The organism is Kitasatospora sp. NPDC058063 (assembly GCF_042885395.1).
Taxonomy (GTDB): domain Bacteria; phylum Actinomycetota; class Actinomycetes; order Streptomycetales; family Streptomycetaceae; genus Kitasatospora; species Kitasatospora lactacystinica.
This window is the reverse complement of record NZ_JBHVSD010000031.1, coordinates 1-56138: the sequence shown is the minus strand read 5'-3', so window position 1 is coordinate 56138 and position 56138 is coordinate 1. Positions and strand designations below refer to the sequence as shown.

Sequence of the window (56138 nt, the reverse complement as noted above, 5' to 3'; positions counted from 1 at the left end):
ACGAGCGCGATCAGCACGCAGGAGGCCACGATCAGCAGTAGTCCGCCGAGGAAGACGCGGCGCCGTCCGAAGACTGGCCGTGGTCGGCAGCGTAATAGCGCAGGAAGAGCGCTTCGGCGTGGGCCATCCGCTCGATCTCCGACGGTTCGACACTCTCGTTCGGTGCGTGGATCAGGCAGTGGGGCTCCTCGACGCCCATCAGGATCAGTTCAGCGTCGGGGAACGTGCCGGCGAGGGCGTTGCACAGCGGGATCGAGCCGCCCTGGCCGAGGAAGGAGACCGGTTTGCCGTAGGCGTCCCGCACCGCACGGTCGAGAGCGGCGTAAGCCGGGCCGTCCGTGGAGGCACGGAACGCCGAGCCGGTGCCCTCCCGTTCCACCTCGACCCTCGCACCCCACGGTGCCGCTGCCCCGAGGTGAGCGGCCAGCGCGTCGGCCGCGGCAGCGGCGTCCGTGCCGGGCGGCACACGCAGGCTGACCCGGGCCCTGGCCGTGGCGGGGACGGCGGCGGCGGAGCCGACCACCGGCGGGCAGTCGATGCCGAGGACGGTGACGGCCGGGCGCGCCCACAGCCGGTCCGCGACGCTTCCGGAGCCGAGCAGCCCGACCCCGTCCAGCACCCCGGCGTCCGCGCGGAACTGTTGCTCGTCGTAGCCGATCCCCGGCCAGATGCCGTCGTTGTCCAGGCCGTTGACACGGGTGGTGCCGTCGGTGTCGCGCAGGGAGTCCAGCATGCGGATCAGCGCGGCCAGGGCGTCCGGGGCGGGGCCGCCGAACATGCCGGAGTGCAGGTCCCCGGCCAGCGTGGAGACGGTCACGACGACGTTGGCCAGGCCGCGCAGCACGGTCGTCGCGGTGGGGATTCCCACGGCCGCGTTGCCGGTGTCGCAGATGAGCAGCGCGTCCGCCCGCAACTCGTCGGCGTGGTCGGGGACGTAGGCCTCCAGCCCGCCGGTGCCCTGCTCCTCGGAGCCTTCGACCACCAGCTTGAGGCCGACCGGGATGTCGTCGCCCAGTGCGCGCAGAGCCGTGAGGTGCATGACGATGTTGCCCTTGCAGTCGGCCGCGCCGCGCCCGTACCAGCGGCCGTCGCGCTCGGTGAGCTCGAACGGAGGGGACTGCCAGGCGGAGTCGTCGAGGGGCGGCTGCACGTCGTAGTGGCTGTAGAGCAGGACGGTGGGGGCTCCGGGCGGGGCCGGCCGGTGGCCGAGCACCGCGTGGCTGCCGTCCGGGGTCGCCGCGAGCCTGACGTCCTCCAGTCCTGCCTCGGCGAAGGCCGCGGCGACCCATTCGGCGGCGCGCAGGCAGTGCTCGGGCGGGAACTGGCGGGCGTCCGCGACCGAGGGGATCCGGACCAGCTCGGCGAGGTCGGCCTTCGCCCGGGGCATGAGTGCGGCCACCCGGTCGGCGAGGTCGTCGATCGGGTCGTTCGCCGGTCCGGGCTCAGTCATTGATCACGTCCGCGGTCTTGAGGCTGTTGATATTCTTCTGGTAGCCGTCCAGCCTGTCCGGGCAGTACACCTTGATCACCTCGGCGCCGGCCTCGAGGATCCGCTGGTCGGCGATGATCGGGCGCTGTCCGGGGCCGCCTGCTCCATTGGAGAGCTGGACCAGCCAGAGGGCGCGTTTGAGTGCCGAGTTGGGGTCGTCGCAGACGGTGCCTCCGCTGGTGCCGAGGGTGAGGGCGAGGTTCTCGACATTCTGGGGAGGGAAGCCCTGGGCGACGAGGGCGTCGTTCAGTTGGTTCGCCTTTCGGTGGGCCTCGTTGGTGGCTCGCTGCTGGGTGTACGTGAACAGTCCGATGATCATCATGGCGACCAGCACCACGATCGCGCCGATGTAGATCCAGCGGTGCTGGGACCGCATCAGGGTGGGGCTCACGCGGTGCCTCCGTCCACGGGAACGGCGTCCGCGTCGGGCTGGCGCCAACCGGGTTTGCGTGCCTTCAGGAAGCCGAAGGGGATGACCACTCCGAGGAGCAGCAGGCCGCCGCCGACGATGGCGACGTACGACCAGCCGCTGCCGCCGCTGAACTGGGAGGACGGGATGAAGCCGATCACCATGGCCAGCGCGGAGGCGACGAAACCGACCACGCAGAGCGTGGTGAGCACCGGCGCACGGTACCCGCGGGGGTGGTCCGGCAGCTTGCGGCGCAGTTGGATGGCGGCCAGGAACATCAGCAGATACATGATCAGGTAGACCTGGGTGGTGATCACCGAGAAGATCCAGTAGACACTGGACACGTTCGGGATCAGTGCGTACAGCAGGGCGATCACCGTGGTGAGCAGCCCCTGGGTGACCAGAATGTTCTGCTGGATGCCGTGCTTGTTGAGCTTCTGCAGGTAGGGCGGGAGGTAGCCCTCCTGGCGGGAGATCAGCAGCAGGCCCTTGGAGGGGCCGGCCAGCCAGGTGAGCATTCCGCCGAGCGAGGCGGCGCAGAGCGCGAACGCGACGATCGGGACCAGCCAGCCGATGTGGAAGTACTGGAAGAAGGCGTCGAAGGCCTGCATGACTCCGGCGGTGAGGCTGAGCTGGTCGGCCGGGATGACCCAACTGATGGCCAGGGCCGGCAGGATGAAGATCAGCAGCACCATGCCCATGGCCAGGAACATCGACTTCGGGAACTCCTTGGCCGGGTCACGGAGCTTGTTGACGTGGACCGCGTTCATCTCCATGCCGGAGTAGCTGAGGAAGTTGTTCACGATGAGCACCAGGCTGGCGATGCCGGTCCACTCGGGGAGGATGTGCGAGGCGTTCATCGGTGCGGCGGAGGCGTTGCCCTGGCCGAGGAAGACGAACCCGAGCAGGACCAGCAACGTGCCGGGGATCAGCGTGCCGATGATCAGGCCGCCGGAGGCCAGCCCCGCGACGGCGTTCGTGCCGCGGGAGGACACCCAGACACCGGTCCAGTACAGCACCACGATGACGATCGCGGTGTAGACGCCGTTGCTGGCCAGCGCCGGGTTGATCACGTAGGAGATCGTGCTGGCCACGAAGGCCAGCAGGCTGGGGTAGTAGAAGATCGTCATGGCGAACTGGCACCAGACGGCGAGGAAGGCCAGTGGCTTCGACAGCCCCTGCGCCACCCAGTTGTAGACACCGCCGCTCCAGCCGGAGGCCAGCTCGGCCGACACCAGCGCGGTGGGCAGCAGGAACACGATGGCCGGCACCAGGTACAGGAAGACACAGGCGAGGCCGTACACCGCCATGGTGGGCGAGGCACGCAGGCTCGCGACGGAGCTGGTCGTCATCAGCGCCAGCGTCAGCCAGGTGATCTTCTGCGATCCGGCCGCTGCCCGAGCAGCGTCCGCAGCCCGGGCGCTGCTCGATTGCTCGGCATCGTCCGCCGGCACCTCCGAACTGCTCATCGGAACCTCCTGCGCCGCGATCGGCTGTGAGCTGACACCTCACACAGAAGGATCGCCACGATGCACGCCGTCGGCATGCCGGAATGGACCGTCCGAAGCGCGCCGGGCACGCCGCAGGAGCCCGGATCACCCTCGGGCGGCACGGACGGGCGGGGCGACGCGTTCGAGAGCGCCGCCGTCCGAGGCAGTGGGGAAACCGGTAGGGGAGGCGCCTTGAGGGCGGTGGCCCAACAGGGGGCAGGCGGCCGGATGGACGGCGGTGAGCCGAAGGACTCGCACGATCCGGACGAGGTTCCGCGCGGCGACGCCGGGCCGTGGACCGGTCACAGGATTGAGCAAATTCGGTGGGTGGTGGAGCGGAGCCGCTCGTGGCCCGCGTTGCCGCCGGGCTGATCGCCCCACCACCGGGTGTCCGGTGTGATGCCTACGGGCGGGCGCCCTTGATGTTGGGCTGGGTCTTCTGGTTGTAGATCTCCTTGCCGTCCGCGTTGTAGGCGTGGACGTAGGGGGCCGGGGGGAAGGTGTTCGCGTTGGGACCGGTGGAGACGGCCGCGGTGTAGGCGAACGCGCCGCCGGCCATGACGGCCGGGTACTGGGTCGGGTCGTCGCCGTAGCTGATGGTGACCTTGGCGACGTCGGGTGTGTAGTGCCCGGCGCCCAGCGAGAGGTGCTGCCCGGCGCCGGTCGGCGTGCTGAAGCTGTCGAAGAACGAGATCAGGTGGCCGGTGCCCCACAGGCGGTCGTTGATGAACGTCGCCGGGGAGGACATGCTGTTGCCCTGGAGGCCCTTCGACTCGCACTGCACGTACTGGCCGGCGGAGTTGACGGCGACGACCACGCCGTCGGTGTCCGGCGAGGCGACGGGAGCGCGGACCGCGATCACCGCGTGGTACTGCGACGCGTCGGAGCCCAGGCAGGAGGCCAGGATCTCCGCGACGGCCCCGGCCTCGATCGGGGCCGTCGTCGTACTGGTGACCGTGAAAGCCGCCGGGGCGGCAGTCGCACCGGTGACGGCCGAGCCGCTGCCGGGGGCCACCGAGGCGCCGGCCGAGCCGGCGTCGGAGGCCGTGGCGGTGGGCGCACCGGAGGGCTTGTCGTGGGCCGTGGGGGTGGCGGTGGGCGTGGAGTTGCCGGTGGCGGCAGTGGCCATTCCCCCTGCGGTCGCGATGGCTGCGGCGGTGACGGTGGCGGCGATGAGCATGATCGGGCGGATGCGCATGAATCCGTGTCCTTTCCTGCGGGCGTCCGGTTGATGCCAGCACCCCTGTACGCCTCCCGACGCCCGGCAGGTCGCACCCCGCACACGTGATCCAGGTCATAGGTCGTGGGCGCAACGCCGGGGCGGGGCTCGTGCGTACAGGGCGGGAGGCTCAGCCCAGGACGCACGGATCCGCCGCCGCGGCCGAGGAGTGCTTCCTCGCGCGCCGCCTGTGCCGCGAGCCGACGGACAGCCCCGGAAGAGAGGCCCTTGATGACGCCACAGGAGTTCGACGCGTTCTACGCGGCGTCCTTCTCCCGCCTGACCGGGCAGCTCTACGCGATCACCGGCAACTGGTCCGAAGCACAGGACGTGGTCCAGGAGGCGTTCATCCGCGCGTGGGACCGACGGCGCACCTTCGACCCGGGCAACGCCCCGGAGGCATGGATCCGGACCACGGCCCGGCGGCTGGCCCTCTCCCGCTGGCGACGTCTGGCCCGGGGCCTGCACTTGGCCGGACGCCACCACCGCCAGGAACCAGCCACCGTCGAGCCGCCCACCGAGGAGCACCTGGTGCTGGTCGCCGCGCTCCGCGACCTGCCCGAGGCGCAGCGGATCGCTCTGGTCCTGCACCACATGTGCGATCTCTCCGTCGAGCAGGTCGCGGTCGAGACCGGCGCCGGCGTGAGCGCCGTCAAGAGCCGCCTCGCCCGCGGCCGGGCCGCGCTCGCGGCCAGACTCGCCGACCAGACCCCGACCAGCGAGGAAGGGAAGCTCCGTGTCTGACCCCGTCCACGACACCCTCGCCGACCGGCTGCGGCTGCTCGGCACGCAGATGCCCGCACCGGCCCTGCCCGCTGCGGAGATCCGCCGACGCGCCGACCGGCGCCGCCACCGCCGCCACCTCCGACGCGCCCTGGGCGCGACCGCGGCCTGCGCCGCGGCAACCCTGTACCTGGCTCTCCCGTCCGGGCCGCACTCACCGGGACCGCAGCAAGGAGCAGTTGCCACAGAGACCCCTTCCGTGCCGGCTTCCCCCCACCCTCCGGCGGCTTTCACGGTCACCAGTACGACGACGGCCCCGATCGAGGCCGGGGCCGTCGCGGAGATCCTGGCCTCCTGCCTGGGCTCCGACGCGTCGCAGTACCACGCGGTGATCGCGGTCCGCGCTCCCGTCGCCTCGCCGGACACCGACGGCGTGGTCGTCGCCGTCAACTCCGCCGGCCAGTACGTGCAGTGCGAGTCGAAGGGCCTCCAGGGCAACAGCATGTCCTCCCCGGCGACGTTCATCAACGACCGCCTGTGGGGCACCGGCCACCTGATCTCGTTCTTCGACAGCTTCAGCACGCCGACCGGCGCCGGGCAGTTCCTCTCGCTGGGCGCCGGGCACTACACACCCGACGTCGCCAAGGTCACCATCAGCTACGGCGACGACCCGACCCAGTACCCGGCCGTCATGGCCGGCGGCGCGTTCGTCCACACCGCGGCCGTCTCCACCAACCCCGACGGAAACTCCTTCCCCCCGGCCCCCTACGTCCACGCCTACAACGCGGACGGCAAGGAGATCTACAACCAGAAGACCCAGCCCACCGTCAAGAGCGCCCTCCGGTAGACGTCACACCGGACGCCCGGTGGTGGAGCCGTCGCCGGCTGGGGTCTGTTTTCCCCCGCATTACCCGCCTTCTGACGGTGTATTACCTCGACATTACGTCTATGACGAAGCATTCCGGCCAACTTGTCGCCGCACGGGTGACGTGTTTCCAACAAAGATGGCACTGTACCGTCCCATCGCTGCAGCGGCCCTTGCAGTCGCACGCGCACCACCCGCTGCGGTGATCACGTGGAGGTTGTCCCCCACTCGAACCACCAGCTCTACCGGGCGGCACCATCCCTGCCCTCCCGGCTGACTCCGGCCGCACCCACGCGGTCGTCGCAGAAGGAGTTCAGTGTGAATCGATCCTCCCGAAAGACCACCGGCGCGGGCGCGTTGACAGTCGGCGCCGCGATGATCGTGGCTGCTCTGACATCCGGTGTCGCCATCGCCGACGAGACCCCCGCCCAGGCCCCCGCCGAGGTCCGGGCCGCCGCCGGCGCGCTGCCGGTGCAGCTGTCGCCGGAGCAGCGCGGTGAGTTGCTGGCCTCGGCGGACGCGTCGCTGGCGGAGACCGCCAGGTCGCTGAAGCTGGGGTCGAAGGAGGCGCTGGTCGCCAGGGGCGTCACCAAGGACGCCGACGGCAGCGTGCACACCCGCTACGAGCGGACCTTCGACGGACTGCCGGTGCTCGGCGGCGACCTGGTCGTCCACACCGCCGCGGACGGCTCCTCGAAGGGCGTCACCAAGGCCACCGAGGCGGACATCGCCGTCGACACCACCGCCAAGGAGAGCGCCGAGGCGGCGAAGGGCCTCGCGCTCGACAGCGCCGGCAGCGCGAAGGTCGCGGAGCCGGCGGCCGACAGCGCCCGCAAGGTGGTCTGGGCCGCGTCCGGCACCCCGCGCCTCGCGTGGGAGACGGTGGTCACCGGCACGCAGGAGGACGGCACGCCGTCCGAGCTGCACGTCATCACCGACGCCAACTCCGGCAAGAAGATCTTCGAGTACCAGGGCATCGAGACCGGCGTCGGCAACAGCAAGTACTCGGGCCAGGTCACCATCGGCACCTCGGCGGCGGCCGGCGGCGGCTTCGCGCTGACCGACAACACCCGCGGCGGCCACAGCACCTACGACCTGAACGGCACCAGCTCCACCAGGAAGCTGTTCACCAATCCGACCGACACCTGGGGCGACGGCACCGTCTCCAACCGGCAGACCGCCGCCGTGGACGCCGCCTACGGCGCCCAACTCACCTGGGACTACTACAAGAACGTCCACGGCCGCAACGGCATCAAGGACGACGGCGTCGGCGCCTACACCCGGGTCCACTACGGCAACAACTACGTCAACGCGTTCTGGTCCGACAGCTGCTTCTGCATGACCTACGGCGACGGCGCGGGCAACGTCAAGCCGCTGACCTCCATCGACGTCGGCGCCCACGAGATGACCCACGGCGTCACCTCCGCCACCGCGAACCTGATCTACAGCGGCGAGTCCGGCGGCCTGAACGAGGCCACCTCGGACATCATGGCCGCCGCCATCGAGTTCTGGGCCGACAACCCGGAGGACAAGGGCGACTACCTGGTCGGCGAGAAGATCGACATCAGGGGCAACGGCAGCCCGCTGCGCTACATGGACAAGCCCTCCAAGGACGGTCGCTCCAGGGACTCCTGGTCGTCCGACCTCGGCTCCATCGACGTGCACTACTCCTCCGGCCCGGCCAACCACTGGTTCTACCTGGCCTCCGAGGGCAGCGGCAGCAAGACCGTCAACGGCGTGGCCTACGACTCCCCGACCTCCGACGGCCTGCCGGTGGCCGGCATCGGCCGGGACGCGGCCGCCAAGATCTGGTACCGGGCGCTGACCACCTACATGACCTCGTCGACCAACTACGCGGCGGCCCGCACCGCCACCCTGCAGGCCGCCGCCGACCTGTACGGGCCGACCAGCGCGACCTACATGAACACCGCCAACGCCTGGGCGGCCATCAACGTCGGCCCGCGCGTCGTCGACGGCCTCCTGCTGGACCCCGTCGCCAGCCAGATCACCGCGATCGGCGCCCCCGCCGATCTCCAGATCAAGGCCGCCAACTTCAACCCCGGCATCGTCACCTACCACGCGACCGGCCTCCCCGAGGGCCTGACGCTCCACCCGGTCACCGGCCGCGTCACCGGCGTCCCGGCCCTCACCGGCACCTACACGGTCACCGTCACCGCCAAGGCCTCCCACCACAGCAGCCTCGCGACGACGTTCACCTGGAAGGTCTCCCGGGGCATCTTCGCGAACACCACCCCTGTGCAGATTCCGGACGGGGGCCCTGCGATCTTCTCGGACATCGTCATCGACCGGATCCCGGGCCAGGCGCCGAGCGACCTCAAGGTGGGTGTGGACATCAAGCACACCTGGCGCGGTGACCTGGTCGTCGACCTGGTCGGCCCGGACGGCACGGTGTACTCGCTGAAGAAGAGCAACGTCGGCGACTCGGGCGACAACGTCATCGAGACCTACACGGTCGACGCCTCCGCCCAGCTCGCCAACGGCACCTGGCGGCTCCGGGTGCAGGACATGTACCGCACCGACTCGGGCCGCATCGACGGTTGGAAGCTCATCTTCTGACCGTGTCCGTACCGGGCACCGGGCACTGAGCACCGGGCACTGAGCGCTGAGCTCTGAGGTGATCCGGTCGGCGAAGGCACTGACTTCGCCGACCGGATCACCTCTTGGCCGTGCGGCACGGGCCGTCGCCGGGCTCCGGACCACCCCGGCCGGAACCGGCTCCGCTGCCGCCCGCGGTTCGAACGCGCTGAATATTTTCGCAAGATGTTTCTGTTATCGCCGGTCGTCCCTCGTGCTCTCCGGAGTGTCGGAAGGCCCGGACCCCCACACCACAGGGTCCGGGTCATCGCACGAGGAAAGGAACGCGATGGGACACCGGAGCACCGAGCTTCGCCGGCGCAAGCGCCGCAGGCTCACCCGCAGGAGCGCCCTGGTCGCCGCGGCGGTGGCGGCAGGGCTGCTGGCGGGAACGCTCGGCATCCGCACCGCGCTGGAGCCGGCGGCCCTGAACGGCGCCGTCACGGCCGCGGCCGACGGGGTCGACGGTTCGGGGACGCAGGCCGGGCTGGTCGGCTACGACGGCGGACCGGGGGAGACCGGCACCGCCGAGGGGGCCACCCAGGCGCCCGCCCCGAAGCGGGACCAGAAGGCCGCGCCGCTCAAGGCGATACCCAAGGACGAGCCCGAACGCGGCCTGGTCTACGCCGGATTGAGCCTGCCGGGCAGCGACCGCTGCGGCGGCACGCTGGAGGTCACCGGCAGCACCCAGTGCAGCCACGGCCCGGACGTCCCGCCCAAGGGCGTGGACATCCGCCAGGACGTCCCGCCGGTCGCGGCCCCGGTCGCTCGGACGCCCGCGCTCACCGCCGCGGCCGGAGCCCAGGCACCCGCCGCCGCCGACCTGCTGAAGGGCTCCGCGCCCGTCCTGGACGCCACGCAGAAGGCACTGCTCGGCGGCGCCGGTACCGCCGCGGACGCCGCCCCGGCCGGAGCGGACGCGCCCGCCGGGTCGAAGCTGGTCTGCGAGGGCGACGGCAGCAGCGGCAACCGCGTCCAGGTGGTGTACGTCCACAGCCCGGGCAACGACCGCTTCGCCCAGTACCTCGCCTCGTTCAAGAAGTGGGCCGCCGACGTCGACGTCATCTACAACGCCAGCGCCGCGGAGACCGGCGGCGAACGGCACGTCCGCTTCGTCACCGAGTCCGACTGCAGCGCCTCGGTGCTGAACGTGCAGATCTCCGACGCCGAGATCCAGGACTTCAACGCGAGCAACCGGGCCCTCACCGCGCAGGGGTTCAACCGCAAGGACCGCAAGTACATGATGTTCACCGACGCCAAGGTGTACTGCGGGATCGGCACCTTCGCCGGCGACGAGCGCCCCGGCCAGGACAACCTGAGCAACTTCGGTCCCTCGTACGGCCGGACCGACTCCGGGTGCTGGGGCGGCAGCACCGCCGCCCATGAACTCGGCCACAACCTGGGCGCGGTGAACAACAGCGCGCCCAACTCCAGCAAGGCCGGGCACTGCGTCGACGAGTGGGACGTGATGTGCTACTCGGACGCCCCCGACTACCCGCAGATGCGGACCGTCTGCCCGGACCGCGCCCATGACGACCGGCTCGACTGCAACCACGACGACTACTACAACACCTCACCGTCGCCGGGCAGTTACCTCACCACGCACTGGAACGTCGCCAACAACCGCTTCCTCGTCGCCGGTGGCGGCAGCGGCCCCACCCCGACGCCCACCCCGACGCCCACCCCGACTCCGACCGGCACGCCGACCCGCACGCCCTCGCCGTCCCCGACGCCCACCGGCAGCACCACCCCCACGCCGACCGGCTCCCCGTCGCCGACCGCGACCCCGACCGCGACACCGACTGCGACCCCCACTCCGACCGCGACCCCCACGGCGGGCAACACCGGCCCCGCGGTGGCCGTCAGCCAGGTCACCCAGAACTCCGCCGTGCTCAGCTGGACCGCCGTACCCGCCGCAGCCGGCTACGACGTACTGCTGAACGGCCAGGCGATCGGCACCGTCCGCTCGACGGTGGTCGGCGTGGTCCGCCTCGCCCCCGGCACCTCGTACACCGTGGCCGTGGCCGTCCGCGACGCCGCCGGAGCGGTCGGCAAGCCCGGTCGCACCGCCACCTTCCGCACGGTCACCGACACCGGCCGCCCGCAGCCGGGCACGCGCTACACGATGGTCAACGGACTGACCGGGCAGGCCGCCGACCTGTGGGGCAGCTCGATGAACGACGGGACCGTGGCCATCGCCTACCAGCGCACCGGCTACGCCAACCAGAAGTGGCAGTTCGAGGACGCCGGGAAGGGCGCGGTGCGGATCAAGTCCGCGCGCTCCGGCAAGTGCCTGCAGCTCGGCGGCGCCCCGGTGGCCGGTCAGTACGTCGCCCAGCAGCCGTGCTCCGACACGGCCGCGCAGAAGTGGCAGCTCAACGCCGTCGAGGGCGGGTTCACCGTCACCGCGGACGGCGGCTCGCTCGTGCTGGGGCTCAGCACTCGCTGGTACTACGGCGGTTGGCTGCTGGAGCTGCAGCAGGCGAACGGCCGGCCGCAGCAGAACTGGTCGCTCCTGAAGACCACGTAAGCAGGCACCTCCGACCGACCGCGGGCCGCGCGCCCGAGGATCGTGGCCCGGCAGCCCGGCAGCCCGGCAGCCCGGCAGCCCGGTGCCACGGTCCCGTACGTCGCCCGACCCGCGCGCCGGGCGACCCGCGCGCCGGGCGCGGCCACCCGTTCCGGGGCGGCCGCGCCCGGCGCCGCCCCCGTTTCCCGTACCCGTCCTCCCACACCGCCCCGAGGAACACCCGCCATGCGAACCCGCCCGCTCCTCGCCGCCTGCGCCCTCGCGGCCGCGGCCGTCCTGCCCGCCGCCGCACCGGCCGGTGCCCACGGCGACAGCGTCCACCTGGACGTCACCGGCCAGCAGAACGGTCACGTCAGCACCGTCGCCACCTGGGAGAACGACCACGACCCGGTCACCGAGGAGTTCGCCGGCACGCTCTCCGCCACCGCGGCGGACGGCCGGGCGGTGGGCCCCTGGCGACTGGTCGGCGTCCCGGGCCGCCCGGGGACGTACACCACCCGGGAGATCCTGCCCGCCGGGCACTGGCAGGTGACCGTCGACTGCGCCTTCCCCTCGCTCGGCCATGCCCAGCGCGAACTGGACGTGGCGGACGCCGTCATCGACGACCCGGTGCCCGCCGGCACGGCGGCCGCGTCGCCCCCGGCCGGTGTGCCGGCGGCCGCATCGACGGGGACGGGCGCCGGGCCCGTCCCGGTGCCCATCGGAGGGCCGGTGTCCGAGCCCGCTCCCGCCGGTTCCGCACCGACCGCGGCCTCCGGCTCCGCTCGCCACACCTCCGACTCCACCACCTGGGCCGCCGCCGGCACCGCCGTCGCGGCTGTGCTGCTGGCCTGCATCGGGCTCTGGCTCCGCCGGCGCCGCCGGGCCTGAGCCGCCGGCCCCGGCCGCCGGGCGGGCGGACGCGGCCGACGGCGGTCGGGCCCTGTGAGGCGGTGGCCGCGCGGCGGGAGCCCCGTGCAGGTCGGATCGGCGTCTCGGCGTGGGTGCGGAGGTGGGGAGCGCGGCTGACCCTGCGGCCGGCTCCCCACCAGTCGAATACGCAGGTCAGCGGGTGCGGCCCCGCGGCTTGAGCGGGGTGCCGCATGTGGAGCTCGAAACGCTGGAGGGCGGCCCGGTCCGGCCGCCCTCCAGCGTTCCCGAAGTACCTGTTTGTGAGCCTGCCCTGACAGGTTGTCCTCGCCAGCGGCGGTACGGCTGCTCGTCATCGCGGTGCACGGTGGCGCCGCTGGTGTCCACCGGGGGCGCCCTGTTCCTGGCGGGTCGGGGAGGGCCACCGGCTTGGCCTCGTTGGCCGGGAATACGACACCTCAGGGATAAGTGCTCTCCGCCGGCACAACGAGCGCCAAGCTCGGTCGGCTGGACTGCCCCCGCGACCGACACCCATTCCGCAGCGTCCATGCTCGTCGACCGTGTTCGTTCGATTACGGCGAGCCATGGAGCTTCTTGGGGGAGAGCAGCCGATGTCCGACTCGGTGAGGTACACCGTTCAGCCCGACGCGCTGGACCACGTGACCACGGGACTCAGCAACGTCGCAACGGACTTGGCCCCGGCCAACCAGGCCTACACCGCGCAGAAGCCCTATCAGTCAGCCGACTTCGGCGAGTTCGGTGTGGACCAGGCGTGGGCGGGCTTCGACACCAACTGGAGCCAGGAACTGCACGCCGTCTCCCCGAACCGGGAGGGCGGGAGCTGATGCGGCGCGGCCCTCTCCGCTGTGACGGGTGATCCTGGCCGCCGTCGGCCGCGTTCACCCGAACGAGACCTCCGTTCGTGGACACCGCTCAAGATCGGAAGGCCAAGGGCCACTGAGTATTGCCGAGCGCCGTCTGTCCCGGTCGTGCCAGGATGCTCGGCATGTCTACTCGTGCACTGAGCTTCGGCGCGATTGCGGAGGCCTACGAAAGGTTCCGGCCGGGGTATCCCGAAGAGCTCTTCGACCTGGTGCTCGCGTATGCGGGCCGGCCGGTTCGGACGGCCCTGGAGATCGGTGCGGGGACAGGCAAAGCAACCCGCCTGTTCGCCGCGCACGGGGTCGCGGTCACGGCCACGGAACCCGACGCAGCCATGCTCACCGAGCTGCGCAAGACGGTGCCCGCAAACGTGACGACCGTCCGGGCCGCGTTCGAGGAGCTGCGGCCAGGCAAGACCTACGGGTTGGTCTATGCGGCGGCAGCCCTGCATTGGACACGCCCGGAGAGTCGGTGGTCAAGCGTGGCCGCGCTACTGGATCCAGAGGGCGTGGTTGCCTCATTCGGCGGCCCGGTTCAGCTGGCTGACCCAGCTGTCGAGGAAGCTGTGCAGGCCGCACGGGCGCCGTTCCTGGAAAGCGACGAGGTTCCGTCTCCCGACGGGACCGCTCCGGACAAGGCGATGCAGTGGCCGGGCACGGAGCTGCAACGGTCTCAGTTCTTCCTCGACGTTCAGCAGTCCGTCATCAAGCGGCGCCTGACGATGAGCGCTCCTGACTATGTTGGCTACCTGTCGACTGTCTCGGCGTATCTCCAACTGCCGCAATCGAGGCGACAGCAGGCGTACGAGGCGATCACACGGATCCTGCCCGGGACAGTCGAGATCGCCGCCGACATCATCGTCCATCTCGCGCGTCGGCGATCCGAGTAGCGGCGACATTCCTCCTTGGGACCACGCGAGCCGCTGAGACTCCCTGATGGCACGGGCTCATTGGACGCGTCGGCTCCTCGTGGTCGAACGATCGTTGGCCGACAGGGAAGTGGCTCGCGTCGCGGTGCGGTGCACCAGGCCGTCCAGGATGAGGGTCAGGCCGGCCTCGAATGCCGACTCGTGGTCGATCTCGGGCATGTCCACCTGCGGATCCGAGTCGTCGCCGGAGCCGGCATCCGCCTGTTCCTCCAGGACGCTGCCGACCGTGAAACGGCCGGCGGTCAGCATCGCCATCTGCGCGTCCCGCTCAGGCACCCCGGAGGTGACCAGGAAGTCCATCTTGTGGCGGATCCGGTCGAGGTCGCCCGCGGGGGTGCTGCCCGCGTGGAGGCGTGCGCCGTCCCGGCGCAGCAGCAGGGTGCGCCGGAAGCTTCGCGTGTTGTCCAGGAACCAGTCGCACCAGTCGTCGTCGGGCGTCGGCAGCGGGGCGGCCACAGAGTGACCGTCGTCGAACGCTTTCCGGTGCTGCGGGCCACCGGGGCGCAGGTGGACCTCCGGGGGCAGGGCATCGAGGCCGTCGAACGGATGGGGCTCCTTGACGCCGTCCGCAGCAAGCTGGTGGACGAGGCGGGTGTCGCCTTCGTCGACGCGCGCGGCAGGACCAGGGCGACGATCATGGCCAACACCTCCGGCCGGGGCCGGCAGAGCCTCACCTCCGAGTACGAGATCATGCGCGGTGACCTGGTACGCATCCTGCACGACGCGTCGAAGGACGACGCCGAGTACGTCTTCGGCGTGAGCGTGGACGGCTTCGAGCAGGACGGACAGAAGGTCGTCGCGCACTTCTCCGACGGCTCCTTCGGCGAGTTCGACCTCCTGGTCGGCGCCGACGGGCAGGGATCGCGCATCCGGCGGGCGATCCTCCCTGCGGACTGCGACCCGTACTGGCGGATCGGCATCCACATGGCCTACTGGTTCGTGCCGCGCATCGCGTCCGACAGCAACATCCGGGACACCTGCATGGTCCCGGGCGGCCGTCAGATCATGCGCCGCAGCCACAACCCGACCGAGACCCAGGTGTACTTCGTGATGCGGGAGGAATCCGAGGAAGCCTCGGCGATCCACCGGGAACCCGTCGCGCGCCAGCGGGAGTTCTGGGCGAGCAGGTTCCGCGACGCAGGGTGGCAGACCGAGCGCTTCATCGACGGCATGCGGACGAGCCCCTTCTTCTACTCCCAGGAGATCGTCCAGGTCCGAACCGGCACCTGGTCCAAGGGCCGCGTGGTCCTCGCCGGCGATGCCGCCCACTGTGCCTCCCCGTACAGCGGCATGGGGATCTCCGGCGGCCTCGTGGGCGCCTACGTACTGGCCGGCGAGATCAACCGGCACCCGGGCGACCTGCCGACCGCACTGGCGAACTACGACCGCGTGCTGCGGCCCTTCGTCGAGGAGATCCAGGGCGCGGTGAATCCGCGCCTCCTGCGCCTGGGCATGCCGACGACCCGGCGTGCGATCGACATCCTCCAGGCCGCCACCGCACTGGCCTGCTTCCTGCACGTCCCCGATCTCGCGGCGCGCTTCTCGAAGGGCGACCGCGGCGGCGGTTGGCGGCTCCCCGAGCACCCGGCGCCGACCGGCGCCGCCTGAAAGCGGCGGGACATCGGGGGCCGACGGCCGTTGCGAGCAGCGCGGCCAGAAGGACGGCGCTGGTCCGCAGAATGATCAGCGCCCCCTCGACTCCTGCCGCGCAAGGGCCGGCCCGACCTCAAGGCCTGCGAGCTCCGATACAGGGTGGAGCAGTGACCGGCCCCGACGGCGGCCACCGCTTTTCGGTGAAGCGCAGCCTTCGCGACCCGGGGCCGCCGTAGACCGGAAGCGCTGCACGGGCCGGATGGGGTTGTTCGTCGGGGGCGGGCCCTCTTCCTCAACTGACGGGGAGCGCCTATCCTCGCGACCACGCCATGCTCAGGTGGGGGGAGCGAACGTGCCGGTCGAGGCGACGAGTTGGCAGAAGGAGCAGGTCAGTCGAGCCTACGTGCACGCCCTGGCCACCCAGGGTGGCTACACGATCGGCGAATGGAACGTCGACAAGGACGGCGTCGACGTGACCCTTCGCTCCCGTGGGCTGATGATCGACATCCAGCTCAAGTGCACGCAGAGTCCGCGGCTGACGCGGGACGGGTACAGCTTTGACCTCGACATCGCGACGTACGACAAGCTCCGCCATCCCGAACGGTCCGCTCCCGGGCACCTTGCCCTGCTGATCGTTCCGCCGGACATCGGGCGTTGGGTCACTCACCAGCAGGAAGCCATCGTCCTCGCCTGCCACGGGTACTGGGCCTCACTTCAGGGTATGAGCGCTGCGGGCGGACGGTCGACGACCATCAGGATCCCGCGCCAGCAGGAGTTGACGGCGAAGGCCATGGCAACCATGTTCGATGCGGCGCGTCGCATGACCCTGGGCGGCCTGCGGGGGCTGAACTGAGATGGTGGACAGCGCACTCGCCTTCGGCCCCAACGAGATCCGAAGCTATCTGAAGGTCAACGGCTGGGCGCCCGTGGACGGCGGCGAGCTGGCTGAGCTGTGGAGCCTGCCGGGTTTGGCGGACGAGGTCGTCCTCGTGCCGCTCAAGCCGAGCGCACCGGACTTCACCAAGCGTGTGCACATCCTGCTGAACGACCTCGCACGCGTGCAGGAGCAGGAAGCCCGTGCAGTCCACGATGCGATCACCACCGTGTACCACGACGTCACCGATCTACGAGCCTCGCACCCGTCATTGAGTGACGGGTCGATCCCGCTCGAAGCGGGCTACGAGCTGTTCGTCTCCGCGAAGCGTCTGCGCGTGGCCGCGGCAGCCGCCACCCTCCGACGGCAGGGCCACTTCCGCAACTTTCCTTCCCGGGCGCGTGAACAGGCCCGCGAGGTTCGGATCGGCCAGACCCGTCGGGGGTCGTACATCGTGCCGATCATCAGCCAGGCGCGCTCGCCGCTCGAGGTCTACATGCCCGGCCAGAGCGACATCGACGCCGGCGTCGAGGAGGTCCTCTTCGACCGGCGGGTGACCGCGACCATGTCGCGTGCCCTCGGTGTCCTGGAGGACCTGGCCGGAGCCGGGCGCGAGCCGACCCCGAGCGAGATCACCGACAGCGTGGGTGAGGGCGTCTCCTACGAGCTGTGCCAGGCCTTGGCCAAGGTCGTCAACGCCGATTCGGTCAACGCGCTCGACGTCTCCTTCAACTGGTCTCGCGTCGCCGCCCCTCCACCGGGCGCACCGCCCCAGGTGACCTTCAACCAGGATGCGATCGAGATCCTGGACAGGGTGTCCACCCAGCTCAAGACGCGCACCTCCACCAGACAGCACCTGGTCTACGGGGTCGTCACCAACTTGAGCCGCCAACCCGACGACGAGGACGGCCGTGTCGGCGTGCGGACACTGCTCCAACGCCGGATCCGGGTCGTATGGATGACCCTTCCGCCGGATGTCTACCACGTCGCCGTCCGCTGCCATGACGAAGGAGTACCCGTACAGGTCCAAGGCGTCCTGACCAGCCCTCCCGGCGGCCACGCCACGATGGAGGTCAGCCACTTTGGCCCGGATCCCTCGCTGCCGTTGAGTCCGTAGGTGCCTGCCTGCGCGTTCTGACATGGCGGTTCGAGATCCCGCTGAAAGCTCGGTCAGCACCGCGTAGCCACCGCCCGAGGGCACCAAGTTGGCGGATCCGTAACTCGGCAAGTGACGGTACGGGCGTTGCTCGGTCTGAAACGCGAGTATGACCCGTACTTTCGCCGACGTTGATTGACGGGACCGACCCGCCAGCACGCCGAACCGTTCAGTGTGCAGCGATCGCCGCCACTTTGCGCGCGTCGACAGGCCTGCGGGCAGGAGGCCGTGTGGGCCGGTTCGATGAGCCAGCCTACAGCTCGGCGTCGTCAGGGTATGCGAAGACGGCCAGGATTGATCCCGGCAGGGCACCGCTCACCATAGGCCGAGCTTCTCGACGACGTTGGCGGGCTTCGGCAACGCGGGACTCGCGAGGCCGGCGAGGGTGACGGGAACGTCGACGTCGCGGCGTACCGTGATCATTTCTTCCCAGCGGAGCACGTCGGCCCACGCGGCGGTGATCGCGGCGCCTTTGGCTCCGGTCAGCCGTCCTGAGCCGGGAAGGTCGAGCAGTGGCATGCCGTCGTGCAGCAGGGGGGCGGCGACCTTCGGGCCGATGCCGTGGACGCCGGGATGTTGTCGGCTTTGTCGCCGGTCAGGGCGCGGAAGGCCGGCCACTGGGCGGGGGTCACACCGAATCGGGCGATGACCTCGTCGGCGGTGATGATCCGCTGGGAGGACTTTCGGGAGCGGTTGAGGACGCGCACGTGGTCGTCGAGGAGCTGGTAGAAATCCATGTCCCGCGACATGATCAGGACCGGCCGGGAGGTCGCGGCCCGGGCGGCGAGAGTGGCGATGACGTCGTCGGCTTCGGCGTTCTCGACTTCGACCCACCGGACCCCGCTCGCATCCAGGCGGTCCTTCACCGGTGCACGCCGGTGGTGCAGGCGCCGCAGGTGGAGCCGCAGCCGTCGTCGGTGAGGACCTGCAGGCTGGCCGCGTCGGCGGTCTCGACGGTGCGCACGTGGAGGGCGAACTCGTCGCCGCTGACGACGGCCGTGGTGGCCTTGGTCTCGGCCGGGATCATCTGAGCCATGGTGGCTCCTCCTTGAGGGTTTCCCTTGCGGGACCTGGAGCCGGGGCGCGGGTGCGCCCCGTGTCACCAGGAGTCGGTGGGGCGGCAATGCCGCGGGTCGAGGGACGGCTGCCCTCCGAGGGTGAGCGAGCCCGCGGAAACTCCTGCGGGGTCCTCGTGAGGGGCGAGGAGGCTGGTAGGGCAGCGGGAGTGGGGGAAGCCGGGCCCGAGACCGGGCGCAGGGTGTGGATCGCCCAGCGCCCGCAGTATCAGCCACTCACCCGAGAAGGCGGTGCGCCCGTGCAGCAGAGGGTGGTTGTCCAGCACGACGCCCTGTCCAGGGGCCAGCCGAAGCCGCTGGGTGTTGCAGTCGATTGCCTGGCGCAGTGCGGGCAGGTGCGCCTGGGCATCGGGCGAGAACCGGGCCAGGTCGTCCTGGCGCAGCCGCAACTGCCACCGCTCGGCGGGCAACTGCTGGAACACCGGGGCGAAGCGGCCACTCGACCCGCCGAAGTAGGCGGCCCGTTCTGCGGAGAATGCCTCGATGGCGGCAGGGTGCTGCACGGCCAGCTCGGCGAGGACGGCCCGGTGGCCCCAGATCCGTGCGGAGTCGAGCCGAGCTTGTGGCAGGCGAGGCTCAGGTCGGTACGCCGTAGGCGGTGGAACATCGGCCACATGTCGTGGACCAGGACCGTGGCGGCCTGGTGCTCGCCGAGGGTGCGGGCGGCGGCGAGGGCGAGCAGGACCGCAGGGGAGACGGCCTCCAGCCACTCCAGGGCGGTGCGGTCGTCGGTGATGTGCACTGGCTCGGCAGGATGGTGGCGGTGCTGGCGCGGAAGGACGCGGTGGTGCGGGGTGAGTCGCTGGACGGTGTCCTGGGCGGTGGCGATCAGGTGATCGAGGTAGCGCTGCACCACGAGCCGCCGGGTGTCTGCCTGGTCACGGATCAGGTCCCGGATGTGGGGGCGGATGCTGTAGATGTCGCCGCGTACGGGATGGTGGACGGTGTGTTCCAGCAGGTGCCGGGCCACGAGTTCGCGCAGCAGTTGCAGAGTTCGGCCGGCGGGCGTCGAGGTGGCGGCGGCCACGGTGAGGTGGTCGAGATTGGGCGAGGGAATCAGTGCGGCGTCCCGGAGCAGGCGCGCTTCGGGTTCGGGTAGCGATGCGAGGGCGACGGTGGCGGTAGCGGGGACACTGTCCAAGTCGCTTGCGGCGAGCGCGGTGTGTGAGGCGAGTGAGCGTGCGGGGTTGAGGACGACCGTGCCGGCGGCCAGGGCCAGGGCCAGGGCCAGGGGGATGCCCTGGCAGGTTCGAGCGAGGGCCTCGGCGGCGGCCTGCTCGGCGCGCACCCGGTCCTCGCCGAGGATTCGGCTGAGCAACCGGAGAGCGTGGGCGGGCGCGAGCGGGCCCGGATGGTGGCGGTGATCCGCCGCCGGGAAGCGGACCAGAACAGCGGGCCTGGTGCTCGGGGCTCGACCTGGCCGGCAGGAGCTGCTCCCCGCACCGACGGGCGGGCCCTGAAGCACCCTCGAAGGTCGAGCGGGGACGTGCCGGAGGCACCGCACGGTGTGCGGTGCCTCCGGTGGAGCGGACGTGGCGCGGGGTCAGGCGCTGAGGAGGTAGTAGCCGCCGTGGCCGGTGCAGCCGGCCCCCCAGTAGGCGCCCGAACGGAAGCCCGGCGGGATCGGCGAGTTGGGACAGGTGACCAGGCCGGCCTTCGCGATCTGGTGGTACCAGGCACCGACGTTGTTGCAGCCGTAGACCACGTAGCCGGTCACGACGTAGCCCGGGACGATCGGGGAGCCGCCGCAGGTCCAGATCCCGTCCTTGACGAGGTTGTGCCGCCAGGCGCCCATCCCGTTGCAGCCGTACTTGATGTAGTCGGTGAGGACGTACCCCGAGATGATCGGGGAGCCGCCGCAGCTGTAGAGGCCGTCCGCCTCCGGCTGCTGGAACCAGGAGCCCCAGCCGCTGCAGCCGTCCTTGTTGTAGGCGGTGATGACCCATCCGTCCGGGATGGCGGCTCCGGAGCAGGCCCACTGGCCGGCGGTGGCACTGGTGACGCCGGCCGGCTGGGCGGCCGCGGTCGACGTGCCGGCGGCGGTGCCCGCGAGGACGAACGAGGCGATGAGCGCGAGCGCGCCCAGGGTGGCGCCTGTGCCGCGGCGGACGACCGCGCGGGCGAGGCGCTTCCAGAGGGGACGAGGATGCATGGTCGGTTCACTCCAGTCCTGGCGGCGGGCATGATGGATGCCCGCTGGTCGGGGGGGATGGCCGAGCGGTGAATCGGGCCTCACCTTAGTGGGGAGGCAGTGTGGGTGTCCGGTGTTTGGACAGTGAAGCCCAACGGCGGCAGTGCCGCGGTCGCCGGCCCCCGGGCGGACGTCCTCGCGCCGGACGGTTCCGCCGGGGCCGACCGCCTCGTGGGGGCGAGGTCGCCCTTGGCTAGGCTCGGGGCCATGTGGAGACAGTCGGTGCGGGAAGTCTTTCCCGGTGCGGGGCTTCGGGAGCCGGTCGGGACGTCCGAGATCGTCGAGGCCGAGAGGCGGCTGGGGCGAGCCCTGCCGGCGGACCTCGGGCTGCTGCTGTCGGAGAGCGACGGGGTGCTCGGCCACAATCACGTGGACACCGTCTGGACCCTCGATCGGATCGTCGAGCAGAACCTCCGCTTCTGGTCCGACGAGACCTTCGCCCAGCTCTACATGTCCTTCGACGCCCTCCTGTTCTTCGGCGACAACGGGGGCGGCGACCAGTTCGCCTTCGTGCGGAAGCCGCAGCGCCCGGACGTGTTCGTCTGGGAGCACGAGAGCGACAGTCGCCGGTGGGTGGCCAACGACCTGCGCGACTACCTCGGCCGTTCGCTGCGCGTCGGCGGGGACGACTGGTACCGGCTGTAACCGGAAGGGTCCGCCGGCAGGCCCCGTGGGCGCGGAACCGGGCCCCGGGGGTGGGCGTCCGTCCTTCACGACGGTGGCCGATGATCAAGGCTGTCGGCCGTCCCCGTGGGGAGGGGCACCGTGACGGACCGTAGGTCGAAGAGCGCGTCGCCCGCCGGCAGGGGCCGTTGGCGTCGCGCCGCGCTGGTCGGGTGCGGGGTGCTGCTGCTGGGCCCGGCCGTGCTCGCGGCGGTGCGGCTGTTCGGGTGGGACGACGGCACGGTGTGGGCCCTGCCGATGGCCGGGCTGCCGTACGCGGCGCTGCTCAGTGTGCTGCTGCTGGTGGCGGTGGCGGTGCTGCGCGGGCGGTGGCTGACCGGGGTCGCGGTGGCGCTGGTGGTGCTGCAACTGTGGTGGCTGATAACCCGGTTCGTCCCGGGCGGGGCCGAGGCGCCGGCCGACGCGCCCCGGCTGCGGGTGGCGACCAGTAACAACTTCATGGGGCAGGTCTCGCCGAAGTCCCTGGTCGACCTGGTGCGCGACCAGCGGATCGACGTGCTCGCGGTCGAGGAGCAGAGCGACTCCGCCGCCGACGCGCTGGACGCGGCCGGCATCCGCGCCCTGCTGCCGCACCGCGAGCGGCCGGCCGGCACCGACACCGCGCTCTACACCCGGCTGCCCGTCGGCTCCGCCGCCGACCCGGCCTGGCCGACCACCAACCTGACCGTCGACGTCGGCGGCCGTCCGGTGCAGCTGGTCGCCGTGCACACCTACTACCCGCTCGGCGACGCCCGCCGCTGGGCCGAGGGACTGCACGACCTGCGCGCCGCCGCGCCCGGGCGCACCCGCAATGCGGTCCTGCTGGGGGACTTCAACGCCACCCTCGACCACAAGCCGATGCGCGACCTGATCGGCACCGGCCTGACCGACACCCACGAGGAACTCGGCGCGGGCCTCTTCCCGACCTGGCCGCAGGACCACCCCGACTACCGCGTCCCGGCCGCGATCCAGATCGACCACGTCCTGCACGGCCCGGCACTGACCGCCGTCGACGTCTCCGAGCACTCCCTGCCGCGCAGCGACCACCGCGCCGTGGTGGCCGAACTCGCCGTCCTGCGCTGAACGCTGAGCGCGGGAAGGGCGGAGCGGCGGGGACGGCGTGTGCCCCGCCCCGCCCACGGCACCCGCGTGGTCGACACCGGTCGGCGGGGCGGATCTCCTTCGCCCCGTGGCCTGTTGGCGGAGACCGTCGTGTGTCCTGGACGGCAGCGAAGGGCGGCTCCCCGGCGGCGCGCCCGGTACCGGCAGGACGGGCGGGACCGGCGCGACGGGCAGCGCGGACACGGTGCTGATCGTGGTGCGCGGGCCGAGCGGCGCCGGCAAGTCCAGTACCGCCGCGCGGCTTCGCGCCGTGTACAGCCGCGGCATCGCCGTCGTCGGCCAGGACGTTCTGCGGCGTGAGGTGCTGAGGAGCGGGACGTCGCCGGCGCTCCGGACAGCGGGACCGATGCACGCGGGCGCTTGACGACGTTCGGATCGGACATTCGGAACTCCCGGAGAGCAAGGGGACTCAGGCGAAGAACGGGGGTGTGCGGCGCCGGCCGAGGGACGCTGCCGATCGGCGCTGCGGAGGGTGCTCAGGCCGAGAGGGTGAAGTCGTCGTGGCCGTGGGCGGCCTTGGTGCACGCCCGCTCGGTGATGGCCTTGGTGGCGCGGGAGGAAGCCGGGCCGATCTCCTTGGCCGAGCGTCTCGTCGAGGACGCACAGGGCGGGCGGGTCGAGCCGGCCGCCGTTGCGTTCGGCGACGATGACGGCGGCGCGCATCACCGCATCGGCCGCCGGTTCTCGCGGCGACGCCCGACGATGACTTCCCCGGCTCCGTGAGCGCCCCGATCGATTCTGACGGACCGTCAGCAAACTCGGCATTGAGTCAGCATGGGTCCTGTCAGACGCTGTCGCGGATGGTCGAACGGGGTCACGCGTCGAGTGCGGAAGCGAGTGCCGACAGGGATGCTTCGGGGTGAGCTTGGGGAGGCTCCGGCTCGGGGGTGCGGTGGACCCGGTCGCCGCACCCCCGATTGCGTAACCCGCGGGTCAGCGGGTGCGTCCGCGCGGCTTGAGCGGGGTGCCGGGGAGTTCCGGGGCGGGGAGGCGGTCGCCGGGGTAGCCCTCGACGGCGCCGAAGCGGTCGGTGGCGGCCTGCCACTCGTCGCGGGCCTGGACGATGTCCTCGTGGGTGCGGCCGATGAAGTTCCACCACATACCACGTGATTTGCGTTTCTTCCCAGGTCAGGGGTGTGGCGGACCATCTGCGGTCAGCAAAACGTCAGCATCGGACGGGATGGAGACCGCAGACGATGGCCCCGAGGACCCTGGCCCGCGGCATGGGCACCTTCTTCAAGGCCTGCGAGCACCCGCAGGCGCGGTGGTCGAAGTGTCCGCACACCTACGTGATCCGGTTCCGCAACGCCTCCGGGCGGCAGACCGAGGAGTCCGGCTTCGCCACCCAGGACAAGGCGATCGACCGGCTCACCGAGATCGACCAGGCGAAGCGCGAGAACCCCTGGAGCCAGAGCAAGGCGGAGCGCAACCGCAAGTACGGTGCGATGAACTTCGGCGCCTACGTCGAGGAGTGGAAGGTCGGCCAGTGCACGCTCGCCCTGGCATCGCTGAGGCACCTCGACTCCTTGCTGGGGCACTACCTCTACCCGGCCTTCCAGAGCCGCCGGATGGCCACCTTCGACCACAAGGTCGTCGATGCCTTCATCCGGACCATGGAGCGCAACGGTGTCGGCCCGGCCACCCAGTCCAACGCCTTCGACAAGCTCAAGTCGATCCTGCTCGACGCCCACCGCCTCGGTCTCTACCCGGAGAACCCGCGTGACGGAGTCACCCCGCCCCAGTACGACCCGAAGCGTGCCGTCATCCCGTCGCTCCTCCAACTCGGCGGGATACGCGAAGCCGGCGACGAAACCTTCAACCTCGTCGCCGAGCTGATGAGCGACTGTGGGCGGCGCAACGGAGAGGCCCTCGCTGCCAACCTCAACAATATCGTCGCCGACGACGTCTACCGCGTCACCGAGCAGGTCAACCAGACGACCAAGGACTACGGGCCGCTCAAGCACCGCAAGGAGGGCGACTACCGGGACGTCCCGCTTCCGGCCCGGACCCGGCTCAGCCTGCTGTCGTACGCGGACACCTACGGCACCATCGACGACTACCTGCTCCGTCACCCGCTCGACATCGCGAAGCCCTACCCGTCCTACTACCTGCAGAACCAGTGGGACCGGATCAAGCGGGCGGGCGACGTCGACATCCCCGACGGCATGACGCTCTACGGCCTGCGCCACTTCTTCGCCTCGAACTGCCTCAGCCACAACATCCCCATCACGGACGTTGCCGAGTGGATGGGGCACAAGCGCATCGACGTGACGTTCAAGATCCACCGCCACCTGATGCCCGGCTCCATCGGCCACGCTGCCAGGTACTCGACCTCGGACTCGCGGCCTGAAGCATCGTGGGGCCCTGTTCGTCGCCGAACAGGGCCCCACATGTGTCGCTGTCCGACGTCAGCCGCCGGACATCCGCTGCTGCTTCACCCAGGCGTGGACTCGGTGACCTTGAACTGCAGCCCCGCATTGCGCCCGCTCCCGAAGCGGTACGGGACGAGACCGGCCTTGGACGCCTCGCGGTAGACCCACTGGACGGACATGTTCAGGTGCTCTGCGGTCTGCTGGACGGTCATGAACTGTGTGGACACGGACTCTCCTCAGGACTGGGTGGATTGCCACAGGTGTCCAAAGTTGCTTCCGTAGTGGCGGTTTGGGAGTGCTGTGGTCTCGTGGTACGTTGCCATCGCCATGCAGGCCCGGGCTCCAGTGCCGGGTCTGACAGCGCCGCTCGGTCGACCATGCGCGAGGATTCGTAGTCCGAGCGACACGTTGCTGTGCGGATTCTCCCTATCCCTGGTGGCGCTGACGCACGAGTGTGCGCGGTGGCACCGCTCATGAGAGGTCCGGCAGGACAGAACGATGGTCAACTCCTTCATTGCGCACACCAGCCCGGGGCGTAGCCGGGTCTTCGCCCTCCGCAAGGACCCGCACGACCGCCTGGAGGCGATCACCACGCTGGGAGGGGACGACGTTCGGCTGACCGAGGACCTTGTCGGGGCGCTCAACACGTACTTGGCGGACCGAGACGACGTCGCGCTGCAGGCTGTGCTGGACAGCCTCCCCAAGGCTGTCCAGATGGCCACGAGGCGGTACCTCAAGGACGAGTGCCCGCCGGCGATGGGAGCCTTCACCAGCTTTGGGCCGATCGAGATCGTCCGCGAGGCTGTCTACTTCAGCCGGATCGATGACGAGCTCGAAGACTATCTCGAAGGCGCCTACGCGATCGGCCTTGGAATCCGTATGTCGAACGAGCGCGGCAGCGACGGTGACGTTGACTGGGTCGTCCAGCTCCGCAATGAGGAGGTCTCGGTGCCGGCCAGCGCCGAGCCACGTTCGTGGGAACTCCCGGCCGGGGTCGGTCTCCTGAACGCCTGGACGAGCAAGGAGCCGCATCCCGGGCTGGGGCTCGTTCGTGCTGTCCTCGGCGTGGCAGCCGGTGCGAGCGCCGAGGGGCGCTGGGTGAGGGTGCACACGCTGCTGCACAGCCACCGAGATGTCGATTATGAGGGCAGCGGGACCTCGGAGTTCGTCGTGGACGTCTTCAACGCGCCGATTCCGCAGCAGGACCCCGAAGACTAGACCGCCACGACACCGTGTCGTCCGCTGGAGATACTGGGACTCGCCGGCGGGCGGCGCGGCGGAGAGGCGCCAGCGTCGGCGGGTGGCGCGGCTACAGAAGGTCTCCGCTCTGCCACCCGGGCGGTACCTTGGGCAGGCCGATCAGGACGTCGAGGCTTAGACCGTGTCCTATGTGGTGAGTTGGGCCAGTCGCTTGTAGCAGTAGATGGTGACGGCGAGGCCGAGAAAGGCCAGGTAGTTGCGGGGATCACGCTCGTAGCGGTGGTTGAGCCGGCGGTAGCCGGTCAGCCATGACATCGTCCGTTCGATGACCCACTTGTGCGGTGCTTCTGCCAGCGTGCGGGCACCTGGCCAACACCAACGTCGCCCTGCTGCTGGTCGTCGCGGTGGTGGCGATGGCCGCCGTGGGGCACCGGCTGGTCGGTGCCGTCGCCGCGCTGAGTGCCGCCGCGTGGTTCGACTTCTTCTTCACCGCCCCCTACGAACGGTTCGGCATCAGCGATTCGTCCCACACCACGACGGCGGTGCTGCTGCTCGCGGTCGGCCTCGCGGTGTCCCAACTCGCCGCCAGAGCACGCCGGTTCGAGGTCATTGCCGTCACTGACGCCGGCCACCTCACGCGGATCCACGACGCGGCCGTCCTGGCCAGCTCGAAGCCCGCCCCGACCGTGGTGGACCACGTCCGCGACGAGCTGGTGGACCTACTGGGCCTGCGGGCCTGCCGGTTAGAGTGCGGCTCCCTGATCGGCCACCCGCCGCGCGTGGAACACGACGGGTCCGTCGTCGCCGGCCGCAAGATCTGGCCGACCGAGGAACTGGGCCTGCCCGCCGAAGAGGTGGAGCTACGCGTGTTCGGCGGCAACGGACGCACATCGGCCGCTACATGCTCGACCCCGTCCCCGGCAGCCGCCCCGACCGCCAGACCCTCCTGGTCGCGGTCACCCTGGCCGACCAGGCCGGCGCGGCACTGGAGAACTCCACGGGGCACGTGACGGCTGCGTGACCTCAGGTCGGAAGCCGGGAATGCCTGAACTCCATCAGGTGATCAGGGGCTGACGGCCCACCGGCCGACCCGCGTCGGCTCGGGCCGGAGGGTGATCCTGGTCGCGCTCCCGGAAAGGGTCGTCTGTGGGGTCTCCGCGCTGCGGTCGGTTCGCGCGGTTGATTTTTGGTCATTGACCAACTTCAATGGATGCAGAAGTTGGTCAATGACCAAAACTGGAGGTGGACGATGCCCGGAATCAAGGCACTGGTCTCCGGCGCCGGCATCGCAGGCCCGGCACTCGCCTACTGGCTGGCGAGGTACGGGGCGCAGGTCACGGTCGTCGAGTCCGCGCCGGCGCGCCGCACCGGCGGGCAGCTGATCGACATCCGCGGGTGCGGACGCGACGTGATCGCCCGGGCGGGACTGGCCGAGGCTGTCCGCGCCGCGCGGACGGGCTCGGACGGGCTGTCGTTCGTGGACGCACACGGGCGGCGGCAGGCATCGGTACGGTCGGACGGCTTCGGCGGGGACGGACCGGTGACCGACACGGAGATCCTGCGGGGCGCGTTGGTGGAGATCCTCCACGAGGCGACCGGCGGCTCGGTCGAGTACGTCTTCGGTGACCGCATCGCCGCGCTCGACGACCGGCGCGACGGCGTGCACGTCGACTTCGAGAAGTCCGCACCGCGCCGCTTCGACGTCGTGGTCGGGGCCGACGGCCTGCGATCGGGCGTGCGCGCCCTCGCGTTCGGCGCGGAGGGCGCGCGGCTGCGCCACCTCGGCCACTACCTGTCGTTCTGGACCGCGGGGAACACGTTGGGGCTGCGCGATTGGACCGAGGTGTACTCCGAACCTGGCCGCACCATCGGCGCCCGCACCGTGAACGACAACACGCAGCTGATGGCGCTCCTCTCCTTCCGTTCCGCCCCGTTCCGTTACGACCCGCGCGACACCACCGCGCTGAAGACCGTCGTACGCTCGCGCGCCGCCGGGATGCGCTGGCACGCCGACGAGCTGATCGCCCAGCTCGACAGCACCCCGGACTTCTACTTCGACGCGTGCAGCCAGGTCACCCTGCCGCACTGGTCCTCGGGCCGCACCGCCCTGGTGGGCGACGCCGCGTTCTGCGCCTCGCCCATGTCCGGGCACGGCACGACCATCGCGCTCGTCGGGGCCTACGTGCTCGCCGGTGAGCTGGCCCGGGCGCAGGGGGACGTGACGGCCGGGCTGCGGGCGTACGAGGAGCGGCTGCGGCCGTGGATCACCCGCGTCCAGCGGTTCGGGCAGGACAACGGCAAAGCGATGACGCCGCGGACCCCGGCCGGCATCGCGTTCCGGCGCGGCGTGATGGCCCTCCAGGAGCGGCTGCCGCTCGGCGGTCTGCTGCTGCGCGACCAGATCAGCCTGTCGAACGGCTTCGCGCTGCCCGACTACAGTCCCTACGAGAGGACACGGCCATGATCGAGCATGTCGACCCGCCCACGCTGGCCCCTCCGATCGGCGGCCTCTACCACCATCTCGCGATCGCCCGCTCGGGAACCGTCGTCGCGATCGCGGGACACGCCCTGGACGCCGAGGGCCGGCTCGTCGGCGAAGGCGACCACCAGGCCCAGGCCGAGCAGGCGTTCCGCAACCTCGCCACCGCACTGGCCGCGGTCGGCTGCGGCCCGCTCGACCTGCTGAAGAACACCATCCACGTCGTGGGGCACCGCCCCGAACTGGTCGAGCGGGTCTTCGCGGCCGGCCGGCGGGCCTTCGGCGGCCACTGGCCCCGCACCGCGAGCACGCTCATCGGGGTCCAGACCCTCGGCCGGCCCGAATGGCTCATCGAGGTCGACGGCCTGGCCGTCATCTCCGCAGGCCCTCCGCGCTCACCCGGCACGGCCGGCCGGCGCCGGCCGTCAGCGAGGAACACAGGAGCACAACATGACCACGAGGACGAAGACCTGGTTCATCACCGGCGCCTCCAAGGGATTCGGCAGGCAGTGGACCGAAGCCGCCCTGGAGCGGGGCGACCTCGTCACTGCGACGAGCCGTACCCCCGGCGCGTTCGACGACCTGGCCGAGGCCCACGGCGACAGCCTGCTGCCGCTCCGGCTGGACGTCACCGACCGCGCGGCCGTCCACGCCGCCGTGCGCCGGGCGGCCGACCGCTTCGGCCGCCTCGACGTCGTCGTCAACAATGCCGGCTACGGCCTGTTCGGCATGGTCGAGGAGATCAGCGAAGAGCAGGCCCGGGCGCAGATCGAGGTGAACCTGCTCGCCCCGCTGTGGGTCACCCAGGCCGCGCTGCCCCACCTGCGCGCCCAGGGCGGCGGACACATCATCCAGGTCTCCTCGATCGCCGGCATCTTCTCCCTGCCGGGCCTGGGCGTCTACCACGCCTCGAAGTACGGCCTGGAGGGATTCACCGCCAGCCTCGCCGAGGAGGTCAGGGGCCTCGGCATCAAGGTCACCCTCGTCGAACCCGCCGGATACTCCACCAACTGGGCCGGGCCCTCCGCCGTCCACGCCGAACCACTGCCCGCCTACGACGCTTTCCGCGCCGCCATGCAGCGCCCGGCCGGAGTGCGCGGCGAACCGGCCGCCACCCGCGCGGCGATCCTCACCGTCGTCGACGCCGACGAGCCGCCCCTGCGGATCTTCTTCGGCAAGGGGCCCCTCGACGTGATCCGGGCCGAGTACGCCTCCCGCATCGAGGAGTGGGAGCGATGGGACGCGGTGTCCCAGGCCGCGTTCGGCGCCTGAAAAGGTCGCTGAACAGGGCGCTGAACAGGCCGCTGAACAGGCCGCTTGTATCATGAGCCGGTCAATCGCCGGTGGGTGACGGAGAACGGAACGGAACACGAGGATGCGCTGGACGCTGGACGACGTGATCGAAGCTGCGTTCACCACGCTCGAAGCCGACGGCCTCGACAAGCTGACGCTGCGCGGGGTCGCCCGCACTCTCGGTTCCCACCTCAACTCGGTGAGCTCGTACGTGAAGACGAAGCAGACACTCATCGAGACGATGGCCGACCACATCGTCGGCTCCGTCGACGTCACCCACCTGCCGGACGAGCCCGTCGAACGGGCCCGCACCGTCGCCACCCGCTACCGGGACGCCCTGCTCGCCCACCGCGACGGCGGCCGCCTGGTCGCCGGCACCTTCACCGGCACCGGCAAGACCCTGCGCGTCGCCGACAGCCTCGCCGGCGCCCTGCTGGACGCCGGACACCCCGAACCGGATGCCGCCCGCCTGTGCTGGTCGATCGTCTACTTCACCCTCGGTCTCACCCAGGAACAGCAGACCCCCTCCGACTACCCCCGCGGCTCGTTCCACGATCTCGTGGCCAGCGGCAGCTACCCCGCCCTCGCCCGGATCGGCGAAGACCTGATGGTCACGGATTCCTTCGACAACCGCTTCCACTACGGACTGTCACGGCTGCTGCCCCCGAGAGCCTGAACCCGCGAACAGGAGGCGCGACGACACCTTGCCCTCGGGTGAGGAAGGCGACGACCATCCGGGACCGGTCGGCGTTGCGGACGCGGACGAACGGTACGGACGGGGTGGTGGCGGCCTGTCGGTTCCGGAAGGGCACGGTTCAGTTCCGGAAGGACACGGTGAGGTTGGCGTAGCCGCGGAAGGTGAGGCGGTCGCGGCGGACTGCCGTGCCGGTGCGCCGCATGGCGGGCAGGCGCTCCAGCAGCAGCGGGAGTGCCAGTCGCGCCTCCGTACGGGCCAGCGTCGAGCCGAGGCAGTAATGTGCGCCGGCGCCGAAGGAGAGCGACGGCGGGGAGTCCCGGAACGGGTCGAACCGGTCGGGGGCGGCGAAGTGCGCCGGATCGTGGTTCCCCGCCCCGAGGAGCAGAAGGATGTGGCTGCCCTTCTCGATGCTGCCGATGCCGTCGATCTCGATCGGCTCGGGTGCCCACCGGCTGGTGAGTTGCAGGGGCGCGTCGAGGCGCGACACCTCTTCGATGTACCGGTCGGCGAGGTCCGGTTCCGTCCGCAGCCGCGCGGCGTGGCCGGGGTGGTCCAGCAGGACGCCCAGGCTGTTGCCGAGGAGGTTGGCGGAGGTCTCGAAGCCAGCCAGCAGCAGGAACACCAGGTTCACGACGAGTTCGCGGGTGGACAGTTCGCTGGTGTCGCGGTCGTGTGCCAGCGCCAGCGCGGTGATCAGGTCCTCGCCGGGTTCAGTGCGCCGCAGCCGGGTCAGCTCGCTGACGTACGCTTCCAGTTCGAGGGCCGCGCGGTCGGCCGCGGTGGCGGGGCCGCCGGGCCGGAACGGCTCCAGGACGGCGGTCGTCTCCTGGGCGCGCTCGCGCAACCACTGGTGTTCGCCGGCCGGGACGCCGAGCAGCGTGCCGATGACCCGGATCGTCAGCGGGTAGGCGAACTCGGCCATGAGGTCCACGGCCTCGCCGTTGCGGCCGATCCGGACCAGGTGGTCGGCGAGGCCCACTGCTTGCGCCGAGACGACCTCCTTCAGCCGGTCCGTCCGACGGGGTGAGAAGGCGTCTGCGGCGAGCCGCCGGACGCGGGTATGGTCGGGCCCGTTGGCCTTCATCATGGAATCCGCGATCAGGCGTGCGGCGGCGCCGTCCGGCCAGCCCCGGACCTCCAGGCGCGGGTCCCGCAGCAGTGCGTTGACGGCGTCGTACCCGGTCGCCGCGTAGAAGTCCGGTCGCAGGCGCACCACCGGCCCGTGGGACCGGAGGGCGGCGTACGCGGGATAGGGGTCCTGGCGGCCGGCGGGTGACGCCAGGTACTGAAGTGCTTCGCCGAGCAGCATGCCGGGATTCCTCACGTGGAGAGCGGTCGACCGGGTGGACGGTGTGGTGTGGACGCCCAGGGTTCAGGAGTACTGGATCAGCTGGAGCCGTGGCGGCATCGTCCAGTCGTGGGGTTCGAAGGCGATGCGGGTGAGCGGCACGGTGGCGGCGGAATCGGTCATAATCCCTTCCAGGGCGTCCTGTTGGCCTGGTTCGAGGAAACCCCAGAACAGGCTGTGCCAGACCACCGTGCGCACGGACGGATCGGCGGGCGTCGCCAGCTCGCGCCGCAGCCAACCGACCGCATCCGCCTGTTCCACCCGGACCGGGGTGCGAGCGGCGAGGTCGAGCGCGTCGTCGAGGGCGGCGCGCAGGAAGGTGTGCTCGAAGGGCAGGTAGCTCCGTACGGTCTGCGCGTCGGCCTGATCGGCGGGGTCGCGGGGACGCAGGTCGCAGCCGGCGCGCGCCACGATCCGGATGCTTCCGGGATCCGGACCGTGGGCGGGAAGCCGGACCGGTGAGGCGGGGTCGCCCCACTCCCAGCCGGGCCCGAACCACCGGTAGCGGTCGATCAGCAGGTTGAGTCCGGCGCAGGCGCCGAGTTCGAGCAGTCGGATCCGCGGGGCCCGCAGCAGTGCGAGTCCGTGCAGCAGCGTCGCGGCCCGGACGGGCTCGTGCTGCTGCACCGGGTTGTCCAGAGCGGTGGTGATCTCGGCGGGGTGATCGGCGATCGCCGTGACGAAGAGGTCCCAGGACCGGTCGGTGCCGCGCGGTTCGAGTCCGTCCGCCGCACTCGACTCGGCCAGGTGTGCGGTCAGCCCGGGAAGCCGCCCGGCGGTCAGCAGCCCCTGGACCCCGGCCAGGGCCCGGACGGTGAACAGGGGCGTGCCGGCCTGGGGGTGCTGTCCGATCAGGCGGGTCACCGGCCCGCCGTGCTCGACGTCGTCGGCGAGCCTGGCGAGCAGCCCCGACGCGAAGGGAGCGGCCCCGGCGGACCGTACGGCCATCGACCGCAGTATCTCCGGCCGGTCGATCAACTCGCGCACGGGGAGACTCCGTTCGGCACTGCTCGGGCCGAGGTGTGGACCAGACCGTGCAGCAGCTCCCGGTACGGGCCGTGCGGAGCGAGCCGGTCGATCACCGCGCAGCAGTGCCGCCGCAGCGACTCGACCCGGCGCCCGTAGCCGTCGAGGACGGACGGATCCCGCAGCGCGGCCCGCAGCTCCCCGCGGGCGCCCGGATCGGTGCCGGCCCGGGCACGCAGGTCCAGCAGGTGATCCCGGTGCGCGGGTGCGGAGACTTCGAGGGCGTGGGCCAGCAGGAGGGTGCGGGTGCCGTTGGCCAGATCCTCGAACTCCTGTGCAGGGCTGGGGACTCCGTCATTGCCGAGCTGTCGCAGGACACCGAAGAGTTCGCCGAAGGTCCGCCAGGACCGCAGTGCCCCGGGCCGGTCGGTGGCGAGCCTGGCCGCCATCACCGCGTCGCGGCCGTAGGCGGCACCGCTCTTGCCCCGGTAGCAGACCATCACGGACCGCCACGTCACGGCACCGTCCATCGGCTCGGCGATGTCGGCCAACTGGCCCTCCAGTGCGTCCAGCGCGGTGCGGACCAGCTCCTGCTCCCAAGCGAGGCGGATGTCCGGGGCTGTCGACTGCCGGTCGACCACCCAGTGGGGCAGTGTGCTCCCGCAGGCCACGGCTGCCAGGATGGTGCGCGCCAGTTCGGACCTGCCCGAAGATGCGGCCGGGCGCTGGTCGCCGTCGGCGAGGTCGTCGAGGGCTTCGGCCCCCGCCCACCACAGCCGCGAGACCGCACACACCGCGGCGGCCGGCCGGGGCTCGCCGGTGATCGCCCCGAGGACGGCCATGCCGAGGAGACGGAAGGGACTTCGTCCGCCGCCGTCCGCCGCCAGCAGGCCGGTGACCGCGTCCGCCAGGCCAGGGTGGTCGCGGCGCAGATACTCCAGCACCACGGCGATCTCCGCGCTCACGGCCGCGAACCAGTCGGGGGGAACCGTCAGCGGTTCGGCAGTCTCGGTGGGATTCATCGATGTGTCCTCGCGGTCGGGCCCGCCGGCGCTCCGGCGGCGATTTGCGGTGCGGGGGAGGGCCCGCACCCGCCCGGGGTACCGGGCGAGCGCGGGCCGGGGAACCGATCAGCAGAAGTTGAAGTTCCAATCGCCCGTCGCCGCGATCCGCTGGTCCGCGCAGGACGACGGCGCGCTCGGGGCGGTGGGCTGCTCACCCTCCAGCAGGCGCTCCGCCGCCTCGATCACGTCGAAGGTGTTCTCCTCAAGCATGTTCTGCGACACCGCAGTTCTCCTCTCAGGAAAGTGGACCGCCGGCCATCCGCCGACTGCGGGTGCGCCAGGGACCGGGACTGGCTGAGACGCTACGGAGGCGGGAGTCCGGACGGTTGTACGTCAGTGCACGGGAGATGTCCCAGGAGGGAAGGAGAACTGACGGTCAGTCGATTCTCTGTCGTGCCGATGAACCCCGCCCCGGCTCCTTCGGCATGCCGGCCTGGCAGCGGGTTCTGGCCGACCGGTGACTGGACGGCAAACAGTTGCTGACCGGGATCACCAGGGGCGAGAGGACGGCGGGATCGTCTTCGCCGGTGACCTCGGCTGCGGCGGCGAGCCAGTGGCGGCTGCTCAGGCGGGACTCGGCTTGCCGAGCATGGCGCAGATCGCCGCCTGCACCAGCGCCTGCTCGGCGGCGGCGGCCCCGGGGGTCGTGGCCAGTCCGAAGACGGTGGGAACCAGAACGGTCACGGTGCCGTGCCCGGTGGCGTCGGTGTAGGCCTCGCTGGAGTAGCCGGCGGCCTGGCCGTCGTGGCCCCACACCGCGCCGCAGGGGAAGACGACCCTGCGCAGTCCCAGGCCGTAGCCGTTCCCGGCCGGCCGACTCGGGTCCTCGGGGACGGTGGTCTTCATCTCGTCGAGCTGGGCGGCGGGCAGCAGCCTGCCGGACAGCAGGGCCTGCTGGAAGCGGGCCCAGTCGGCGGAGGTGGACACGATTCCGCCCGCTGCCCACAGGGTGCTGTGATTGATCGCGGTGGTGTCGACCCATGTACCGCGCGCCGGGCCCGCGAACGAGGTCCCGGTGGGGACTCCGGGAGGCAGGTACGGGGCGAGGTGCTCGGCGTCGGGTTCGTAGCCGTGGGCCTGGCGGCGGCTGGTCGCGGGGCTGTCGGCGAGGTAGGTACGGGCCAGGCCCAGGGGGCGCGCGATGCGCTGCCGGACGAGGGTGCCCAGGTAGGTGCCGGTGGCCTCCTCCAGGATCAGGCCCAGCGCGATGTAGTTGGTGTTGCTGTAGGAGAACCGGCGCCCCGGCGGGAACAGCGCCGGGTGCCGAACGCCTGCGGCCAGCAGCTCGCGTGGCGTCCACTGCCGGGTGTCCTGGCCGAGGAAGGCGGCGAGGACGGCGGGGTCGTTCGTGTAGTTGAAGAGGCCGCTGGTGTGGTTGAGCAGCATCTGCACGGTGATTGCGCTGCCACCCGGAATCAGGTCTGGCAGCCAGGCGTCCAAGGGGTCGGTCAGCTTCAGCCGGCGCTCGGCGACCAGTGGCACCAGTTGTGGCGCGAGGGCGGGGCCGAGGCGCTGGCGTCACGCGGCCCGGCCGGGTCGCGGTGCCGGTTGTCTCCGCGCTGCTTGGAGAAGCTCGCCGCCTACCTGGGCCGGGGGCCGGCCGCGCACGGCTGGGCAGAGGACCAGGTGTGGACGGCTGCGCGGGTTGCCACGCTGATCGGGCACAAGTTCCACGTGTCGTACAGCGTCTCGGGTGCCACGAGGCTGATGCACCGGCTCGGCTTCAGCCCGCTTGTCCCCGCACGCAGGGTGGCCGAGCGCGGCGAGCAGGCCGTCACCGTGTGGAAGGAGGCGACCTGAGTGGAGGTGAACGAGCTCGGGCGGCCTTCGAAGGCTGCATCTGCTTCGAAGGCGAAGTAGGCTTCACCGCCGTCCGACCGGAGGTCGCACCTGGGGCCGACGAGGCCTTACCCCGGTTGTGACCGTCAGTGGCCGCCTCCCGGGATGCCTGTCCGTGGCCCGCGCGATCCTGTGCCGGCCGCGCGTGCTGCTGCTCGACGAGCCCACCGCCGGGCTCGACCGGCCGGCCGCCGAGGGGCTGCTGTGCGAGCTTCGCCGGGTGCTACCCGACTCGGTCCTGATCCCGTCCTGCGGGACCAGGACCTCGCGCTGCTCCCGTGGGGCCCGGACGTCACCGTCCACCTGATCGGCGTGTCGGCGCATCAGTCGGCCTGCGGCACCGGGGGAATCCCGCGCGCGGAGAGGTTCGTCCCGCGCAGGACGGGGGGCGGGGAGGCGTCTCCGGGGCAGCCCGTGACGCTGCCGAAGTGGTCGGACCCGTTCTGCCGCGCCCCCCGGGGCCCCGACGACGCCCTTCCCGTTCCTTCCGGGGCGGTCAGGGAGCCGTGGCGGGCGACGCCGTGACGGCGGAGGCGAAGTCGGGGTGCACGCCCAGCTGGGCGAGCATGACGCTGAGCCCGACGTAGCAGTTGAATTCCTTGACCTTCCCGTTCTGGACGTACCAGAAGTCGGCGGTGGGGATGCCGAGCCGGGCGCCGGTGGCCCATACGGTGCCGGCGGGCGTCTCGAAGGGGCCGGTGACGGTGCCCTCGATCGTCAGCTCGACGGCGACCACGTCGCCCATGACGTGGACCCGGTGGAGTTCGCGGTGGATGTCGGGCGCCAGGGCGCCCATGAAGGCGACCTGGTCGCCGAGGTGCTCGCCGCGGTAGCTCTCGCCCGCGACGACGTTGTTGAACACGCCGTCCTCGGTGAAGAGATCGATGAAGCCCCGCACGTCGAGGACATCGCCCTCGGCCGCGTGGTAGGCGGCCCGGACTACGGTTTCTGCGTCAGCGGTCATCGCACTTTCCTCTTTCATGAAGGAAATCAAATGCTTGCTTGAAATTATGGGGATGCGCCGACGGCTTAGTCAAGCAGTTGCTTGAATGGTTCTGACTGCAGGGGAGTCCGCTCAGGTCAGCTGGTGCGAGAGAAGCCGTGGAACGCCCCCGCCAGGACGGGTAGCAGCTGCTGCTCGATCCGCTCGGCCGACTCGGTGGCCAGTTCGGCGCCGACGGGTGCCAGGGCGAGCCAGTTGAGCAGGCCGGCGGCGCAGCGCGTGCGGAAGATCAGTTCCCGCTCGTCGACGCCGGGCAGGTTGGCCGCCAGCACCCGGACGGCGTCCCGGCGGGTCCGTTCGAACTTTCCGGTCAGGCGCTCCCAGCCCTGCGGCGGGTCGATCCCGACCCGTGCCACCGTGCGCATCACGGCCAGCTCCTGCCCTCCGGCGGCCAGCGCGCGCACCATGGGGTGGGCGAACGCCGCCGCGAGCTCCCGGAGTGTCGACCCGGGGCCGAGGGGGTCGAGCGCCCGGATCTGCGCGTCCAGGTACCGTTCCAGTGCGTGTTCGATCGCCGCGTCGCAGAGTGCCTTCAGAGATCCGAAGTGGTAGCTCACCGCAGCGACGTTGGCACCCGCGCGGTCGGTGATCTCGCGGAGCGTCACGCCATCCTGGCCGCGCTCCGCGATCAGTTCCAGGGCTGCCGTCACCAGGCCGTCCCGGGTCCGCTGGCCGGCCTCTCGGCGTAGATCCGTCTTCTGTTCCCGCACCACGGTCCGGACTCAAGCAGGCGCCCGCGTTGATTGTCAAGCGACTGCTTGAGTTCTTGGCGCCCGGCCTGGCGGGCGGGTCGTTCCAGGTGCCGTCGCGCCTCCTGCAGTACGGTCTGTTGCGGTCAGGTTCCGCGGAACATCGGCCCGGCAGTCGCGGCGGGCTCGGTCCCCGGGCCTCACGGCGTGCTGACGGTGCTGGGGCCCAGTCGGGCTGGAAGCGCGGCCGGCCGGGCCGGAGGTCCATCTGCTGGGTGCAGATCCAGCCGTTGACCGTGGTCGCCAGCTCGATGCCGTTGGTGCTGTAGGTCGCCGAGACCTCGCCGGTGAGGTACAGGGCGCCGGGGATCCTTCCTTGATCAGCGAGTCGATGACCCGTGATGCGGACTTCCGGATCTGGTGGGCCGACCACCGGGTGCGCGGCCCCCGGCAGCTCACCAAGACCTACGGCCACCCGCTGGCCGGCCCGCTGACCCTCGACGTCCAGCAGTTCACCGTCGACACCCGGCCCGACCAGCAACTGATCGCCTACACCGCACCTCCCGGATCGCCGGCCCACGAGGGGCTGCGGTTCCTCCTCCAGTGGGCACCGGCTCCGCGCGGATGACGTCGGCGCATGGAGCCCGTACGGAAACGTCGTTGGAATCCCGGGCAGGCCGCAGCCCTGGCCGAGCTGCTCCGGCCGGAGGTCGGCCGGAGCACCACCCCGGTGAACACCGCGGGGCGTCCGCCTCGGCCCGGCGGGCGCCAAGCGCCCGGGGAGCCCTCCGAGGCCCCGATCGCCGCCGTCGGCTGACGCGTTTCCCGGCGGCATCACCCGTCCGGGCGTTTGACTTGGGGGATGGACGAGAGGCTGGTCGGTCGCGAGTACGAACTGGGGCGGCTCGGTGACTTCCTGGCGGACATCCCGCGTACCGGCGGGTCGCTGGTACTGGTGGGAGAGCCGGGTGTGGGGAAGACCGCGTTGCTCGCCGAGGTGTGCCGGGCCGGCGGGGCGGCCGGACTGCGGGTGCTGCGGAGCGCGGGTGCGCAATTCCGGGCGCAGGCAGGCTACGGCGCCCTGCGGCAGTTGGTGGCGTCGGCTCCCGAGTGCCGGGCGGCGGCCGCGGACGTACCGGCCCTCGCTGCGGTCCTCGGTCTGGAACGGGAAACGGCGCCCGGGCACGAGGACGTGGCGCGGGCGGTGCTGTGCCTGGTGGCTTCGCTCTCGCTCACCCGGCCCACCCTGATGGTGCTGGACGACGCGCAGTGGCTCGACGGGGCCAGCGCCGTCGTCCTGGAGCGGGTGGCGCGTCGACTGCCCGGAACGGGCACGGGGATGGTCTGCGCGGTCCGCCCGGGGGAGGAGAGCTTCTTCGACCACGTCGGACTCCCCCTGCACGAGCTGCGGCCCCTCGGCGAGGCCGCGTCCGAGGAACTGCTCGTCCGCCGCTTCCCTGCGCTGGCGCCACGGGTGAGGCGCCGCCTGATGGCCGAGGCGGAGGGCAACCCGCTGGCGCTGCTGGAACTGCCGACCGCGCTCACGGACGCCCAGCGGGCTGCCTCTCTTCCTCTGCCGACCCGCCTCCCGCTGACCCAGCGCCTGCAGGCCGCGTTCGCCTCGCGGATCAGGGGCCTGCCGGCCGTCACCCGGCACCTGCTGCTCGTGGCGGCCCTGGACGGCACCGGCAACCTGCTGGTCCTGCGCCGGGCGGTGGCCGGGCGGTGCGACCCGAAGCACCTGGCCCCGGCGGAGCGCGGACAACTCGTCCGCATCGACGAGACGACCGGTCGGCTGGAGTTCCGGCACCCGCTGGTGCGATCGGCGGTCGTCGGGCTGTCGACCGGCGATCAGCGGCGCCATGTTCACCGCGCGCTCGCGGAAGCCTGGGGCGCGGCTGCCGAGCAACGTGTCCGGCACCTGGCACTCGCCGCGGTCGAGCCGGACGAACGGATCGCGGCACTCCTGGAGGAGTCCGCAGAGCTCGGTGCCCGCCGGGGCGACGGGCCGAGCGCTGTGGCGGCCCTGGTGCGGGCCGCCGACCTGAGTCCGACCGGGGCGGACCGGGCCCGACGGCTCGCGAGGGCCGCGTACGTCGGCGCCAACCTCACCGGCGAGCTGCGCGAGGTGCCGGCCCGGCTGGACACCGCCCGGCAGGCTGCCCCGGAGGCGGCTTCGCCGGCCGCCGCGGTGGCCACCGCGATGTACCTGCTCAATAGCCACGGGGACATCGACACCGCCCACCGGCTGCTGCACGGCGCGATCACGCTGCTGCCCGAACCGTACGACCTGACCGACGCCACTCTTCTCGAAGCGCTGTCCACCCTGCTGATGGTCTGCGTCCACGGCGGCAGAAGCGAGCTGTGGGCCGACTTCGACGTGACGCTGTCGAGGTGCGTGGCGGTCCCGGACACCCTGCACCTGCTGCGGACCACCTTCGCCGACCCGGCCCGGGCCCGACCGTCCGACTGGGACCGCCTCGACGCCGCCGTCGCGGCCCTGTCCGGCACGTCCGACCCGGTGCGGATCGTCCGGATCGCCACTGCGGGCGCCTACGCGGACCGACTCGGCGCCATCGAGGAGCCGCTGCGGTACACCGCCCGCGGCGGTCGCACCGGGGAGAACGACTTCACCGCCATCCAGGCCTCCTTCCTGTGGGGCAGCCACGCCTGGTTCACCGGGCAGTGGCCGGAGCTCCGCGAGGTGGTCGGCCACGGACTCGACCTGTGCGAGGAGTTGCAGTACCCGCTGCGCTCCTGGACCGGGAAGTACCTGCTCGCCTGTGTCTCCGCGGTCTGCGCCGACTACACGACGGCCGGGAGGCTCGCAGACCAGATGGACCAGTGGGCCGGGTCCCGCCGCGGCCGTGCCGTCGGCTGCTACGCCGCCCACGCCAGAACTCTGATCGCCCTGTCACAGGGCGACTACGAAGCGGCCTACCGCCATGCGTGCGCGATCTCGCCGGCCGGATCGTTCGCGTCCTTCGCCGGACACGCGCTGTGGGCGGTCCTCGACCTGGTGGAGGCCGCGGCGCGCAGCGGTCGCCACGAGGAGGCCCGGGCGCATGTCGCGGCGGCCCGCGAGGCAGGGCTGGCAGCCGTCTCGCCGAGACTGGGCATGGTGCTGCTCGCCTCGGCCGCCCTGGCCGCCGAGGACGACCGCGAGGCTGTCGCCGGATTCGAGCGGGCGCTGGCCGTGGACGGAGCGGAGCGCTGGCCCTTCGACCTGGCCCGGATCCGTCTTCACCACGGCGAGCACCTGCGCCGCACGAGAGCGGCGGCCCGGGCCCGGCACCACCTGGCGGCCGCGGCCGACACCTTCCGGCGACTGGGTGCGACCCCGTGGGAGGAGCGGGCGGACCGGGAACTACGTGCCACCGGCGGCCACCGGGACAGCGGCCCGGTCGGTTCCGGCGCCCCGTTGACGCCCCAGCAGCGGAAGATCGCACACCTGGCAGCAGTCGGCCTCACCAACAAGGAGATCGGCGAGCGGCTGTTCCTGTCCCCGCGCACCGTGTCCACCCACCTCCACCAGCTCTTCCCGAAGCTCGGAGTGACCTCCCGCGCCGCCCTGCGCGACGCACTCGACCGGCTGGAGCCGCCGGGGCCCGGGCCGGACTACGTCGGATGACGGAAGCGGCCGTACGGGGGGCCACTCCTACCATGTCCTGACGCCCAGTCATTTTCAGGGTACGGGAAAGCATTTCGGGCAAAGGGAAAAGGGAGAACCGATGAGTGAGCAGGAACGCCGCGAGAACGTCGTCCTCGTCCACGGAGGCTTCGTGGACGGCTCCGGATGGCAGGGCGTGTACGAGCGGCTGACCGGAGCCGGGTTCCGGGTGAGCGTCGTGCAGAACCCCACGCTGTCGCTGGAGGACGACGTCGCCGCCACCCGCCGGGTGCTCGACACACTGGACGGACCGGCCGTCCTGGTCGGCCACTCCTACGGCGGTGCGGTGATCACCGAGGCCGGCAATCACCCGAAGGTGACGGACCTCGTCTACATCGCGGCGTTCGCCCCCGACAAGAGCGAGTCGGTGAACACCCTGATCTCCGACCCGGCGCCGGGCGCCCCGGTGCCGCCGATCCTGCCGCCCCGGGACGGCTTCCTGTTCCTGGACCGGGAGGAGTTCGCCGCCTCCTTCGCCGCCGACGTTCCCGCCGAGCTGGCCGCCTTCATGGCCGACTCCCAGGTCCCCTGGGGCGTCGACGCCCTCGCCGGCGCCGTCTCCCAGCCCGCCTGGCGCACCAAGCCCAGTTGGTACCTGGTGGCGGCCGACGACCGCATGATCCCGCCGCCCGCCCAGCGCGCCATGGCCGAGCGGGCCGGCGCCCGCACCTCCGAGGTGCCCGGCAGTCACGCCGTCTACGTCTCCAGGCCGGACGCGGTGGCCGACTTCATCCGACAGGCCGCCGAGCACTGACGGAACGCCTTTCGAGCCGGGACCGTCCGACGCGCGCGGGCGGGGAGCGACCGTCCGCCGCCCGCGCCCGTCCCCGAGAACCGCTGCAAGTGAGGAACCGACACGAGTAGGCTCTCGGCGCACTGCCGGTCGCCTGGCCGTTCCTGCGCAACATCGTCGACCACAACCAGGTTACCGGCGTGCCGTTCACCGACCACCGCTCGCCGAGTGCCTCGCTGCCGGCGCGCGGGCCTTCGGCTGGTCCCGGCGGCGCCCGCCACGCACGCGGCGCGAGGGCGATCTGTTGATCGGGATGGGCAGGGCCGCCGGCCACCCCGGGATCGACGGCCAGGTCCACCACGGCCTGCACCACGTCCCAGCCGCCCGGACTGGAGCGGGTCATCGGCTGGCGGACGAACAGTCGCAGCGGCGCCGTCCGGCGCGGATGGGCGCTGCTCCGCGTGCTGTCGCCGCGGGCTCCTCGGAGGGCGTTGGCCGAGGAAGGGCCTTAACATGCCGATGGGGCAGGGGGCCGCGCCCAGGAGATCCCGAGGAGTTTGGCAATGACTGTCCAGTCGCACCGTCCGTGCGCGTACCATGCTCGGCCGATGCGGATGCACTGGCACCTGTGGCCGCATGGGCAGGCCACCCGGCAGCATCCGCACCCGCCGACGGTCCCCGGCGTCACCACCCACCTGGCGGAGGCGGCGGCCGCGCTGCACAGCCTCGGTGAGGACGACGACCAAGAGCGCACGGCGATCCTGCGGACCGCGCGCCGGGCGACCGACACCGCGCTCGGCGTGCTCGCCGCCCTGGGCGCCGCCTCCGGCCCCCGCCGGCTGGAGCTGCTGCGCGACTCGGTCCGTGCGGCGCACGGCACGGTGGAGTCGGGCAAGACGGCGATCTACCAGAGCACCGGCACCCGTCTCGGCTGAGCCTGCCAGTGATGCCGGACGGTTTCAGCGCGGGTGACACCGCTTTCGTACTCGTCAGTGCGGCCCTGGTCATGCTGATGACCCCTGGGCTGGCGTTCTTCTACGGCGGGATGGTCAGGGTCAAGAGCACGCTGAACATGTTGTCGATGTGCTTCGTCGTGCTGGCGATCGTCAGCGTGCTGTGGGTGCTCTACGGTTACTCGCTCAGCTTCGGCCCCGACGCCTTCCACGGCCTGATCGGCAACCTCGACCACCTGGGGATGCGCGGCATCGGGCTGAACGACCTGCACGGCTCGATCCCGGTCACCGTGTTCGCCGCGTTCCAGCTGATGTTCGCGGTGATCACCCCGGCGCTGGTCAGTGGCGCGATCGCGGACCGCGCCAGGTTCGCGGCCTGGGGACTGTTCGTCGCGCTCTGGGGCACGCTGGTCTACTTCCCGGTCGCGCACTGGGTGTTCAGCACCGACCACGGGCGCGGCGGCTGGTTGGTCGACCGGGTGGGTGTGATCGACTTCGCCGGCGGCACCGCGGTGCATGTCAACGCCGGGGTCGCGGGCCTGGCACTCTGTCTGGTGCTTGACAGGCGCGTCGGTTTCAGTAAGAGCCCGATGCGCCCGCACAGCCTGCCGCTGGTGATGCTCGGCTCCGGGTTGCTCTGGTTCGGCTGGTTCGGCTTCAACGCGGGCTCGGCGCTGGCCGCGAACGGTATCGCCGGTGCGGCGTTCCTGAACACCCAGACCGCCGCTGCCGCCGCGATGCTCGGTTGGCTGGCGTACGTGCGGGCGAGGAACGGTGCCTTCACCTCGCTGGGTGCCGCCTCCGGGGCGGTGGCCGGCCTGGTTGCCATCACCCCGGCCTGTGGTTCGGTCTCGACGCTCGGTGCCGTCGTGATCGGGCTGGTCGCGGGCGCGGTCTGTGCCGCCGCGGTCAGCCTGAAGTACCGGCTGGGCTTCGACGACTCACTCGACGTGGTCGGCGTGCACGCGGTCGGCGGGGCGATCGGCTCGCTGCTGATCGGCTTCCTCGCCACCGGGAACGTCGCCCAGAACGCCAAGGGCCTGTTCTACGGGGGCGGGTTCGGACAACTCGGCAAGCAGGCGGTCGGAGTCGCGGTCGTCGCCGGATACTCCTTCGCGCTCTCCTGGCTGCTCGGCCGGGCGATCCAGAGGACCATCGGCTTCCGGGTCACCGAAGAGGTCGAGGTGGACGGCATCGACCAGACCGAGCACGCCGAGACCGCCTACGACTTCACCGCGGCGGGGGCTCCCCGGCCCGGGCCCTCGCCGTCCGGACCGCGGTGGCGAAGTGTGACGGGCGGCCTGGCGACGGCGGTGCGGAAGGCGTGGAAGAGGAACACCCCGTAGACGGCGAAACCCACCCGGGACCCTCAGGACCGTGAACGCGTGGGACGGCGGCGGGCTCACCGCAGAGAGCGGATCGCCGGACTCATGGCAACCAGGCCGGCACCGGCCAGGACGGCGCCGCCGCAGGACAGGAACAGCACCGTCGTGCCGTACGGGAGCAGGGCGCCCGCCACCACGTAGGAGAACGGGTCGAACGCGACCGTGGCCAGCACGACGAGGCTGAGCACGCGGCCCAGCAGGCGCTCGGGCACCCGTTCCTGCAGGGTGGCCACGACGACCACTCCGAGGAACCCGGAACCGAGGCCGATGAGCGAGAGGACCGCCGTCGCGGCGGCGACATGCGTGACGGCGGAGAGCCCGGCCATGCCCGCGCCGATCGCCGCGACGCCGCCGACCACGGTCCGGCCGCGCCTGGCCGGGGGCCGCCACCCGGCCACCACCGAGCCGGCCAGGGAGCCGACGCCGAAGCCGGAGAGCACGACGCCCAGGGCCCCGGCGCCGCCGAGGCGTTGGTCGGCGAGCACCGCCCCGCCCACGAGTACGGGGCCGACGACGGCGATGTTGATCAGGGCGACGGCTGCCAGCATCCCGCGCACCAGGGGTTCCCGCCAGGCGTACCCCAAACCCGCCCGCAGCGCGCGCGCACTGCTGAGCGGCTCACCGTCGGGAGCGTCCGGTACCGGGGCGTTCCCGGCGCCCGCGCCACGCCGTACCGCGCGGGCGAGAGTGCCGAGGGCGACGGCGGCCGACGCGGCCGTCGCCGCGATCCCGCCGAGCGTCGCGGTGAAGCCGACGGCGGCGACGCAGCCGGCGGCCACCGCGGGCCCGACCAGGTCGCCGGCGGACTCCGCGCCCTGCACCAGTCCGTTGACCCGGGCGAGCTTCTCGGTCGGCACGATGGCGGGGAGCAGCGCCAAGGCCGCCGGGAAGTACGCGGCGTCGGCGGCGCCGAGCAGCCCGCCGAGCACGGCGACCGTCATCAGCGACGGAGACGTGGTGGCGACCAGGACGCCGAGGGCGAGCAGGACGGCGACCCTGAACCAGGCGGCGGCGGCCACGACGCGCGCGGGACCGAGGCGGTCGACGAGCACACCCGCGGGAGGCAGCAGTACCACCCGCGGCAGGGCGACGGCCACGAGGACGAATCCCGTGGCGAATCCGGGTTCCGCCAGCTCGAGCACGAAGAGCGTGAGCCACACGATGAACAGCGCGTCGACCACGGCCGCCAGCGTCTGGCCCGCGATCAGGCGGCGCAGGTGCGAGTCGCCGAGCGGTTCGCGGGGAAGGGAACGGGCGGTCGGTTCGGTCGTCATCGGGGGCCGGGCCTTTCGGGCTCGCGGGTCGCGCGCCGGGTGTCACTAGGCGATGTGGGTGCCTCCGTCGACGGTCAGGGTGGCGCCGGTGATGTAGGACGCCGCGTCGGAGACGAGGAAGACCAGAGCCGCGGCGAGTTCCTCGGGGAGCCCGATGCGGCCCGAGAGCACCCGCGGCATCATCGCCTCCAGGTAGCCCTCGCCGTAGCCGTCGGTCATCGGGGAGGTGAACAGGCCCGGGGCGAGGGCGTTCACGCGGATGCCCCTGTCGGGGGTCCACTGCTGGGCGAGATCGCGGGTGAGCCCGAGGAGTCCGGCCTTCGACGCCGAGTAGGCGGCCTGCGGCAGACCACCCGTGACGAGGGCGAGGATGCTCGACACGTTGACGATGGCACTGCCGGGCGGCATCACCCGGCCGGCGGCCTGTGCCGTCCAGTAGGCGCCGTTGAGGTTGGTGTCGACGACCTCGCGGAACTGTTCCGGGGTCTCGTCCGTCGCGGGCCGTTCACCGCTGATCCCGGCGTTGTTGACCAGGATGTCCACCCGCCCGAAGGCCTGCACGGCCGCGTCGACCAACGCGCGGCAGTCCTCCGGGTCGGTGACGTCGGTGCGCACGGCGACGGCTCGGCGGCCGAGCTCCTCGACGGCCGTGCGCACGGCCTCCAGCCGCTCGGTGCGCCGTGCCCCGAGCACCACGTCGGCGCCGGCCTCGGCCAGCGCGGTGGCGAAGGCGACACCCAGCCCGGAGGAGGCGCCGGTGACCACGGCGACGCGACCGTCCAGCCGGAAGCGGTCAAGGACGCTCATGGCCACCCTGCCTCCCGGGGATCCGTTCCGTGCACGGCACACCTCCGAGAACGAGTCGTGCCCGCTCCGGGGAACGGCCCTGCGGCCGATCGGGCCCCCGGCGACCGGGTGCCCACCGCGCGCGTCGTGGGTGGTGCGCGGTCACCGGGGATCGGCGACGTAGCCCACCACGTCGCCGATGGTCCTCAGCTCCGCGGTCCGGTTGTCGGGGATCTTCAGCTCGAACCTGTCCTCGACCGCCACGGTGATCTCCACCATCGCCAGGGAGTCGACGTCGAGGTCGTCGGTGAACGAGGTCTCGGCACTGACCTCGGAGGGGTCGATGCCGAGGATCTCCTCGACGATCGCGAGGACGGCGTTGAGGATGTCGGTGGTGTCCACCAGGGGTTCCTCCCTCTTGGGACGGGGCCGGCGCGAGCCGGCCGCCGGGTTGTGTTCCGCGCGGATCCCCACCGCGGCCGGCGGGCCGGCGAGGTCGGGTGTGCGCGCCGATCAGGGGTGGCGGGCGTCGGAGACCGCGTCAGAGCCCGAGGCGCCGCCGGTAGGTGACGAGGGTGCGCAGGAAGCCGTCCATCTGCTCCTCGGTGTGGCCCGCGTGCGGGAACAGGCGCAGGAGCGCCTGGTTGCGGGAGACGGCCGGGTAGGAGAAGACGGGGACGAGGTAGCCGTCCTCGACGAACCACTCCCGCATCTGCAGGGCGGCGGCGTCGTTCCCGATCGGCACCGAGAGCATGTACGACTCGGTCGGCGTCGTCGGGGTTCCGGCCTCGTGCATCTGCCGGCGGAGGCGGGCGGCGTGGGCCAGGTAGTCGTCGACGATCCGGGGATCGTCGGCGAGGACGCCGATCGTGCGCTCGGCCGCGTAGGCGGTCGGCGGCTGGATGGCGGCGGTGAACATCGAGGTGCCGGAGAGCAGTTCGAAGGCGTCGATGGCCGCGGCCGGCCCGGCGATCGCGCCGCCCTCCAGGCCGATGGCCTTCGAGAGGGAGACCATGACGAAGTCGGCCCGCTCCCGGATCGCGGCCGCCTCCCGGGCGTAGGGGCGGTGCTCGGGGCCGTACACCATGAAGCCGTTCGCGTCGTCGATCATGCTGACGGCGCCGTGCCGGTCGCACGCGTCGAGGATCTCCACGATCGGTCCCATGGTGCCGTCGGCCGAGTAGATGCTCTCGGCGATCACCACGGTCTTGCGGGTGCGGACCCGTTCCAGGACGCGGGCCAGGTCGGAGACGTCGTTGTGCCGGAACGCGTGGACGTTGCGGCCGTAGCCGAGCCCCTGGAGGCCCTTCCAGATGCTCCAGTGGACGTCGCGGTCGACGACGAACACGGTGTCGTGGTTGTGCACCTCGATCCCGGGGTCGAAGTACGCGGAACTGCTCATGGCGTGGACGAAGCCGATGTTGGCCAGGAGCCCGGTGGCGAAGCTGATGGCCCGTTCCTTGCCGGTGTGGCGGGCGATCGTCTCCTCCAGCACCTGGTGCGGGCGGCAGATCCCCTGGGTCATCCTGGATCCGCTGGTGCTCAGCCCGTGGGCGAGCGCCCCCTGCGCGAAGTGGCGCCGTACCGGGAGGTGGCGTCCGAGGTCGAGGAAGCTGATGCTGGCGAAGTTCACCAGCTCGCGGCCGTTGCGGACGATGGTCGGCCCGACCGGACCGTCCACCACCGGCGGGCGGTACGCCGTGTCGTGGGTGTTCGCCTCGACGAAGGCGTCGAAGGCCCACGGGGCCAGGCGGTCGGCGGTGGACGCGGCGGTGCGGGGAGCGGTCATGACGGGGTCTCTCCTCCACGAGGGGCGTGGGGTGGCAGGGGCTCCAGGGCTGTGGCGAGGTGGCCGAGCGAGGCACGTCCGGCCAGCTCGTCCGACGCGATCCCGGTGAAGCCGGACCGGTGGAGCAGCGCCAGGAGAGGGGGTACGGCGATCAGGGTGATGCCGTGGTCGGCGAGGCAACGGTTCATGTCCACGGCGTCGGGGCCTGCGAGGGAACCGTCGGGCGCGACGGCGGCCACAGCTACGGCCAGAGCCCGTTCGGGGTCCGTGGCGGGCGGGCGCACCGGGATCCCCGGCGCTCCCGTGTCGACGGTGGCAGCAGTGGTGTCCGAAGCGGCGGCAAGGGCGGTGGAAATGCGGGGCGGGTCGACCGGGGACAGGACGTAGCGGCCCGGAGCGAGGATGCCGGGCACCTCGTCGAGGTGGTCCAGGACGTGGCGGTGCAGGTCGCGCGCGGTGACGCCGGAGGTGGCGCGGACGTGTGCGACGAGGTGCGGTCCGCCGTCCTCTCCTGCCTTCTCGCCGCCGGGCACCACCGTCACGTCCAGCACCCCGGGATGGCCGCGCAGCACGTCCTCGACCCCGGCCGGGCGCACCCAGCCCTGCGGGGCGCGCCACCATCCGGCGGCGGCCGGCGCGAGCGGGCGCGCGGGAACCGGACGTTCGGCGCCGCCGGCGACCGCGCGCAGCAGTCCGCACAGCCGGACGGGCAACGCCGTGGCCTGACCGGCGTCGAGCAGGTGGTCTCCGACGGTGACGTCGAGGGTGAGGACCCCCGCGTCGAGGCCGAGGTCGACGTAGAGCGTGTCGCAGGGCTCGTCGGGCGTGCTGCGGATCCAGCCGGCGGATCCGCCAGGCGGAGTGTCCTGTGCGGGAGCCAGGTACCCGGGGACCAGGTAGTCGCGCGGCCATGAGTAGCAGTTGTACTCGATGGCGGGCACGGTCACGACACCGCGGCGGCGGTCCGTGCGCGACTGGGCGGCGACCAGTTCCGCGGGGCGCCACTGACCGTGCCGGTAGGCCGCGGCGGAGGCGGCGGCGACCGAGGCGACCACGTCGCCGAACGCCGCCCCCGGACGGAGGCCGATCTGCACCGGGACCGTCAGGGCCCGGACGCCGATGCTGTTCCGTAGGGCGGCCCGGGCCCGGTTGGACACCACCACGGACGCGAGGAAGCGGTGTTCGCCGGTGCGGGTGGCGACGTCGTGGGCCAGCGCCGCGAGCACGACGACCTCAGGGCTGACCCGGTGGCGCCGGGCGATGAGGTGGAGGTCGTGGTAAGCCTCCACCGAGCGGTGCTGGAGGCGGTGGCGCCCGGTCCCGCCGTCGGTCCCGCCGAACGGGGCCAGCACGCCGGTCGGGTTGTCCACGAGGCGCCTGAGCCACTCGCGTTCCGCCGCGCGGGCGCGTCCCGGGGGCTGGTCAGCGAGGGTGTCGAGCGGGTGCACGGACGCCCGCGCCGGTGTTCCGGCGCCGCGCAGCCGGTCGTGCAGTTGGTCGATCAGTACCGCCAGCCCCCAGCCGTCCATCAGCACGTGGTGGGCGGCGATCAGGACCGCGCGCGGCTTCCCCGCTTCGAGCAGCACCCTGCCGAGCCAGGGCGGGTTTCGTTCGGGGTCGATCGGGCGGGCGGCCAGCGCCGCGGTGGCGGCCTCCAGGGTGGTGGCGTCGACGACGGGGACGTCGAGGTGGTCGACCGGCAGCGGGGCCCAGCCCGGGGGGTGGACGTGCTGGACCGGGTGGAGCGGGTCGACAGTGGTGCGCAGTGCCTCGTGGAGGGCAGCCAGGCAGGTGAGAGCCGCGTGGACGTCGGCGAGGGTCGCCGGGGGAGGGACGTGGCAGTGGTCGGCGAGCGGCGTCGGGTTCACCCGCCGTGACGGGGGAACGGTGCGTTCGAACCAGTGCCACTGCTGGACCCAGGTGAGTGGCCCGCTGCGGGGGGCGGTGACTGCGGCGGCGGGGTTCGGAGTCGGCTCCGGACGGTGGTTCACGGCCGGCTCCTCACACTGCTCGGACCACGAGGGCGGCGTTGTGGCCGCCGAAGCCGAACGAGTTGCTGAGAGCGATCCGCAGGCGCTCATGGTGCTGCGCCCGGTGCGGCACGAAGTTGATGTCCGGGGCGATGGGCTCGTCGCAGTTGATGGTCGGAGGGACGTCACCCGTGCGCAGGACCTGGATCGAGACCACGAGCTCGACGGCTCCGGCGGCGCCGATCATGTGCCCGGTCATCGACTTGGTGGAGCTGACCGGGATCCGGGTGACGTGCTCGCCCAGCACCTTGCGCAGGACGGCCGCCTCGGTGGCGTCGTTCAGCAGCGTTCCGGTGCCGTGCGCGTTGACGTAGTCCACGTCCGCCCCCGTGACGCCCGCGTCGCGCAGCGCCGCTTCGACGGCGAGGCACGCGCCCCGGCCCTCCGGATGCGGGGCGGTCCAGTGGTGGGCGTCGGAACTCGCCCCGTAGCCCGCGAGTTCGGCCAGCGCGGTCGCCCCCCGCCGGGCGGCCACCTCGGCGGCCTCCAGCACCACCACGGCGGCGCCCTCGCTCATCACGAACCCGTCGCGGTGCGCGTCGAACGGGCGGCATGCCGCGGTCGGGTCGTCGTTGCGCCTGGACAGGGCGCGGGCGTTGCCGCTGCCCGCGAGGTCGACGGTGGTGACGCAGGCGTCGGCGCCGCCGGCGAGGACGATGTCGGCCTCCCCGTTGCTGATCATGCGCATCCCCGCGCCCACCGCGTCCGCGCCGCTGGCGCACGCCGTGCTCTGGGCACGGCTGGGCCCCTGCGTGCCCAGCCGCATACTGATCTCGCAGGCGGCGCTGTCCATGGCGGTGGTGACCTGGGTGAACGGGCTGATGCCCCGTGGCCCCCGGTCGCGCAGCGTGTTCGCGGCGCGGTAGATCGAGCCGACCGGGCCGTAGCCACTGCCGATGATCACGGCGACCCGCGGCGCCAGGTGTTCGTCGACGACGAGTCCGGCGTGCCCGCAGGCCTCCAGCGCCGCGGCAAGGGCGTACTGCGCGCACGGGTCGGCGCGGCGGCTGACCGCCGGCGGCATGTAGCGGCCTGGAGTGAAGCCGCGGACCTGCCCGCCGATCCGGACGTCGAGACCGGGCACGTGAACCGAGTCCACGGTGGCGATGCCACTGCGCCCGGCGAGCAGTGCCGTCCACATCTCGTCGGCACTGTGGCCGAGCGGCGTCACCGCCCCGTACCCGGTGACCACCACCCGGCGCCGGGACCGGCCGTGCCCGGCGTCGCTCCGCTCCCTCGCGTCCGTCATTGGGGGACCACCTCGGCGTCGCGGACGGCAGGGAGAACGTCGTCGGGGTCGACCGGCACCATGAGCACGGCTGTGCCTCCCCGGGAGCAGAACCGTCGCGCGGCAAGGATCTCGTCGGTCAGCGCGGCCTTGTCGCGCAGCACCCGGCAGTGGATGTCCGCTCCGTCCACCGCGGGTGGCGGCGAGCCCGGGCGGGTGAAGGCGTGGCGTTCGGCGTCGAGGCCCAGGCGGGCGCGTTGGGCGTCCAGCCAGCCGTACCCGCCGTTGCACAGCACCACGTACAGCACTCCGCCGTGGGCCGTGGCGGTGGCGGCGATGTCCGCGCGGGCCGCGAGGAACGCCCCGTCCCCGACGAACGCGGTGACCTCGTGGTCCGGGGCTGCCCGCTTGACCCCGATGGCCGCGGCCGCTCCGAAACCCAGGGGGGTCTGCTCCGACGGTACGATCGACCCGCCGCCGACGCGGAAGGGGAAGCCGTAGGACCACATGTCCTGCAACCCGTTCTCCTGGACCAGGACACGGGGCCCGCGCGCGGTGGCGTCGAGCGCGGCGAGCAGCTCGGCGACACGTATCCCCGGCAGCGCTGCCGCACGGACCAGTTCCGCCTCCACCTCGCTCGCCAGGGCCGCCCGGGTGCTGGCGATCCTGTCCGTCCAGGCCCGGGCCGCGTCGGTGCGCCCGGCCCGGCCGTCCTCGTCCAGCGCCCGCGACCAGCCGAGCACGGCGTGCCGGGCGTCTCCGATGACACGGGGTCCCGGAAACTCCGCCGACAGCCCGCCCGGATCCACGTTGACCTGCACCACCGTGACCGGGGGCCATGGAGTTCCGCCGTCGACGACGGTCTCCTCCAGTCGCCCGGCGAGCGACACCACCAAGTCGCAGGACGACCACAGCTCGCGGGCGGGGGCCGCGGCGTAGAGACCCGCTACGCCGCAGAACAGCGGGTGGTGCTCGTCGACGGCACCGCGGCCGGACGCGGTGGTGAAGATCGCCGCACCGAGACGCTCGGCGAAGCGCTCGACCACCCCGCCGCCGTTACGGTGCCGCATGCCGCCGCCGACCAGCACCACCGGACGCCGGCTCCCGCGGAGCGCCGCCAGTGCCGGGCCCGGTGTCACGGGAGCGGAGTCGGGGACCAGCGGTTCGGGCAGCGTCGGCCGCGGCCCGGGGACGGCGATCTCCGCCGTACGGACGTCGTCGGGCACCTCCAGGTAGACCGGCCCGGCCGGCGGCCCCACGGCGCGGGTCAGCGCCGTGACGGTCGCGGGGACGACCCGGTCCGGATGGCCCACCCGGTGCGCCCACCGCACGAGCGGCGCGGTGACGGCGACCTGGTCGAGTTCCTGGAACCCGCCGCTGCCCCGGCGCCGTTCGGGCGCGCCGGCGGCGAGGACCAGGACGGGCGCGCCGGATTCGCGCGCCTCCAGCAGCCCCGAGGCCGCGTGGGTGACGGCCGGTCCCTTGCCCAGCGCGCAGACGGCGAGCCGTCCCGACTGCAGCGCGTACCCGGTCGCCATGTACATCGCGTTGCGCTGGTCACGGCACGGCACGAGGTCCAGGCCGGCGGCGTCGAGGGCGCGCAGCAGCTCCAGGTCGTCACCGGGGAGCCCGAAGCAGGTGTCCACCCCGTTCGCCACCAACAGGTCGACAACGGCGGACCACGCGTCCGCGAACCGTGTGCTCATCCCGGTCACTCCCCGTCCGCCGGGGCGGCGGTTGCCAGGAGGTGCTGCGCCACGGCCTGCGACACGAGCAGGGGCTCGGCCTGCCGTTCGCCGGCGTAGGAGACGTAGTTCGCCCGTATCCCGAACCCGCCGAACGGGCGGTTGCCGTCCTCGGCGTCGAGCAGCGTGTGGTTGACGCAGGTCCGGTGACGCCTGGTCAGGACGTCCACCGTCTGCGGATCGGTACCGTAGACCATCGCTCCCAGCGCGCGGTCACTGAAGAAGGGGCTCGACAGCCGTTGCCGCAACAGCCTCGCACTGGGGTAGGCCACGACGTTGAACACCGGGGCGAACATCTCGTCGAGGGGGATCTTGTCGTCGAAGCCCCAGAGCAGCACGGTCGGTTCGACCTTGCGGGACGGCAGGTCGATGCGCCCGCCGTGCCGGATGCGCCGGGCATGGCGCACCAGGTAGTCCGAGCAGTTCACCAGTGCCGAGTCGTAGAAGATCGGACCGTAGTCGGCGGATGGGTCGCTGTTCTGTCCGAACCGCAGGGAGGCCAGTCCGGCGGACAGGAGGCCGACGAACTCCTCGGTGCGTCCCTTGGGTGCGAACACGACGTCGGGACCGAAACAGTCCTGGCCCGAATTGTGGAGACGAATCCTCGTGAGATCGTGTACGGCGCGCGCGAGATCGGCGTCGGGCGCGATGACGAAGGGGTTGACACCGTAACCGAAGAAGAGGAAGAGTTGGTCTTCCGCCAGGCCTTCGCGAACGGTCTCGGCATTGGTGTAGTTGCCGGTGAAGACGATGAGGTCCGCTTCGCGCACCGGCCCCGTCACGAATTTGCGCTGACTGTGCTCGAAAAGGTCGATGGGAAGGCCGTGGACCGGTGCCAGGAGATCGTGCAGGCGCCGCGTCTGGTTTTTGATCTCGGAGGACGGCCGGAAGGTGATTCTCTCGCTGTAGAGGGACGCCACGAGCATGTAGAGCGCGTACGAGTAGAGCGGCATGTTGGAGGGCATGAAGACCGTTGCCCGGGGCACGGGGGAGGGCCGGGCGCGACGGATCTCCTCCTCCGCCCCGTCGAGGGTGGCGAGGAACGAACGGATCTCCGCGCCGGCGGTGTGGTGGGGCGAGATCTCACTGAGGACCGCCCGCACCGCGTCCTCGTTGTCGGTCACGTAGCGGCGCACCGCGCGCAGTGCGTCGACGCGGTCGGCGAAGGGGATGCGGTAATCGGCCGCACCGGCGGCCGGGGCGGACGCCGGTGCGTCGGGGGGCGTCCGGTGCGATGAGGACAGCGAGGTCATGGCGATCTTCTCCAGAGCGGCCCGATTGGGCTTTCCCGTGTTGGTGAGGGGCAACGAGGGAAGGACGACGATGTGATCGGGCTGCTCGTAGCGGGCGAGCACGGGGCGCAGCAGCCGTTTCCAGTGCGCGGGATCGTGACCGTCCGGGTCCACGATCACGAACACCAGGCGACAGCCCAGACGCGCGTCGGGGATCGCGACGACCTCCGTGTGGGCGCCGGCCGACCCGGCCCGCTCGGCGAGGTGGTCGGGATAGAGCGTGTGGCCGTCCCGGTGCACGGCATGCTTGCGCCCGATCGGGAACACCCGGCCGGCGGTGTCGAGCCGGCCGATGTCGCCAGTGCGGTGGACGGTCCCCGGGAGCGGAACGATCTCACCGTCGTCGCCGAGTCGACCGGTCATCAGGCCGTCACTGCGGACGACGATCTCGCCGAGCCGGCCGCTGGGAAGTGATCTGCCGTGGTCGTCGTGGACTTCGACGACCACGCCGGGCAGCGGGGTGCCGCACCCGACCGGATCGGTTGGCGGCGCCAGCGCGATGTTCCCCACCTCGGTCGCTCCGTAGCCGTCGAGCAGGTGCCGGCCGGTGCGGGCGTGGAACCGGGCCGCCAGGTCGCGTCCCAGCGGTGCGCCGCCCACGCACCAGGCGCGTACCGTCCGCAGCGCTTCGGTGAGGGCGGGGCGGCGGTCGAGCAGGTTGAGCAGGCCGTGATAGGTCGACGGGGCCGCGTCGACGACGGAGAGGCCGTGGTCCAAGCCGACCGCGAGCGCACGGTCCAGGCGGGTGGTCGGCCCGTAGACCACGAGCGTGCCCCCGCCCAGCCACCAGCAGAGGACCAACGACAGGCCGTACTGGTGGGAGTACGGCAGGACGGGCAGGAAGACGTCGTCGGGCCGGTAGCCCATGCGTTCCGCGCTGAGCGCGAGGTTGTCCAGGATCGAACGGCCGGAACGGACGATTCCCTTGGGGGTGCCCGTCGTTCCCGACGACCACGAGATCGCGGCGTCCCGGCGCCGGGCCCAGCGCGCGGTGTCGGGCACGGCTGCCGGCTCCGGAGCGGGGCGCGGCGCCGCGGTGAGGCCCGTACCATCGCCGATGTCGAGCATCACGCGCGCCTGGGCGCGGATCCGCGCCCGCTGTGCCGGTGCGGCTCGGTGATCGGCCAGGACCACCGAGGCGTCGAGGTGGACGAGGGCGAGCAGGCTGACGATCCATTCCGGGGAGTTGGCCCCGCTCATCATCACCCGCGAACCGGGTCCGATGCCGCGGTGTGCGAGAAGTTCGGTGGCCGCGAATACGCGGGCCACGATTTCGTCGGTCTCCCAGACGCGCCCTTCGGGCGATATCAAGCTCCTGGAAACGGGCACTTGCGCTCCTCAAAACCAGGTGGTTCAACGCGACTTTCCCACGGATACGGAACGGTGTCGAGAGCTGTGGCGAAATTCCATGGGAAAAGTGGGCGATTGGGAATGCGGCGACAAATGAGGCCCGTGGGAATGGAAAATAACTTCATCTTATTTTTGGAAAGGGGTGGTGAGGGTTATTTCGCCGACAGACTTCGGGCGCGGGACCGGCGACGGAACGCCCTACCGGGTGCGGCCTCGGGGGGGGGGGGGGGGGGGCGGGGGCCGGGTGGGTGTGGCGGGTGGGTGTGCCTTTTAGAATTCGATAAGTTGGCGGCTCAGGC

The 56138-nt window shown here is 71.6% G+C and carries 53 protein-coding genes and 3 pseudogenes (1 of these 56 running past the window's edge); 28 read left to right on the top strand and 28 right to left on the bottom strand.

Annotation, left to right across the window (positions count from 1 at the left end):
• The 5 genes from ACFVUY_RS37200 to ACFVUY_RS37180 form a co-directional block, all read right to left on the bottom strand.
• Window positions 1-17, bottom strand: partial view of a hypothetical protein gene (locus tag ACFVUY_RS37200; RefSeq protein WP_387736609.1) — the 5' end (the start) only. The gene continues 370 nt to the left of window position 1, outside the view; the window shows 17 of its 387 coding nt (coding positions 1-17); the start codon lies at window positions 15-17; the stop codon falls past the left edge of the window.
• 14 nt (window positions 18-31) lie between these two features.
• A complete protein-coding gene (locus ACFVUY_RS37195; RefSeq protein ID WP_387736572.1) occupies window positions 32-1450 on the bottom strand; it encodes a dipeptidase in 1419 nt (472 codons plus the stop codon).
• Window positions 1443-1880 carry a hypothetical protein gene (locus tag ACFVUY_RS37190; protein WP_387736571.1) on the bottom strand — a complete coding sequence of 146 codons (438 nt, stop codon included), beginning with the start codon at window positions 1878-1880 and terminating at the stop codon, window positions 1443-1445. The genes ACFVUY_RS37195 and ACFVUY_RS37190 overlap by 8 nt, the downstream gene beginning before the upstream one ends.
• Window positions 1877-3367 carry an APC family permease gene (locus tag ACFVUY_RS37185; protein ID WP_387736570.1) on the bottom strand — a complete coding sequence of 497 codons (1491 nt, stop codon included), beginning with the start codon at window positions 3365-3367 and terminating at the stop codon, window positions 1877-1879. The genes ACFVUY_RS37190 and ACFVUY_RS37185 overlap by 4 nt, the downstream gene beginning before the upstream one ends.
• A 424-nt stretch (window positions 3368-3791) precedes the next feature.
• Entirely contained in the window at window positions 3792-4586 is a 795-nt protein-coding gene (locus tag ACFVUY_RS37180) for a hypothetical protein (protein WP_387736569.1), read from the bottom strand.
• A gap of 252 nt (window positions 4587-4838) precedes the next feature.
• Here ACFVUY_RS37180 and ACFVUY_RS37175 point away from each other — a divergent pair, with 252 nt between their 5' ends.
• From ACFVUY_RS37175 to ACFVUY_RS37145, 7 genes are all read left to right on the top strand, one after another.
• On the top strand, window positions 4839-5351 hold the full coding sequence (locus ACFVUY_RS37175; RefSeq protein ID WP_387736568.1) for a SigE family RNA polymerase sigma factor: 513 nt from the start codon (window positions 4839-4841) through the stop codon (window positions 5349-5351).
• A complete protein-coding gene (locus ACFVUY_RS37170; RefSeq protein ID WP_387736567.1) occupies window positions 5344-6177 on the top strand; it encodes a hypothetical protein in 834 nt (277 codons plus the stop codon). Before ACFVUY_RS37175 ends, ACFVUY_RS37170 begins: the two co-directional genes overlap by 8 nt.
• A gap of 393 nt (window positions 6178-6570) precedes the next feature.
• The gene (locus ACFVUY_RS37165) at window positions 6571-8772 is read left to right on the top strand and encodes a M4 family metallopeptidase (protein ID WP_387736605.1); all 2202 of its coding nucleotides are present in this window, start codon (window positions 6571-6573) and stop codon (window positions 8770-8772) included.
• 307 nt (window positions 8773-9079) lie between these two features.
• Window positions 9080-11320 (top strand): RICIN domain-containing protein, encoded by a 2241-nt coding sequence (locus ACFVUY_RS37160; RefSeq protein ID WP_387736566.1) that lies wholly within the window; start codon window positions 9080-9082, stop codon window positions 11318-11320.
• Window positions 11321-11545: 225 nt separating this feature from the next.
• Window positions 11546-12190 carry a hypothetical protein gene (locus ACFVUY_RS37155; protein WP_387736565.1) on the top strand — a complete coding sequence of 215 codons (645 nt, stop codon included), beginning with the start codon at window positions 11546-11548 and terminating at the stop codon, window positions 12188-12190.
• 590 nt (window positions 12191-12780) lie between these two features.
• On the top strand, window positions 12781-13014 hold the full coding sequence (locus ACFVUY_RS37150; RefSeq protein WP_387736564.1) for a hypothetical protein: 234 nt from the start codon (window positions 12781-12783) through the stop codon (window positions 13012-13014).
• A 161-nt stretch (window positions 13015-13175) separates the two neighbouring features.
• A complete protein-coding gene (locus ACFVUY_RS37145; RefSeq protein WP_387736563.1) occupies window positions 13176-13940 on the top strand; it encodes a class I SAM-dependent methyltransferase in 765 nt (254 codons plus the stop codon).
• A gap of 57 nt (window positions 13941-13997) precedes the next feature.
• Here ACFVUY_RS37145 and ACFVUY_RS37140 read toward each other — a convergent pair whose 3' ends face one another.
• On the bottom strand, window positions 13998-14435 hold the full coding sequence (locus ACFVUY_RS37140) for a TetR/AcrR family transcriptional regulator C-terminal domain-containing protein (protein WP_387736562.1): 438 nt from the start codon (window positions 14433-14435) through the stop codon (window positions 13998-14000).
• Between the two features lie 3 nt (window positions 14436-14438).
• Here ACFVUY_RS37140 and ACFVUY_RS37135 point away from each other — a divergent pair, with 3 nt between their 5' ends.
• From ACFVUY_RS37135 to ACFVUY_RS37125, 3 genes are all read left to right on the top strand, one after another.
• Window positions 14439-15587 carry an FAD-dependent monooxygenase gene (locus ACFVUY_RS37135; RefSeq protein WP_387736561.1) on the top strand — a complete coding sequence of 383 codons (1149 nt, stop codon included), beginning with the start codon at window positions 14439-14441 and terminating at the stop codon, window positions 15585-15587.
• A 337-nt stretch (window positions 15588-15924) separates the two neighbouring features.
• Window positions 15925-16425 carry a DUF4365 domain-containing protein gene (locus tag ACFVUY_RS37130; RefSeq protein WP_387736560.1) on the top strand — a complete coding sequence of 167 codons (501 nt, stop codon included), beginning with the start codon at window positions 15925-15927 and terminating at the stop codon, window positions 16423-16425.
• Window position 16426: 1 nt separating this feature from the next.
• On the top strand, window positions 16427-17563 hold the full coding sequence (locus tag ACFVUY_RS37125; RefSeq protein WP_387736559.1) for a hypothetical protein: 1137 nt from the start codon (window positions 16427-16429) through the stop codon (window positions 17561-17563).
• A gap of 354 nt (window positions 17564-17917) precedes the next feature.
• On the opposite strand, the gene ACFVUY_RS37120 is transcribed toward ACFVUY_RS37125, so the two are convergent.
• The 4 genes from ACFVUY_RS37120 to ACFVUY_RS37105 all read right to left on the bottom strand — a co-directional run bounded on the left by ACFVUY_RS37120 (window position 17918) and on the right by ACFVUY_RS37105 (window position 19292).
• Window positions 17918-18121 carry a hypothetical protein gene (locus tag ACFVUY_RS37120; protein ID WP_387736558.1) on the bottom strand — a complete coding sequence of 68 codons (204 nt, stop codon included), beginning with the start codon at window positions 18119-18121 and terminating at the stop codon, window positions 17918-17920.
• On the bottom strand, window positions 18085-18468 hold the full coding sequence (locus ACFVUY_RS37115; RefSeq protein WP_387736557.1) for a hypothetical protein: 384 nt from the start codon (window positions 18466-18468) through the stop codon (window positions 18085-18087). Before ACFVUY_RS37115 ends, ACFVUY_RS37120 begins: the two co-directional genes overlap by 37 nt.
• Complete coding sequence (locus ACFVUY_RS37110; RefSeq protein WP_387736556.1) at window positions 18465-18638, bottom strand: FxLD family lanthipeptide; 174 nt, start codon at window positions 18636-18638, stop codon at window positions 18465-18467. The genes ACFVUY_RS37115 and ACFVUY_RS37110 overlap by 4 nt, the downstream gene beginning before the upstream one ends.
• Window positions 18639-18701: 63 nt before the next feature.
• Window positions 18702-19292, bottom strand: coding sequence for a TauD/TfdA family dioxygenase (locus ACFVUY_RS37105; protein WP_387736555.1), 591 nt, complete (start codon window positions 19290-19292; stop codon window positions 18702-18704).
• A gap of 5 nt (window positions 19293-19297) precedes the next feature.
• On the opposite strand from ACFVUY_RS37105, the gene ACFVUY_RS37100 reads away from it, so the two are divergent.
• Window positions 19298-19777, top strand: coding sequence for a hypothetical protein (locus ACFVUY_RS37100; RefSeq protein WP_387736554.1), 480 nt, complete (start codon window positions 19298-19300; stop codon window positions 19775-19777).
• A 444-nt stretch (window positions 19778-20221) separates the two neighbouring features.
• Here ACFVUY_RS37100 and ACFVUY_RS37095 read toward each other — a convergent pair whose 3' ends face one another.
• Window positions 20222-20830: a hypothetical protein gene (locus tag ACFVUY_RS37095; RefSeq protein ID WP_387736553.1), complete on the bottom strand. Its 609-nt coding sequence runs from the start codon at window positions 20828-20830 to the stop codon at window positions 20222-20224.
• Window positions 20831-21076: 246 nt separating this feature from the next.
• On the opposite strand from ACFVUY_RS37095, the gene ACFVUY_RS37090 reads away from it, so the two are divergent.
• From ACFVUY_RS37090 to ACFVUY_RS37080, 3 genes are all read left to right on the top strand, one after another.
• Window positions 21077-21514 (top strand): SMI1/KNR4 family protein, encoded by a 438-nt coding sequence (locus ACFVUY_RS37090; RefSeq protein WP_387736552.1) that lies wholly within the window; start codon window positions 21077-21079, stop codon window positions 21512-21514.
• A gap of 120 nt (window positions 21515-21634) precedes the next feature.
• Window positions 21635-22615, top strand: a complete 981-nt coding sequence (locus ACFVUY_RS37085; protein ID WP_387736551.1) for an endonuclease/exonuclease/phosphatase family protein — start codon at window positions 21635-21637, stop codon at window positions 22613-22615.
• Between the two features lie 528 nt (window positions 22616-23143).
• The gene (locus ACFVUY_RS37080; RefSeq protein ID WP_387736550.1) at window positions 23144-23377 is read left to right on the top strand and encodes a hypothetical protein; all 234 of its coding nucleotides are present in this window, start codon (window positions 23144-23146) and stop codon (window positions 23375-23377) included.
• Between the two features lie 210 nt (window positions 23378-23587).
• Here ACFVUY_RS37080 and ACFVUY_RS37075 read toward each other — a convergent pair.
• A pseudogene (locus ACFVUY_RS37075) lies at window positions 23588-23755 on the bottom strand (pirin family protein); the annotation flags it as partial.
• Window positions 23756-23850: 95 nt separating this feature from the next.
• Between ACFVUY_RS37075 and ACFVUY_RS37070 the strand changes: the two are divergent.
• Complete coding sequence (locus tag ACFVUY_RS37070; protein WP_387736549.1) at window positions 23851-25188, top strand: tyrosine-type recombinase/integrase; 1338 nt, start codon at window positions 23851-23853, stop codon at window positions 25186-25188.
• 336 nt (window positions 25189-25524) lie between these two features.
• Entirely contained in the window at window positions 25525-26244 is a 720-nt protein-coding gene (locus ACFVUY_RS37065) for a hypothetical protein (protein WP_387736548.1), read from the top strand.
• Window positions 26245-26412: 168 nt separating this feature from the next.
• Here ACFVUY_RS37065 and ACFVUY_RS37060 read toward each other — a convergent pair.
• A pseudogene (locus ACFVUY_RS37060) lies at window positions 26413-26562 on the bottom strand (transposase); the annotation flags it as partial.
• Window positions 26563-26567: 5 nt separating this feature from the next.
• Between ACFVUY_RS37060 and ACFVUY_RS37055 the strand changes: the two are divergent.
• The 5 genes and pseudogenes from ACFVUY_RS37055 to ACFVUY_RS37035 all read left to right on the top strand — a co-directional run bounded on the left by ACFVUY_RS37055 (window position 26568) and on the right by ACFVUY_RS37035 (window position 30674).
• Complete coding sequence (locus ACFVUY_RS37055) at window positions 26568-27236, top strand: DUF4118 domain-containing protein (RefSeq protein ID WP_387736547.1); 669 nt, start codon at window positions 26568-26570, stop codon at window positions 27234-27236.
• A gap of 239 nt (window positions 27237-27475) precedes the next feature.
• Window positions 27476-28690, top strand: a complete 1215-nt coding sequence (locus tag ACFVUY_RS37050; RefSeq protein WP_387736546.1) for an FAD-dependent monooxygenase — start codon at window positions 27476-27478, stop codon at window positions 28688-28690.
• Window positions 28687-29022 (top strand): annotated as a pseudogene (locus ACFVUY_RS37045) (RidA family protein); the annotation flags it as partial. The gene ACFVUY_RS37050 and the pseudogene ACFVUY_RS37045, both read left to right, overlap by 4 nt.
• 133 nt (window positions 29023-29155) lie before the next feature.
• Window positions 29156-29977: an SDR family NAD(P)-dependent oxidoreductase gene (locus ACFVUY_RS37040; RefSeq protein ID WP_387736545.1), complete on the top strand. Its 822-nt coding sequence runs from the start codon at window positions 29156-29158 to the stop codon at window positions 29975-29977.
• A gap of 103 nt (window positions 29978-30080) precedes the next feature.
• Window positions 30081-30674, top strand: a complete 594-nt coding sequence (locus ACFVUY_RS37035; RefSeq protein WP_387736544.1) for a TetR/AcrR family transcriptional regulator — start codon at window positions 30081-30083, stop codon at window positions 30672-30674.
• A 139-nt stretch (window positions 30675-30813) separates the two neighbouring features.
• On the opposite strand, the gene ACFVUY_RS37030 is transcribed toward ACFVUY_RS37035, so the two are convergent.
• The 5 genes from ACFVUY_RS37030 to ACFVUY_RS37010 all read right to left on the bottom strand — a co-directional run bounded on the left by ACFVUY_RS37030 (window position 30814) and on the right by ACFVUY_RS37010 (window position 35555).
• A complete protein-coding gene (locus ACFVUY_RS37030) occupies window positions 30814-32004 on the bottom strand; it encodes a cytochrome P450 (protein WP_387736543.1) in 1191 nt (396 codons plus the stop codon).
• A gap of 63 nt (window positions 32005-32067) precedes the next feature.
• On the bottom strand, window positions 32068-33030 hold the full coding sequence (locus ACFVUY_RS37025) for a DUF2332 family protein (protein ID WP_387736542.1): 963 nt from the start codon (window positions 33028-33030) through the stop codon (window positions 32068-32070).
• Window positions 33018-34031, bottom strand: coding sequence for a polyprenyl synthase (locus ACFVUY_RS37020; RefSeq protein ID WP_387736541.1), 1014 nt, complete (start codon window positions 34029-34031; stop codon window positions 33018-33020). The genes ACFVUY_RS37025 and ACFVUY_RS37020 overlap by 13 nt, the downstream gene beginning before the upstream one ends.
• 108 nt (window positions 34032-34139) lie before the next feature.
• Entirely contained in the window at window positions 34140-34295 is a 156-nt protein-coding gene (locus ACFVUY_RS37015; protein WP_387736540.1) for a hypothetical protein, read from the bottom strand.
• 342 nt (window positions 34296-34637) lie between these two features.
• Window positions 34638-35555 (bottom strand): serine hydrolase domain-containing protein, encoded by a 918-nt coding sequence (locus tag ACFVUY_RS37010; protein WP_387736539.1) that lies wholly within the window; start codon window positions 35553-35555, stop codon window positions 34638-34640.
• A 66-nt stretch (window positions 35556-35621) separates the two neighbouring features.
• On the opposite strand from ACFVUY_RS37010, the gene ACFVUY_RS37005 reads away from it, so the two are divergent.
• Both ACFVUY_RS37005 and ACFVUY_RS37000 read left to right on the top strand, forming a co-directional pair.
• A complete protein-coding gene (locus ACFVUY_RS37005) occupies window positions 35622-35873 on the top strand; it encodes a winged helix-turn-helix domain-containing protein (RefSeq protein WP_387736538.1) in 252 nt (83 codons plus the stop codon).
• Window positions 35874-36027: 154 nt separating this feature from the next.
• Window positions 36028-36219, top strand: coding sequence for a hypothetical protein (locus ACFVUY_RS37000; RefSeq protein ID WP_387736537.1), 192 nt, complete (start codon window positions 36028-36030; stop codon window positions 36217-36219).
• A 189-nt stretch (window positions 36220-36408) separates the two neighbouring features.
• On the opposite strand, the gene ACFVUY_RS36995 is transcribed toward ACFVUY_RS37000, so the two are convergent.
• Window positions 36409-36876 carry an ester cyclase gene (locus ACFVUY_RS36995; RefSeq protein ID WP_387736536.1) on the bottom strand — a complete coding sequence of 156 codons (468 nt, stop codon included), beginning with the start codon at window positions 36874-36876 and terminating at the stop codon, window positions 36409-36411.
• 116 nt (window positions 36877-36992) lie between these two features.
• Entirely contained in the window at window positions 36993-37628 is a 636-nt protein-coding gene (locus ACFVUY_RS36990; protein ID WP_387736535.1) for a TetR/AcrR family transcriptional regulator, read from the bottom strand.
• A 211-nt stretch (window positions 37629-37839) separates the two neighbouring features.
• Here ACFVUY_RS36990 and ACFVUY_RS36985 point away from each other — a divergent pair, with 211 nt between their 5' ends.
• The 5 genes from ACFVUY_RS36985 to ACFVUY_RS36965 all read left to right on the top strand — a co-directional run bounded on the left by ACFVUY_RS36985 (window position 37840) and on the right by ACFVUY_RS36965 (window position 44306).
• The gene (locus tag ACFVUY_RS36985; RefSeq protein ID WP_387736604.1) at window positions 37840-38232 is read left to right on the top strand and encodes a hypothetical protein; all 393 of its coding nucleotides are present in this window, start codon (window positions 37840-37842) and stop codon (window positions 38230-38232) included.
• A 234-nt stretch (window positions 38233-38466) separates the two neighbouring features.
• Entirely contained in the window at window positions 38467-41235 is a 2769-nt protein-coding gene (locus tag ACFVUY_RS36980; RefSeq protein WP_387736534.1) for an ATP-binding protein, read from the top strand.
• Window positions 41236-41335: 100 nt separating this feature from the next.
• A complete protein-coding gene (locus ACFVUY_RS36975) occupies window positions 41336-42028 on the top strand; it encodes an alpha/beta fold hydrolase (RefSeq protein WP_387736533.1) in 693 nt (230 codons plus the stop codon).
• Window positions 42029-42615: 587 nt separating this feature from the next.
• The gene (locus tag ACFVUY_RS36970; RefSeq protein ID WP_387736532.1) at window positions 42616-42942 is read left to right on the top strand and encodes a hypothetical protein; all 327 of its coding nucleotides are present in this window, start codon (window positions 42616-42618) and stop codon (window positions 42940-42942) included.
• A gap of 11 nt (window positions 42943-42953) precedes the next feature.
• Window positions 42954-44306 (top strand): ammonium transporter, encoded by a 1353-nt coding sequence (locus ACFVUY_RS36965; RefSeq protein WP_387736531.1) that lies wholly within the window; start codon window positions 42954-42956, stop codon window positions 44304-44306.
• Window positions 44307-44362: 56 nt separating this feature from the next.
• Here ACFVUY_RS36965 and ACFVUY_RS36960 read toward each other — a convergent pair whose 3' ends face one another.
• From ACFVUY_RS36960 to ACFVUY_RS36925, 8 genes are all read right to left on the bottom strand, one after another.
• Window positions 44363-45619, bottom strand: a complete 1257-nt coding sequence (locus ACFVUY_RS36960; RefSeq protein ID WP_387736530.1) for an MFS transporter — start codon at window positions 45617-45619, stop codon at window positions 44363-44365.
• A 45-nt stretch (window positions 45620-45664) separates the two neighbouring features.
• Window positions 45665-46426 carry an SDR family NAD(P)-dependent oxidoreductase gene (locus ACFVUY_RS36955; protein ID WP_387736529.1) on the bottom strand — a complete coding sequence of 254 codons (762 nt, stop codon included), beginning with the start codon at window positions 46424-46426 and terminating at the stop codon, window positions 45665-45667.
• Between the two features lie 141 nt (window positions 46427-46567).
• A complete protein-coding gene (locus tag ACFVUY_RS36950) occupies window positions 46568-46810 on the bottom strand; it encodes an acyl carrier protein (RefSeq protein WP_387736603.1) in 243 nt (80 codons plus the stop codon).
• A 136-nt stretch (window positions 46811-46946) separates the two neighbouring features.
• Complete coding sequence (locus ACFVUY_RS36945; protein WP_387736528.1) at window positions 46947-48194, bottom strand: aminotransferase class I/II-fold pyridoxal phosphate-dependent enzyme; 1248 nt, start codon at window positions 48192-48194, stop codon at window positions 46947-46949.
• On the bottom strand, window positions 48191-50185 hold the full coding sequence (locus ACFVUY_RS36940) for a condensation domain-containing protein (RefSeq protein ID WP_387736527.1): 1995 nt from the start codon (window positions 50183-50185) through the stop codon (window positions 48191-48193). The genes ACFVUY_RS36945 and ACFVUY_RS36940 overlap by 4 nt, the downstream gene beginning before the upstream one ends.
• A gap of 10 nt (window positions 50186-50195) precedes the next feature.
• The gene (gene fabF, locus ACFVUY_RS36935; RefSeq protein WP_387736526.1) at window positions 50196-51473 is read right to left on the bottom strand and encodes a beta-ketoacyl-ACP synthase II; all 1278 of its coding nucleotides are present in this window, start codon (window positions 51471-51473) and stop codon (window positions 50196-50198) included.
• Window positions 51470-53158 (bottom strand): thiamine pyrophosphate-binding protein, encoded by a 1689-nt coding sequence (locus ACFVUY_RS36930; RefSeq protein ID WP_387736525.1) that lies wholly within the window; start codon window positions 53156-53158, stop codon window positions 51470-51472. The genes fabF and ACFVUY_RS36930 overlap by 4 nt, the downstream gene beginning before the upstream one ends.
• Window positions 53159-53163: 5 nt before the next feature.
• On the bottom strand, window positions 53164-55818 hold the full coding sequence (locus ACFVUY_RS36925; protein ID WP_387736524.1) for an aldehyde dehydrogenase family protein: 2655 nt from the start codon (window positions 55816-55818) through the stop codon (window positions 53164-53166).
• Window positions 55819-56138: the final 320 nt, after the last annotated feature.

Coding starts and splice junctions, on each gene's coding strand:
- ACFVUY_RS36965 (WP_387736531.1), top strand. CDS start 42,954: ATGCCGGACGGTTTCAGCGCGGGTGACACCGCTTTCGTACTCGTCAGT.
- ACFVUY_RS37125 (WP_387736559.1), top strand. CDS start 16,427: ATGGTGGACAGCGCACTCGCCTTCGGCCCCAACGAGATCCGAAGCTAT.
- ACFVUY_RS37195 (WP_387736572.1), bottom strand. CDS start 1,450: ATGACTGAGCCCGGACCGGCGAACGACCCGATCGACGACCTCGCCGAC.
- ACFVUY_RS37065 (WP_387736548.1), top strand. CDS start 25,525: ATGGTCAACTCCTTCATTGCGCACACCAGCCCGGGGCGTAGCCGGGTC.
- ACFVUY_RS36955 (WP_387736529.1), bottom strand. CDS start 46,426: ATGAGCGTCCTTGACCGCTTCCGGCTGGACGGTCGCGTCGCCGTGGTC.
- ACFVUY_RS37145 (WP_387736563.1), top strand. CDS start 13,176: ATGTCTACTCGTGCACTGAGCTTCGGCGCGATTGCGGAGGCCTACGAA.
- ACFVUY_RS37090 (WP_387736552.1), top strand. CDS start 21,077: ATGTGGAGACAGTCGGTGCGGGAAGTCTTTCCCGGTGCGGGGCTTCGG.
- ACFVUY_RS37185 (WP_387736570.1), bottom strand. CDS start 3,367: ATGAGCAGTTCGGAGGTGCCGGCGGACGATGCCGAGCAATCGAGCAGC.
- ACFVUY_RS36930 (WP_387736525.1), bottom strand. CDS start 53,158: ATGAGCACACGGTTCGCGGACGCGTGGTCCGCCGTTGTCGACCTGTTG.
- ACFVUY_RS36980 (WP_387736534.1), top strand. CDS start 38,467: ATGGACGAGAGGCTGGTCGGTCGCGAGTACGAACTGGGGCGGCTCGGT.
- ACFVUY_RS37095 (WP_387736553.1), bottom strand. CDS start 20,830: ATGCATCCTCGTCCCCTCTGGAAGCGCCTCGCCCGCGCGGTCGTCCGC.
- ACFVUY_RS37040 (WP_387736545.1), top strand. CDS start 29,156: ATGACCACGAGGACGAAGACCTGGTTCATCACCGGCGCCTCCAAGGGA.
- ACFVUY_RS37035 (WP_387736544.1), top strand. CDS start 30,081: ATGCGCTGGACGCTGGACGACGTGATCGAAGCTGCGTTCACCACGCTC.
- ACFVUY_RS37110 (WP_387736556.1), bottom strand. CDS start 18,638: ATGGCTCAGATGATCCCGGCCGAGACCAAGGCCACCACGGCCGTCGTC.
- ACFVUY_RS36960 (WP_387736530.1), bottom strand. CDS start 45,619: ATGACGACCGAACCGACCGCCCGTTCCCTTCCCCGCGAACCGCTCGGC.
- ACFVUY_RS37175 (WP_387736568.1), top strand. CDS start 4,839: ATGACGCCACAGGAGTTCGACGCGTTCTACGCGGCGTCCTTCTCCCGC.
- fabF (WP_387736526.1), bottom strand. CDS start 51,473: ATGACGGACGCGAGGGAGCGGAGCGACGCCGGGCACGGCCGGTCCCGG.
- ACFVUY_RS37020 (WP_387736541.1), bottom strand. CDS start 34,031: ATGAATCCCACCGAGACTGCCGAACCGCTGACGGTTCCCCCCGACTGG.
- ACFVUY_RS36945 (WP_387736528.1), bottom strand. CDS start 48,194: ATGACCGCTCCCCGCACCGCCGCGTCCACCGCCGACCGCCTGGCCCCG.
- ACFVUY_RS36975 (WP_387736533.1), top strand. CDS start 41,336: ATGAGTGAGCAGGAACGCCGCGAGAACGTCGTCCTCGTCCACGGAGGC.
- ACFVUY_RS37180 (WP_387736569.1), bottom strand. CDS start 4,586: ATGCGCATCCGCCCGATCATGCTCATCGCCGCCACCGTCACCGCCGCA.
- ACFVUY_RS37120 (WP_387736558.1), bottom strand. CDS start 18,121: ATGCCACTGCTCGACCTTCCCGGCTCAGGACGGCTGACCGGAGCCAAA.
- ACFVUY_RS37155 (WP_387736565.1), top strand. CDS start 11,546: ATGCGAACCCGCCCGCTCCTCGCCGCCTGCGCCCTCGCGGCCGCGGCC.
- ACFVUY_RS36970 (WP_387736532.1), top strand. CDS start 42,616: ATGCGGATGCACTGGCACCTGTGGCCGCATGGGCAGGCCACCCGGCAG.
- ACFVUY_RS36995 (WP_387736536.1), bottom strand. CDS start 36,876: ATGACCGCTGACGCAGAAACCGTAGTCCGGGCCGCCTACCACGCGGCC.
- ACFVUY_RS37165 (WP_387736605.1), top strand. CDS start 6,571: ATGATCGTGGCTGCTCTGACATCCGGTGTCGCCATCGCCGACGAGACC.
- ACFVUY_RS37030 (WP_387736543.1), bottom strand. CDS start 32,004: ATGCTGCTCGGCGAAGCACTTCAGTACCTGGCGTCACCCGCCGGCCGC.
- ACFVUY_RS37160 (WP_387736566.1), top strand. CDS start 9,080: ATGGGACACCGGAGCACCGAGCTTCGCCGGCGCAAGCGCCGCAGGCTC.
- ACFVUY_RS37070 (WP_387736549.1), top strand. CDS start 23,851: ATGGCCCCGAGGACCCTGGCCCGCGGCATGGGCACCTTCTTCAAGGCC.
- ACFVUY_RS37050 (WP_387736546.1), top strand. CDS start 27,476: ATGCCCGGAATCAAGGCACTGGTCTCCGGCGCCGGCATCGCAGGCCCG.
- ACFVUY_RS37150 (WP_387736564.1), top strand. CDS start 12,781: ATGTCCGACTCGGTGAGGTACACCGTTCAGCCCGACGCGCTGGACCAC.